Annotated in this window: 56 protein-coding genes (2 of these 56 running past the window's edge); 43 read left to right on the forward strand and 13 right to left on the reverse strand. The window is 60.9% G+C overall.

Annotation, left to right across the window (positions count from 1 at the left end):
* The 6 genes from OSJ75_RS03825 to OSJ75_RS03850 form a co-directional block, all read left to right on the forward strand.
* A protein-coding gene (locus tag OSJ75_RS03825) for an ABC transporter substrate-binding protein (RefSeq protein WP_267226973.1) crosses the window boundary here: on the forward strand, positions 1–857 show its 3' portion. It extends 406 nt beyond the left edge of the window; only the last 857 of its 1,263 coding nucleotides appear in the window; its start codon lies beyond the left edge, outside the window; its stop codon occupies positions 855–857.
* 99 nt (positions 858–956) lie between these two features.
* Complete coding sequence (locus OSJ75_RS03830; protein ID WP_267226974.1) at positions 957–1,922, forward strand: carbohydrate ABC transporter permease; 966 nt, start codon at positions 957–959, stop codon at positions 1,920–1,922.
* Positions 1,922–2,749 carry a carbohydrate ABC transporter permease gene (locus OSJ75_RS03835; protein ID WP_267226975.1) on the forward strand — a complete coding sequence of 276 codons (828 nt, stop codon included), beginning with the start codon at positions 1,922–1,924 and terminating at the stop codon, positions 2,747–2,749. The genes OSJ75_RS03830 and OSJ75_RS03835 overlap by 1 nt, the downstream gene beginning before the upstream one ends.
* Positions 2,750–2,759: 10 nt before the next feature.
* Entirely contained in the window at positions 2,760–3,761 is a 1,002-nt protein-coding gene (locus tag OSJ75_RS03840; RefSeq protein WP_267226976.1) for an ABC transporter ATP-binding protein, read from the forward strand.
* Positions 3,762–3,804: 43 nt separating this feature from the next.
* On the forward strand, positions 3,805–4,587 hold the full coding sequence (locus tag OSJ75_RS03845) for a ThuA domain-containing protein (RefSeq protein ID WP_267226977.1): 783 nt from the start codon (positions 3,805–3,807) through the stop codon (positions 4,585–4,587).
* 72 nt (positions 4,588–4,659) lie between these two features.
* Positions 4,660–5,739: a Gfo/Idh/MocA family protein gene (locus tag OSJ75_RS03850; RefSeq protein WP_250014262.1), complete on the forward strand. Its 1,080-nt coding sequence runs from the start codon at positions 4,660–4,662 to the stop codon at positions 5,737–5,739.
* Here the strand turns inward: OSJ75_RS03850 and glp are convergent.
* Genes glp through OSJ75_RS03875 form a run of 5 tightly spaced genes read right to left on the reverse strand, consistent with a single transcriptional unit; the run spans position 5,711 to position 11,147 of the window.
* The gene (glp, locus tag OSJ75_RS03855) at positions 5,711–6,931 is read right to left on the reverse strand and encodes a gephyrin-like molybdotransferase Glp (RefSeq protein ID WP_267226978.1); all 1,221 of its coding nucleotides are present in this window, start codon (positions 6,929–6,931) and stop codon (positions 5,711–5,713) included. The two genes, OSJ75_RS03850 and glp, sit on opposite strands and share 29 nt — an antisense overlap.
* The gene (gene moaC / locus OSJ75_RS03860) at positions 6,928–7,431 is read right to left on the reverse strand and encodes a cyclic pyranopterin monophosphate synthase MoaC (RefSeq protein ID WP_267226979.1); all 504 of its coding nucleotides are present in this window, start codon (positions 7,429–7,431) and stop codon (positions 6,928–6,930) included. The genes glp and moaC overlap by 4 nt, the downstream gene beginning before the upstream one ends.
* On the reverse strand, positions 7,428–8,228 hold the full coding sequence (gene trpC / locus OSJ75_RS03865) for an indole-3-glycerol phosphate synthase TrpC (RefSeq protein WP_267226980.1): 801 nt from the start codon (positions 8,226–8,228) through the stop codon (positions 7,428–7,430). The genes moaC and trpC overlap by 4 nt, the downstream gene beginning before the upstream one ends.
* Before the next feature lies 1 nt (position 8,229).
* Positions 8,230–9,249, reverse strand: coding sequence for an anthranilate phosphoribosyltransferase (trpD, locus tag OSJ75_RS03870; protein WP_267226981.1), 1,020 nt, complete (start codon positions 9,247–9,249; stop codon positions 8,230–8,232).
* An 8-nt stretch (positions 9,250–9,257) separates the two neighbouring features.
* Positions 9,258–11,147 carry a peptidyl-prolyl cis-trans isomerase gene (locus OSJ75_RS03875; RefSeq protein WP_267226982.1) on the reverse strand — a complete coding sequence of 630 codons (1,890 nt, stop codon included), beginning with the start codon at positions 11,145–11,147 and terminating at the stop codon, positions 9,258–9,260.
* 155 nt (positions 11,148–11,302) lie between these two features.
* Between OSJ75_RS03875 and tpiA the strand changes: the two genes are divergently transcribed.
* From tpiA to OSJ75_RS03965, 18 genes are all read left to right on the forward strand, one after another.
* A complete protein-coding gene (gene tpiA, locus OSJ75_RS03880; protein ID WP_250014269.1) occupies positions 11,303–12,067 on the forward strand; it encodes a triose-phosphate isomerase in 765 nt (254 codons plus the stop codon).
* An 87-nt stretch (positions 12,068–12,154) separates the two neighbouring features.
* Positions 12,155–12,673: a preprotein translocase subunit SecG gene (secG, locus tag OSJ75_RS03885; RefSeq protein WP_267226983.1), complete on the forward strand. Its 519-nt coding sequence runs from the start codon at positions 12,155–12,157 to the stop codon at positions 12,671–12,673.
* A 208-nt stretch (positions 12,674–12,881) separates the two neighbouring features.
* Entirely contained in the window at positions 12,882–13,541 is a 660-nt protein-coding gene (locus tag OSJ75_RS03890) for a L,D-transpeptidase (RefSeq protein WP_250014271.1), read from the forward strand.
* A gap of 146 nt (positions 13,542–13,687) precedes the next feature.
* Positions 13,688–15,316, forward strand: coding sequence for a CTP synthase (locus OSJ75_RS03895; RefSeq protein WP_250014272.1), 1,629 nt, complete (start codon positions 13,688–13,690; stop codon positions 15,314–15,316).
* 28 nt (positions 15,317–15,344) lie between these two features.
* On the forward strand, positions 15,345–16,241 hold the full coding sequence (locus OSJ75_RS03900; RefSeq protein ID WP_267226984.1) for a VOC family protein: 897 nt from the start codon (positions 15,345–15,347) through the stop codon (positions 16,239–16,241).
* Between the two features lies 1 nt (position 16,242).
* Entirely contained in the window at positions 16,243–17,073 is an 831-nt protein-coding gene (kdsA, locus tag OSJ75_RS03905; RefSeq protein ID WP_267226985.1) for a 3-deoxy-8-phosphooctulonate synthase, read from the forward strand.
* 137 nt (positions 17,074–17,210) lie between these two features.
* Entirely contained in the window at positions 17,211–18,488 is a 1,278-nt protein-coding gene (eno, locus tag OSJ75_RS03910) for a phosphopyruvate hydratase (RefSeq protein ID WP_250014277.1), read from the forward strand.
* A gap of 157 nt (positions 18,489–18,645) precedes the next feature.
* Positions 18,646–18,978 (forward strand): FtsB family cell division protein, encoded by a 333-nt coding sequence (locus OSJ75_RS03915; protein ID WP_250014412.1) that lies wholly within the window; start codon positions 18,646–18,648, stop codon positions 18,976–18,978.
* A 129-nt stretch (positions 18,979–19,107) separates the two neighbouring features.
* A complete protein-coding gene (gene pdhA, locus OSJ75_RS03920) occupies positions 19,108–20,139 on the forward strand; it encodes a pyruvate dehydrogenase (acetyl-transferring) E1 component subunit alpha (RefSeq protein WP_267226986.1) in 1,032 nt (343 codons plus the stop codon).
* Positions 20,140–20,151: 12 nt separating this feature from the next.
* The gene (locus OSJ75_RS03925; protein WP_267226987.1) at positions 20,152–21,558 is read left to right on the forward strand and encodes a pyruvate dehydrogenase complex E1 component subunit beta; all 1,407 of its coding nucleotides are present in this window, start codon (positions 20,152–20,154) and stop codon (positions 21,556–21,558) included.
* Between the two features lie 14 nt (positions 21,559–21,572).
* Positions 21,573–22,955, forward strand: coding sequence for a pyruvate dehydrogenase complex dihydrolipoamide acetyltransferase (locus tag OSJ75_RS03930; RefSeq protein WP_267226988.1), 1,383 nt, complete (start codon positions 21,573–21,575; stop codon positions 22,953–22,955).
* A gap of 7 nt (positions 22,956–22,962) precedes the next feature.
* The gene (locus tag OSJ75_RS03935; protein ID WP_267226989.1) at positions 22,963–23,607 is read left to right on the forward strand and encodes an SGNH/GDSL hydrolase family protein; all 645 of its coding nucleotides are present in this window, start codon (positions 22,963–22,965) and stop codon (positions 23,605–23,607) included.
* 12 nt (positions 23,608–23,619) lie between these two features.
* Positions 23,620–25,065: a dihydrolipoyl dehydrogenase gene (gene lpdA / locus OSJ75_RS03940; RefSeq protein ID WP_267226990.1), complete on the forward strand. Its 1,446-nt coding sequence runs from the start codon at positions 23,620–23,622 to the stop codon at positions 25,063–25,065.
* Between the two features lie 24 nt (positions 25,066–25,089).
* The gene (locus OSJ75_RS03945; protein WP_416362507.1) at positions 25,090–25,353 is read left to right on the forward strand and encodes a hypothetical protein; all 264 of its coding nucleotides are present in this window, start codon (positions 25,090–25,092) and stop codon (positions 25,351–25,353) included.
* A gap of 9 nt (positions 25,354–25,362) precedes the next feature.
* The gene (locus tag OSJ75_RS03950) at positions 25,363–25,644 is read left to right on the forward strand and encodes a GlsB/YeaQ/YmgE family stress response membrane protein (protein WP_250014291.1); all 282 of its coding nucleotides are present in this window, start codon (positions 25,363–25,365) and stop codon (positions 25,642–25,644) included.
* 9 nt (positions 25,645–25,653) lie between these two features.
* Entirely contained in the window at positions 25,654–26,619 is a 966-nt protein-coding gene (lipA, locus tag OSJ75_RS03955) for a lipoyl synthase (protein ID WP_250014294.1), read from the forward strand.
* A gap of 7 nt (positions 26,620–26,626) precedes the next feature.
* A complete protein-coding gene (locus OSJ75_RS03960; RefSeq protein ID WP_267226991.1) occupies positions 26,627–27,091 on the forward strand; it encodes a type II toxin-antitoxin system RatA family toxin in 465 nt (154 codons plus the stop codon).
* Positions 27,092–27,093: 2 nt separating this feature from the next.
* Positions 27,094–27,516: a GNAT family N-acetyltransferase gene (locus OSJ75_RS03965; RefSeq protein ID WP_250014298.1), complete on the forward strand. Its 423-nt coding sequence runs from the start codon at positions 27,094–27,096 to the stop codon at positions 27,514–27,516.
* On the opposite strand, the gene OSJ75_RS03970 is transcribed toward OSJ75_RS03965, so the two are convergent.
* The gene (locus tag OSJ75_RS03970) at positions 27,517–28,017 is read right to left on the reverse strand and encodes a CinA family protein (protein WP_267226992.1); all 501 of its coding nucleotides are present in this window, start codon (positions 28,015–28,017) and stop codon (positions 27,517–27,519) included.
* On the reverse strand, positions 28,014–29,234 hold the full coding sequence (locus tag OSJ75_RS03975) for a bifunctional 2-C-methyl-D-erythritol 4-phosphate cytidylyltransferase/2-C-methyl-D-erythritol 2,4-cyclodiphosphate synthase (protein ID WP_267226993.1): 1,221 nt from the start codon (positions 29,232–29,234) through the stop codon (positions 28,014–28,016). The genes OSJ75_RS03970 and OSJ75_RS03975 overlap by 4 nt, the downstream gene beginning before the upstream one ends.
* A gap of 175 nt (positions 29,235–29,409) precedes the next feature.
* Between OSJ75_RS03975 and dusB the strand changes: the two genes are divergently transcribed.
* Genes dusB through ntrC form a run of 3 tightly spaced genes read left to right on the forward strand, consistent with a single transcriptional unit; the run spans position 29,410 to position 33,010 of the window.
* Positions 29,410–30,402 (forward strand): tRNA dihydrouridine synthase DusB, encoded by a 993-nt coding sequence (dusB, locus tag OSJ75_RS03980; RefSeq protein ID WP_267226994.1) that lies wholly within the window; start codon positions 29,410–29,412, stop codon positions 30,400–30,402.
* Positions 30,399–31,556: a two-component system sensor histidine kinase NtrB gene (locus OSJ75_RS03985; protein WP_250014302.1), complete on the forward strand. Its 1,158-nt coding sequence runs from the start codon at positions 30,399–30,401 to the stop codon at positions 31,554–31,556. The genes dusB and OSJ75_RS03985 overlap by 4 nt, the downstream gene beginning before the upstream one ends.
* Before the next feature lie 2 nt (positions 31,557–31,558).
* Positions 31,559–33,010, forward strand: coding sequence for a nitrogen regulation protein NR(I) (ntrC, locus tag OSJ75_RS03990; protein WP_250014303.1), 1,452 nt, complete (start codon positions 31,559–31,561; stop codon positions 33,008–33,010).
* Between the two features lie 42 nt (positions 33,011–33,052).
* Here the strand turns inward: ntrC and OSJ75_RS03995 are convergent, their stop codons facing one another.
* Positions 33,053–33,562: a DUF1993 domain-containing protein gene (locus tag OSJ75_RS03995; protein WP_267226995.1), complete on the reverse strand. Its 510-nt coding sequence runs from the start codon at positions 33,560–33,562 to the stop codon at positions 33,053–33,055.
* 61 nt (positions 33,563–33,623) lie between these two features.
* Positions 33,624–34,427 (reverse strand): GGDEF domain-containing protein, encoded by an 804-nt coding sequence (locus OSJ75_RS04000; protein ID WP_267226996.1) that lies wholly within the window; start codon positions 34,425–34,427, stop codon positions 33,624–33,626.
* A 191-nt stretch (positions 34,428–34,618) separates the two neighbouring features.
* Here OSJ75_RS04000 and OSJ75_RS04005 point away from each other — a divergent pair, with 191 nt between their 5' ends.
* The 7 genes from OSJ75_RS04005 to hflX all read left to right on the forward strand — a co-directional run bounded on the left by OSJ75_RS04005 (position 34,619) and on the right by hflX (position 43,547).
* Positions 34,619–36,877 (forward strand): sensor histidine kinase NtrY-like, encoded by a 2,259-nt coding sequence (locus tag OSJ75_RS04005; RefSeq protein WP_267226997.1) that lies wholly within the window; start codon positions 34,619–34,621, stop codon positions 36,875–36,877.
* Positions 36,867–38,228: a sigma-54-dependent transcriptional regulator gene (locus OSJ75_RS04010; RefSeq protein WP_250014308.1), complete on the forward strand. Its 1,362-nt coding sequence runs from the start codon at positions 36,867–36,869 to the stop codon at positions 38,226–38,228. The genes OSJ75_RS04005 and OSJ75_RS04010 overlap by 11 nt, the downstream gene beginning before the upstream one ends.
* Before the next feature lie 147 nt (positions 38,229–38,375).
* Positions 38,376–39,752: a Trk system potassium transporter TrkA gene (gene trkA / locus OSJ75_RS04015; RefSeq protein ID WP_250014311.1), complete on the forward strand. Its 1,377-nt coding sequence runs from the start codon at positions 38,376–38,378 to the stop codon at positions 39,750–39,752.
* A gap of 45 nt (positions 39,753–39,797) precedes the next feature.
* On the forward strand, positions 39,798–40,898 hold the full coding sequence (locus OSJ75_RS04020; protein WP_267226998.1) for a lactonase family protein: 1,101 nt from the start codon (positions 39,798–39,800) through the stop codon (positions 40,896–40,898).
* Positions 40,899–40,909: 11 nt separating this feature from the next.
* Complete coding sequence (locus OSJ75_RS04025) at positions 40,910–41,776, forward strand: D-amino-acid transaminase (protein WP_267226999.1); 867 nt, start codon at positions 40,910–40,912, stop codon at positions 41,774–41,776.
* 122 nt (positions 41,777–41,898) lie between these two features.
* Positions 41,899–42,138, forward strand: a complete 240-nt coding sequence (gene hfq / locus OSJ75_RS04030) for an RNA chaperone Hfq (RefSeq protein ID WP_008129219.1) — start codon at positions 41,899–41,901, stop codon at positions 42,136–42,138.
* 8 nt (positions 42,139–42,146) lie between these two features.
* Entirely contained in the window at positions 42,147–43,547 is a 1,401-nt protein-coding gene (gene hflX, locus OSJ75_RS04035) for a GTPase HflX (protein WP_250014318.1), read from the forward strand.
* 4 nt (positions 43,548–43,551) lie between these two features.
* On the opposite strand, the gene mazG is transcribed toward hflX, so the two are convergent.
* Positions 43,552–44,373, reverse strand: a complete 822-nt coding sequence (gene mazG, locus OSJ75_RS04040; RefSeq protein WP_267227000.1) for a nucleoside triphosphate pyrophosphohydrolase — start codon at positions 44,371–44,373, stop codon at positions 43,552–43,554.
* A 191-nt stretch (positions 44,374–44,564) separates the two neighbouring features.
* Between mazG and OSJ75_RS04045 the strand changes: the two genes are divergently transcribed.
* The gene (locus OSJ75_RS04045; protein WP_267227001.1) at positions 44,565–46,628 is read left to right on the forward strand and encodes an ATP-dependent helicase; all 2,064 of its coding nucleotides are present in this window, start codon (positions 44,565–44,567) and stop codon (positions 46,626–46,628) included.
* Between the two features lie 10 nt (positions 46,629–46,638).
* Here the strand turns inward: OSJ75_RS04045 and OSJ75_RS04050 are convergent, their stop codons facing one another.
* Positions 46,639–46,971: a hypothetical protein gene (locus OSJ75_RS04050; protein ID WP_250014325.1), complete on the reverse strand. Its 333-nt coding sequence runs from the start codon at positions 46,969–46,971 to the stop codon at positions 46,639–46,641.
* Between the two features lie 198 nt (positions 46,972–47,169).
* On the opposite strand from OSJ75_RS04050, the gene OSJ75_RS04055 reads away from it, so the two are divergent.
* Complete coding sequence (locus tag OSJ75_RS04055) at positions 47,170–47,760, forward strand: hypothetical protein (protein WP_267227002.1); 591 nt, start codon at positions 47,170–47,172, stop codon at positions 47,758–47,760.
* A gap of 22 nt (positions 47,761–47,782) precedes the next feature.
* Here the strand turns inward: OSJ75_RS04055 and OSJ75_RS04060 are convergent, their stop codons facing one another.
* A complete protein-coding gene (locus OSJ75_RS04060) occupies positions 47,783–48,667 on the reverse strand; it encodes a LysR family transcriptional regulator (RefSeq protein WP_267227003.1) in 885 nt (294 codons plus the stop codon).
* A gap of 165 nt (positions 48,668–48,832) precedes the next feature.
* On the opposite strand from OSJ75_RS04060, the gene OSJ75_RS04065 reads away from it, so the two are divergent.
* Both OSJ75_RS04065 and OSJ75_RS04070 read left to right on the forward strand, forming a co-directional pair.
* Positions 48,833–50,353, forward strand: a complete 1,521-nt coding sequence (locus OSJ75_RS04065; RefSeq protein ID WP_267227004.1) for an MFS transporter — start codon at positions 48,833–48,835, stop codon at positions 50,351–50,353.
* Between the two features lie 129 nt (positions 50,354–50,482).
* Positions 50,483–50,821: a hypothetical protein gene (locus tag OSJ75_RS04070; RefSeq protein WP_250014333.1), complete on the forward strand. Its 339-nt coding sequence runs from the start codon at positions 50,483–50,485 to the stop codon at positions 50,819–50,821.
* Positions 50,822–51,067: 246 nt separating this feature from the next.
* Here OSJ75_RS04070 and OSJ75_RS04075 read toward each other — a convergent pair whose 3' ends face one another.
* Entirely contained in the window at positions 51,068–51,373 is a 306-nt protein-coding gene (locus OSJ75_RS04075) for a hypothetical protein (RefSeq protein ID WP_267227005.1), read from the reverse strand.
* 186 nt (positions 51,374–51,559) lie between these two features.
* Here OSJ75_RS04075 and OSJ75_RS04080 point away from each other — a divergent pair, with 186 nt between their 5' ends.
* The 5 genes from OSJ75_RS04080 to OSJ75_RS04100 form a co-directional block, all read left to right on the forward strand.
* Positions 51,560–53,425 (forward strand): TPR end-of-group domain-containing protein, encoded by a 1,866-nt coding sequence (locus tag OSJ75_RS04080; RefSeq protein WP_267227006.1) that lies wholly within the window; start codon positions 51,560–51,562, stop codon positions 53,423–53,425.
* Between the two features lie 190 nt (positions 53,426–53,615).
* Positions 53,616–54,179: an FMN reductase gene (gene msuE, locus OSJ75_RS04085; RefSeq protein ID WP_267227007.1), complete on the forward strand. Its 564-nt coding sequence runs from the start codon at positions 53,616–53,618 to the stop codon at positions 54,177–54,179.
* Between the two features lie 4 nt (positions 54,180–54,183).
* Positions 54,184–55,323 carry an acyl-CoA dehydrogenase family protein gene (locus tag OSJ75_RS04090; protein ID WP_267227008.1) on the forward strand — a complete coding sequence of 380 codons (1,140 nt, stop codon included), beginning with the start codon at positions 54,184–54,186 and terminating at the stop codon, positions 55,321–55,323.
* Between the two features lie 29 nt (positions 55,324–55,352).
* Entirely contained in the window at positions 55,353–56,480 is a 1,128-nt protein-coding gene (locus OSJ75_RS04095; RefSeq protein WP_267227009.1) for an LLM class flavin-dependent oxidoreductase, read from the forward strand.
* A gap of 50 nt (positions 56,481–56,530) precedes the next feature.
* Positions 56,531–57,172, forward strand: partial view of an ABC transporter substrate-binding protein gene (locus tag OSJ75_RS04100; RefSeq protein WP_250014340.1) — the 5' portion only. It continues 390 nt past the right edge of the window; the window shows 642 of its 1,032 coding nt (coding positions 1–642); it begins with the start codon at positions 56,531–56,533; the stop codon falls past the right edge of the window.

The following is a 57,172-nucleotide window of genomic DNA, read 5'->3' on the forward strand; positions in this document are numbered from 1 at the left end:
CGGCGCTCTATTACCGCAAGGACCTCCTCGAAAAGTACAAGAAGCCGGTGCCGAAGACCTGGGACGAGATGGCTGCGACCGCCAAGGAAATACAGGATGGCGAGCGGGCCGCCGGCAACAAGGGAATGTTCGGCTATGTATTCCAGGGCAATGCCTATGAGGGGCTGACCTGCAATGCGCTTGAATGGATCAAGTCTTCGGGTGGCGGTCAGATCATCGAGACCGATGGCACCATCTCGATCAACAATCCGGACGCAGCGGCAGCCGTCGACCGCGCCAAGGGCTGGATCGATACGATCAGTCCGCGTGGCGCGCTCGCCTATACCGAGGAAGAAAGTCGCGGTGTCTGGCAGACCGGCAATTCCGTGTTCATGCGCAACTGGCCCTATGCCTATGCGCTGGGCAATGGCCCGGACAGCGCAATCAAGGGCAAATTCGACGTGGTGCCCCTGCCGGCCGGCAAGGAAGGAGCGTCGTCCGCAGCCGCGCTTGGCGGCTGGAACATAGCCGTTTCCAAGTACAGCAAGTCGCCGGAAGAGGCGATCAAGCTGGTGAAGTTCCTTTCGGCGCCCGAGCAGCAGAAGGAGCGGGCCATAGCCCTCTCAAATCTTCCCACCATCAAGGCGCTCTATGACGACAAGGAAATCATCGCCGCGCAGCCATTGATCAGCAATTGGAAGCCGGTGTTCGAAACGGCCGTGCCGCGTCCGTCGGCTCCGACCAAGGTCAAATATAACGAGGTCTCGTCGATGTTCTGGAGCGCGGTCCACGACACGCTGTCGGGCAATGGCACCGCAGCCGAAAACCTCGAACTGCTCGAGGCAAAACTGGCGGAACTTCAGGGCGGTAGCTGGTAGTCGTTCCAGCAAAGGGCGTGGCGCGAATGATTTCACAACCTCCTGAAAATCATCCGCGCCGACGCCTGACGATATGTCGATCAACCGGGGACTGCGCATATGACTGCACCGACCATGCGCTCTGAATTGGCCATGCGCTCCGAACTATTGCGGCAACGCGCGCGGGCCGCACAATTATTCCTGATACCGATGATCGTCGCGCTGATCGTGGTTGCAGGCTGGCCTCTCATCCGCACCATCTATTTCTCCTTTACCGACGCCTCCCTCACCAATATGGGCGCCGCCAAATGGGTCGGCTTCAAGAACTATTTTTCGTGGATTCAGCTGAAGAGCGGGCGCACCATCTATTCCGGCCTGCTGGTCGATCCGGCCTGGTGGAATGCCGTCTGGAATACGGTGCGCTTCAGCATTCTTTCGGTGGCGCTGGAGGCATTTTTCGGGATGATCATCGCCCTCGTGCTCAACGCCGATTTCAAGGGCAGGGGCCTCGTCCGTGCCGCGATACTGATACCTTGGGCGATACCGACCATCGTTTCCGCCCGCATGTGGGGCTGGATGCTGAACGACCAGTTCGGCATTCTCAACGATCTCTTCATCCGCCTCGGCCTGATCAGCGCGCCGATTGCCTGGACCGCCAGCGCGGACACGGCGATGATCGCGGTGCTGATCGTCGATGTGTGGAAGACCACGCCATTCATGGCGCTGCTGATCCTCGCCGGCCTGCAGATGATCCCGCAGGACATATATGAAGCGGCGCGCATCGATGGCGTTCATCCGGTGAAGCAGTTCTTCCGCATCACCCTGCCGCTGGTCAGGCCGGCGCTGATGGTCGCCATCATCTTCCGCCTGCTCGATGCGATGCGGATATTCGACCTGATCTATGTCCTGACGCCGAACAGTGCGCAGACCAAGACCATGTCGGTACTCGCGCGCGAAAATCTGATCGAGTTCGACAAATTCGCCTATGGCTCGGCCCAATCGACATTGCTGTTCGTCATCATTGCCTTGATGACGATCGCTGCGATCTGGCTCGGCCGTGTGCGCCTCGATGGAGGGGAACGCTGATGCCAGCACTCGTCAAGCAAACGGCATTCTACGCTCTGGTGGCGCTCATCGTGCTGTTTTCGGTGTTCCCGTTCTACTATGCGATCATAACGAGCTTCAAAACCGGGAATTCGCTGTTCACGATCTCCTATCTGCCCACGAGCTTCTCGCTGGCCAATTATGTCTCGGTGATCGAGGCCGGCAGTTTCACCCGCAACCTGTTGAATTCGGTCATCGTTTCGAGCCTCGTCGTGATGCTGTCGCTGCTGATCGCCATAACGGCGTCCTTCGCGCTGGCGAGGGTACGGTTTCGCGGGCGCTCGCTGCTGCTCCTGACCATCCTTTCGGTTTCGATGTTCCCGCAGATCGCCGTTCTCGCCGGCCTGTTCGAAGTCATCCGGCTGCTCGGCCTCTATAATACGCTGTGGGGCCTGATCTTCTCCTATACGATCTTCACGCTGCCCTTTACCGTCTGGGTGCTCACCACCTTCATGAGAGACCTTCCGGTCGAGATCGAAGAAGCGGCGATCGTCGATGGGGCCACGCCCTGGGTGATCATCACGAAAGTGTTCCTGCCGCTGATGTGGCCCGCAATGGTGACCACGGGCCTGCTGGCATTCATTGCCGCCTGGAACGAGTTCCTGTTCGCCCTGACATTCACCTCGTCGACCGAGACGCGGACGGTGCCGGTGATCATAGCGCTTCTGACCGGAAACAGCGCCCATGAAGTGCCCTGGGGTGCGATCATGGCGGCCTCGGTCATCGTGACCGTACCGCTGGTCGTTCTCGTTCTCATTTTTCAACGCAAGATCATTTCCGGTCTTACCGCCGGCGGCGTCAAAGGCTGAGGAGTTTCAAATGACGACAATACGATTGAAAGAGCTTCGCAAGTCCTTTGGCAATTTCGATGTCATCAAGGGTGTCAATCTCGAGATAAACCCTTGCGAATTCATGGTGTTCGTTGGTCCATCCGGGTGCGGCAAGTCCACATTGCTGCGCCTGATTTCCGGGCTGGAGGACATTACCTCCGGCACGCTGTCATTCGACGACAAGGTCGTGAACAGCCTCACGCCGTCCCAGCGCGGCATCGCAATGGTGTTCCAGTCCTACGCGCTCTATCCGCATATGACCGTCTACGACAACATGGCGTTCGGGCTAAAACTCGCCAAGGGCGGCGCGGACGAGATCAGGAAGCGTGTCAACGAAGCGGCCGAAATGCTGCAGATCACCGAATATCTGGACCGCCTGCCCAAGCAGCTTTCCGGCGGCCAGCGCCAGCGCGTCGCAATCGGACGCGCCATCGTCCGCGATCCCAAGGTGTTCCTTTTCGACGAGCCGCTGTCCAATCTCGATGCGGCGCTTCGTGTCGCGACCCGTCTTGAAATCGCCAAGCTCCACGCCAAAATGCACGAGACGACCATGATCTATGTGACGCATGATCAGGTGGAGGCCATGACGTTGGCCGATCGGATCTGTGTGTTGCGGGATGGCAATGTGGAGCAGGTCGGCACGCCGCTGGAGCTGTATGAAAAGCCCCAGTCTACTTTCGTCGCCGGATTCATAGGGTCCCCAAAGATGAACTTTCTGACCGGGAAATTCGCTGAAGCCTACAAGGCCGATACGCTGGGCGTTCGCCCGGAGCACCTGCAGATCGTGGAGAAGACGGGTCGATGGCAGGGCAAGCTGCTGCTTTCGGAGAATCTCGGCTCGGAGAGCTATCTCTACATCGATATCGGAGCACAGGAGCCACTTGTCGTTCGCCAGGACGGCACCGCGCGGCACCAGCCGGGCGAAGCGCTCCATGTTTCGCCGATAAATGACAATGTTCACCGTTTCGACAAGGCGGGAAAACCCGCCTGAGACCGAAGCTAGATTGAAAACAGCCTGAGACAAGGAAACAGCCATGCCTATTCGTACGCTCGTTTGGGGCGAGAACGTTCACGAGCACATCAACAAGACCGTCGCCGACATCTATCCGGAGGGCATGCACAATCAGATCGCCAAGCTGCTGCGTTCCGACACGAACATCGAGGTCCGGACGGCAACGCTTCAGGAGCCGGAGCATGGTTTGACCGAAAAGGCCCTGGAAGAGACCGACGTGCTGGTCTGGTGGGGTCACCGGGCGCATGGCGATGTGGCCGACGAAGTCGTCGAGCGCGTGGCAAAGCGGGTCTGGGAAGGCATGGGGCTCATCGTCCTCCATTCGGGGCATTTCTCCAAGATATTCAAGCGGCTGATGGGATCGCCCTGCGCCTTGAACTGGCGCGAAGCCGGCGAGCGGGAGCGACTTTGGGTGGTCAATCCGGGTCACCCGATCGCGCGCGGCCTGCCGGCATTCTTCGAGCTCGAGAACGAGGAAATGTATGGCGAGCCGTTTTCGGTGCCGGAACCGCTAGAGACCGTATTCGTTTCATGGTTTCAGGGCGGCGAGGTTTTCCGCTCGGGTTTGACCTATCGCAAGGGCGCGGGGAATGTCTTCTACTTCCGTCCCGGCCACGAGACCTACCCGACCTATCACGACGAGACGGTGGGTCTGGTGCTGAGAAATGCGGTGAACTGGGCCTATTCTCCGGCGCGATTCCCGAACATCACCACCGCGCCGAACGTGCCCGTCGAGAAGGCGCTGGAGCCCATAGAGCTACGGGGGGAAAGCTTGCACAAACAGGGCGAGAAGGGCTTCCGCTAAGGAGCACTGAAGAATGCGATATGTTTTCGTGCAGCCGGCCGCTGGCCGCGATATCTTTGAAGGACGACGCGCATGCGCTTATTGATCCTGGGAACCGGTCACATGGCCAATACCCACGCCCGGAATTTCGTTGCGATCGAGGGCGTTACGCTCGCCGGCGCGGTCGATGTCGATCGCGCCCGGGCGGAAGCATTCCGCGACAAATATGGCTTCGAACATGCCTTCACGTCGCTGGAGGATGCGCTGGAGTGGAATGATTTCGATGCGGTCGCCAATGTCACTCCCGACAGTGCGCATCATCCGACCACCATTGCCTGCCTTCGCGCCGGCAAGCACGTGTTCTGCGAAAAGCCGCTTGCGACGAATTTCATGGATGCGATGGAAATGGCCGAGATGGCCGAGCGCAACAACCTCGTCGGCATGGTCAACCTGACCTACAGGAACGTTGCCCAGCTGCAGGCGGCTCGAATGCTGGTGACGAGCGGCCAGATCGGCAATATTCGCCATATCGAGGCGTCCTATCTGCAGAGCTGGCTCGTTTCGAAGGTCTGGGGCGATTGGCGGACGGAGAGCCAATGGCTGTGGCGCCTGTCGAAGCAGCACGGTTCCAATGGGACGCTGGGGGATGTCGGCGTCCATATTCTCGACTTTGTCGTCTATGCGACCGATACGGAGATCGACGAGGTCTTCTGCCGGCTGAAGGCCTTCGACAAGGCGGATGGCAATCGCATCGGTGAATATGTGCTGGATGCCAATGACAGTTTCACCATGTCGGTGAGCTTCACCAATGGCGCCCTCGGCGTCGTTCACTCAAGCCGCTGGGCGACGGGCCATGTCAACGAGCTGCGCCTGCGCGTCTATGGCGACAAGGGCTCGATGGAAATCCAGCATCGCCATGACGGTTCCAAGCTCTTCGTCTGCCTGGGCGAAGACATCGAAACCGCGACCTGGAAGGAAATCGAGGTGGAAGCCGTATCCACCAATTACCAGCGCTTCGTCGAGGCCGTAGGGCAGGGGCGTACGCTGGAACCGTCCTTCAGGCATGCCGCCAAGCTGCAGAAGGCGATCGACCTCGCCACGATCACCGAGATCGACCGCAGGGAGCACAAGCTCGAGGAAAACCTCATTCAACCTCGGAGCGTAGCATCATAACCCGGCATTGATCGCCCGCCTGCAAGGCGGGCGCCGCCGGCGCGCGCACGATAACGCCATTGGCATCGGCGAGGAATTTGAGCATCGACGAATCCTGCACGGCAAAGGGCGTTGCCGTCAGGGTGCCGTGTGGCCCCCGCGCGATCCGCGCGCGAACGTAATCCTGGCGCTGGTCGTTGGCCGGCATGTCGCTCGCCACGATAGCTGGCTGCAATTCGGGCTCGTATGGCAGGGCCAGCATCTTCCGCAGCAGCGGCACGAGAAAAACATGCGCGCAGATGAGGCTCGACACCGGGTTGCCCGGCAGGCCGAGCACATTCATCGGTCCAAGCCGGCCGAACATCAGCGGCTTGCCCGGCCGCAGCGCGATCTTCCAGAAATCGAGTTCCAGCCCCTTGGATGCCAGGGCTGGCTGCACGAGGTCATGATCGCCTACCGAAGCGCCGCCGAGCGTGATCAGGATATCGGCCCGCGCAGCCACGGCGCGATCGATCGCATTGCTGAGCGCATCGAGATTATCCTCGGCAATGCCGAGATCGATGGTGACCGCGCCGGCCAAGCGGGCGATTTCCGCCACGCCGAAGCTGTTCGAGGCAATGATCTGGTCCGCGCGCGGCGCCTGGCCGGGTTCGACCAACTCGTCCCCGGTCGCAAGTATCGCAACAATAGGTCGGCGCCGAACGGCCAGTTGTGCATGGTTCGCCGATGCGGCAAGCGCGAGGGCCGCCGGGTCGAGCAAGCGGCCGGCGGCAAGCAGCAGGTCGCCTTCATTGAAGTCCAGGCCGGCGCGGCGGATGTTCTTTCCGGCGAGGATCGGCTGCAATATCTCGACTTCACCGGCGCGGGCGACGGTATTCTCCTGGATGACGACGCTATCGGCGCCGATGGGTACGGGCGCGCCGGTAAATATCCGGACGGCTTCGCCAGCCGACAATTCGCCCGAAAAGCCATGCCCGGCTGCGGATTGTCCCGCCAGCTTGAGTTTGACCGGCGCATTTTCGACATCGGCGGCGCGCACGGCATAGCCATCCATGGCGGAAGCTGCGAAGGGTGGTTGCTGGCGTTGAGCATAGAGGTTGTCGGCCAGCACCCGACCACCGGCCTCGGCAAGCGCGACCAGTTCAGCCCCGGCCTCGGCGGCCGCTTCCATGATCCGCCGCAGGGCTTCGTCTACGGGAAGGAGCCCGCTCATGGCGTCCCGGAATTGCCGGTTTCGGCGTTCCAGTCGCCCGATTTGCCGCCGCTCTTGTGCAAAAGGCGAACATTCTCGATGACCATGGCCTTATCGACCGCCTTGGCCATGTCGTAGAGGGTGAGGCAGGCGATGGAGACGGCCGTCAGCGCTTCCATCTCGACGCCCGTCTTGCCGTTGAGCTTCACGGTAGCAACGACGCGGAGACCCGGGAGATTTTCATCGGCATCGATCTCGACGGCGATCTTGCTCAACAGCAGCGGATGGCAGAGGGGAATGAGGTCGTGCGTCTTCTTGGCCGCCATGATGCCGGCGATTCGCGCCGTTCCGATCACGTCGCCCTTGGCGGCATTTCCCTTGCGGATGAGATCGAGCGTCTCAGCCCGCATCCGCACGAAACCTTCGGCGATGGCGGTGCGGCTGGTTTCGGATTTGTCACCGACATCCACCATATTGGCGCTGCCCTCAGCGCCGAGATGGGTGAGCCCGGTGCCGGTCATGGCGTTTCGCCAAAAAGCAGCGCCCGGGTGGCGGCGGCGACGTCCTGCTGCCGCATGAGGCTTTCGCCGACGAGGAAGGTGCCGATATTGGATCGGGCGAGGCGCTGGCAGTCGTCATGGGTAAAAATCCCGCTCTCGCCAACGAGAAGCCTGCTTTCCGGCACCATGCGCGAAAGCCGCTCGGAAACGGCAAGATTCACCTCGAAAGTGCGCAAATTGCGGTTGTTTATGCCCAGAAGCGGCGATTCGAGCTTCAGGGCGCGCTCCATTTCCGCTTCGTCGTGAACTTCGACGAGCGCATCCATGCCGAGCGAAAATGCGGTCTGTTCGAGTTCGGCGGCAAGCGCATCATCCACGCAGGCCATGATGATCAGGATGCAATCCGCTCCCCAGGCGCGCGCCTCGTGGACCTGGTAGGGGTCGAACAGGAAATCCTTGCGCAGCGCCGGCAGGTTCGTGGCGGCGCGGGCGTCATGAAGAAATTCGGGAGCTCCCTGAAACGATGGCTGGTCGGTCAGCACCGACAGGCAGGCGGCACCGCCAAGCTCATAGGCCTTCGCCAGGCTCGGCGGATCGAAATCCGGACGGATCAGCCCCTTGGAAGGACTTGCCTTCTTGATTTCGGCGATAAGCGCGAATTGGCCGTTCTCGCGCTTGCGGCGCAAGGCGTCGAGAAAACCGCGCGGGGCGTCATTCTGCGCAATCTGCGCCTGCAGCATCTCCAGGCTTGTCGCGGCCTTCGCGGCGGCGATCTCTTCGCGCTTGTAAGCTTCGATCTTGCGCAGGATATCGGCCATGTCAGATGTCCGTCTCATTGGAAATGTGGACGAGCTTCCGCAATACGCGCCGCGCCGCGCCGCTGTCGATGGAATGGGCCGCCTTCTCGATGCCGGCTTTAAGGTCCGGTGCAGCGCCGGCGATGACAAGGCCGGCGGCGGCGTTGAACAGGGTGATGTCGCGATAGGCGCCGTGGGCGCCATCCAGTACGGAAAGCAGCGACACGGCATTCTCGTCCGCCGAGCCGCCTTTCAGGTCCTGGGGTTCGACGCGTCGAAGCCCGAATGCTTCCGGCTCGATTTCGAAGCTGCGGACTTCGCCGTTTTCGAGTGCGGCAACCTTGGTGACGCCTGCCGTGGTGATCTCGTCGAGACCGTCGCCATGCACCACCCAGACCGATTCCGATCCGAGTTTCTTGAGCACATGGGCAATGGGTTCGACCCATTCCGGCGCAAAAACGCCGACCAATTGCCGCTTTACACCGGCCGGATTGGTCAGAGGGCCGAGCAGATTGAAGATGGTCCGCGTACCAAGCTCGACGCGCGCGGGGCCGACATGCTTCATCGCAGGATGATGGACCGGAGCAAACATGAAGCCGATGCCGGCCTGATCCACGCAACGGGCGATGTGGTCGGGACCGATCTCGATGTTGATCCCGAGAGCCGCGAGCGTGTCCGCGGCGCCGGATCTGGACGAGAGCGCGCGATTGCCATGTTTCGCCACGGGAACTCCGGCGCCCGCGGCCACGAAGGCGGCACAGGTCGACACATTGTAGGAGCCGGACTGGTCGCCGCCCGTGCCGACGATATCGATCGCATCGACGCCGATATTGACCGGCAGCATCTTCGATCGCATGGCCGAAACCGCGCCGGTGATCTCGTCGATGTTCTCGCCCCGCACGCGCAATGCCATCAGCAGGCCGCCGATCTGCGCCGGCGTGGCCTCTCCCGACATCATGATGTCGAAAGCCTGCACGGCTTCATCCTGCGACAATGCTCTGCCGGACGCTGCGATCCCGATGAAACGCTTCAGCTCAGCCATGTCATATCCTAACGGGAAAGCGCCTGGTTGATGACGGTCGGGTTGACTGTCACGGGGTAAACGGTCTGCAACTGGGCGACCAGCTGGTCGAGGAGATCGTCGGCGAGGCGGTTGCCGGAGGAATCGCGTTCAGCCGTCGAAAGTGTCTCCGGACCCGTATTGGCGGGCTCGATCACCTCGGTGACCTTGAATATGAGCTTCGAACCATCCGAGGCGGATTCCGTCAGCCCGACCAGGCCCTGCGGCCCGTCGAATACGGAATCGACGCCGCCAAGGCCGAGATCGGTATCCTGGCTGCCGCGCGTGATACCGCGCTTGGTCTCCTTGGTGAACTTGAACTCGCCGGCAATTGCATCGAGCGTGGTTCCCTCGGCGACGCGCTTGCGCACTTCCTCGGCCTTCTGGTTCAGCTGCTTTTCCTGCTCTGCGATCTTCCAATTGGCGATCACGCGGTCCTTCACTTCTTCCAGCGGCCGCTCGCGGGCAGGGATGACGCTATCGACATCATACCAGAGATAGCTGTTCGAACCGAGGCTGAGCGGTTCATTGTCAAACCCGACATCGGCCTGGAATACCGCCGCCAGCTGGGCTTCGTTGAAGGGGAGATTGGCAACCGGCTTCTCATCGAGGCCCTGGCCGGTGGCATCGACGGCATCGATCGTCACCATCTTGAGGTTTGCCTTGGCCGCAGCTTCGGCCATGCTCAGGCCGTCGGCCCGTGCATTTTCGTAGGCGTCGTGCACATCCGTGATGGAATTTACGGCCTGAGCCTGCGCAAGCGACTCGCGGATGTCCGCTTCCACCTCGGCAAGCGGCTTGGTATGGCCCGGCGTCATTTCCGCAACGCGGATTATGACCGGTCCGAACGTGCCCTTCAGCACGTCGCTGACGCCGTTGGCGGGCAGGGCGAAAATGGCATCGGCGAGGCTCTCGTCAGGAAGGCCGTTCTTCGGAAAGCTGCCAAGCCGCACGTCGTCGGCGGTCTTGTTCTCCTGCTTGACGATATCGTCGAAGCTGGTGCCTGCGGCAATCTTTTCGCGCGCTGCCTTTGCTGCTTCCTCGTTGGCGAAGGTCAGCTGGTCGATCTTGCGCATTTCCGGTGTCGAAAAGCGGCCGATATCGCGATCATATTCAGCCTTGATTTCCTCGGGCGTGATGCTTGCCGGATCGGCAATGTCCTTCGGCTCCAGCTTCACATAGCTGACCTTGCGGTATTGCGGGGCGCCATAGGTTTCCTTGTGCGCTTCGAAATAGGTCTTCAGGTCGGCATCGCTCGGGTCGGCGACATTCGAAATGAAGCTCTTGGGCATCGAGACATATTCGATCGTGCGCGATTCACCCTTGTAGAGAGCCATGGCCTTCAGCAGCGTGTCCGGAGCCTTGATGCCGTCGGCGACGGCCTCGATGATCTGCTGGCGGCGGGCCACCTGTTCGCGATTGTCGAGATAGGCCTGCGGCGTCATGCCGGCATTGCGCAGCACGATATCGAACTGCTGCTGGCTGAACTGGCCATTGGCGCCGCGGAAGGCCGGATCTTCGGCCGCAAGCATGGCGAGCCTGTCCTTGGAAAGGCCAAGCGACATCTGGCGCGCCTGTTCGTCGAGTACGACGCCGGCGACGAGCTGCCCCTGAACCCGCTGGGTCAGGCCGACGGCTTCCGCCTGTTCGCGCGACAGCCGCTGGCCCACCTGTTGCGACAACATTGCGAGTTGCCGGTCATAGGCCAGCCGGTAATCTACCGCCGAGACTGTCGATTGGCCGGCTTGCATGGCCGAACTGCCGCCCATGGTGCCGAGTACCGTGCTGGATACACCCCATCCGGCAAAGCTGACAACGAGAAGGCCCATCATCACTTTTACCACCCAGGTACGGGCAACGTTGCGGAGGGAGTCGAGCATATAAAGTTACCTTATCAGACAGGAGGCGTATTGGATTTCCCTGCGGGAATAGCGCGCCGAATGCTTTGTGTCGATTGCTTTATCAAGCGAATTTGCTAGTCAAGCAATCAAATGATCGAGAAAATCGCCCCAGGCAAGTCCGTAAGGAAGTGAAAATGACCCCTGACATCCGTCCTCTCGTCGCTGGAAACTGGAAAATGAATGGTGTGGCGGATTCGCTCGATGAACTGCGCACCATCGTCAACCGGCCCAACTCGGCTATCGGCCAGAAGATCGACGCGCTGATCTGCGTGCCGTCCACGCTTCTCGCCCGCGCGGTCCAGACGGTGGACGGCGAAGCGCTCGATATTGGCGGCCAGGATTGCCATGCCAAGGATTCCGGTGCGCATACGGGAGATATTTCCGCCGAAATGCTCAAGGATGCCGGCGCTTCGCACGTCATTGTCGGCCATTCCGAGCGCCGCGTCGACCACGCCGAGACCAATGAGATCGTGAACGCCAAGGCAGTAGCGGCCTGGCGGGCCGGTCTGATCGCGATCATCTGCATCGGCGAGACCGAACAGCAGCGCAAGGCGGGCGAGACGCTCGACGTCATCACCGCGCAGCTGGCCGGATCGATTCCGGCGGGGGCGACCTCGGCCAACACGATCATCGCCTACGAACCCGTCTGGGCCATAGGGACCGGGCTGACGCCGACGCCGGGAGACGTCGCAGAGGTGCATGATGCGATTCGCGCCAGGCTCAGGGATGATTTCGGTAGCGAAGGTGCACGGATGCGCATCCTTTATGGCGGGTCTGTAAAACCGTCCAATGCACTCGAACTTCTGGCCATCTCCAATGTCGACGGCGCCCTTGTCGGCGGTGCGAGCTTGAAAGCGGCCGATTTCCTCTCCATCTGTGAGGCCTATCATTCGCTCTAGCCGCAATTCCGGGCCGGGTGGGCTTGGTTTATTGCCGCATACGGTGTAAAGAGCCGCGTCCAATACGAAGAAAGCAGACTATTTCCTATGCAAACCGTCGTTATCGTCATTCATCTGTTGATTGTACTTGCTCTTGTCGGGGTTGTTCTCGTGCAACGTTCCGAGGGCGGCGGTCTCGGCATTGGCGGCGGGTCCGGATTCATGACCGCACGCGGCGCGGCGAATGTGCTGACGCGCGCGACTGCGATCCTCGCAACCGGCTTCTTCATCACATCGCTGGTTCTCGGCCTCATAGCCCGCTACGGTGAAAACCCGACGGATATTCTCAACCGTATTCCGGCAACGACCGGGACGCAGCCCGCTGGCCAGCAGCCTCCGACGAGTGGCGGCATCCTCAACCAGCTGGGCGGACCGTCTTCCAACCAGGCGCCCGCGCAGGACGGCGCACCGGCGCAGCCCGAAACGCCGGCCGCTCTGCCGCAGGCGCCGACCGGATCGGCCGCACCTGGCACCGAGACACCGGCCGCGCCCGGTACCGAGGCACCGGCAGCGCCCGAATCTCCCGCGACCACGCCGGCACAGCCGACGAGCCCGGTACCGAATTAAGCCCTGTATCGGATCATTCCGAGGTGAGCGGAAGCGCAGCAAAGTGTTGCGCTTCCGCAACTTTTTAGACGCATCATAATCGGCATCATCCACTTCACGGCGATTTGCGTTGAGAAGAGAAAATTCTTCCGTTATCGCCATATCAGTTGGCCTGGGGGCCGGGCTGGTGCTGAAGGATCGCGCCAAGCTCATTTGCGGGAAAAGAACTATGCTATCACGTCGGTCGTTACTTATTGGCCTGTCTGCCATTGCCCTTGCCGGGCCGGCATCGGCAGAGCCGCTGCTCCAGAAGATCATGAAGCCGTTCAACGGCGATGAGGCGGTTGCAGCGACTGAGCCGCAGCCAGTCCAGGTTGCCGAGGTTCGCCAGCCGGCAAAGCCGAAGAAATCCAGGTACGGCATCGATCCCAAATATGAGCCGCAGGAAGTGGCGTTCTCGGGCTACAAGCCGGGGACGATCGTCATCGATACGAAAGCCAAGTTCCTTTACTACGTAGAGAGCGCCTACAGTGCGCGTCGGTACGGCATAGCCGTGGGCAAGGAAGGTCTTGAGTTCAAGGGAACGGCCGTCGTCCAGACGAAGCGCGAGTGGCCGCGCTGGATACCGACGAAGGACATGATCAAGCGCGAGCCGGCGCATTATGCCAAGTATGAAAATGGCATGGATGGCGGCCCGGGCAATCCGCTTGGCGCCCGCGCGCTCTACCTGTCGCAGGGCAACAAGGATACCCACATCCGCATCCATGGCACGGTTCAGCCGTGGAGCATCGGCAGCTCGGCCTCCAATGGCTGCTTCCGCATGGTCAATGATCATGTGATCGATCTTTACGATCGCGTGAGTGTCGGCACGGAAGTGGTTGTTCTCTAAGTTCTATTTACCCATTCGCTGAAACGGCCAGACATCGCGTCTGGCCGTTTTGTTTGAGCTTGCAATAATCTTGGCACTGGAAAACGGCGCTTGCGCCGAATTTTTTTGTGGCCAAATCACTCACAAAGGACTAACGAGATAAGCCCATGGCCCGATATGTTTTCATCACTGGCGGCGTGGTTTCTTCCCTCGGAAAAGGCATCGCTGCTGCCGCTTTGGCGGCACTTCTCCAGGCTCGTGGATACCGTGTTCGTATCCGCAAGCTCGATCCTTATCTCAACGTCGATCCCGGTACGATGTCGCCCTATCAGCACGGCGAAGTGTTCGTAACGGATGACGGCGCGGAAACCGACCTCGATCTCGGTCACTACGAAAGATTCACCGGCAGGCCTGCCAACAAGCAGGACAACATCACCACCGGACGGATCTACCGCAATATCATCGAGAAGGAGCGTCGCGGCGACTATCTCGGAGCGACGGTGCAGGTCATTCCGCACGTCACCGACGAAATCAAGAACTTCATCGTCGAAGGCAATGAGGATTATGATTTCGTGCTGTGCGAAATCGGCGGCACGGTGGGCGATATCGAAGCCATGCCGTTCCTCGAAGCAATCCGCCAATTGGGCAATGATCTGCCGCGCGGCAGCTCGGTTTTCATCCATCTGACGCTGATGCCCTATATTCCGGCAGCGGGCGAACTGAAGACCAAGCCGACCCAGCATTCGGTCAAGGAACTTCGTTCCATCGGCATTGCGCCGGACATTCTCTTGATCCGTGCCGATCGGGAAATCCCCGAATCGGAGCGGCGCAAGCTGTCGCTGTTCTGTAACGTCCGTGCATCCGCCGTCATCCAGGCTCTCGACGTCGACACGATCTATGACGTGCCGATGGCCTACCACAAGGAAGGCCTCGATTCGGAAGTTCTCGCTGCATTCGGTATCGATCCGGCGCCGAAGCCGCGCATGGAACGCTGGGACGAGGTCAGCCAGCGGATACACAATCCGGAAGGCGAGGTGACGATCGCCGTCGTCGGTAAATATACCGGCCTCAAGGACGCCTATAAATCGTTGATCGAGGCGCTTCATCATGGCGGCATGGCCAACAAGGTGAAGGTGAACCTCGACTGGATCGAATCGGAGATATTCGAACAGGAAGATCCGGCGCCCTATCTCCAGAAGGTGCATGGCATCCTGGTGCCGGGTGGTTTCGGCGAACGTGGTTCCGAGGGCAAGATACTGGCCGCCAAGTTCGCGCGGGAGCGCAAAGTGCCGTATTTCGGCATCTGCTTCGGCATGCAGATGGCGGTGATCGAAGCTGCGCGTTCGCTCGCAGGTGTCGAGGAAGCCTCGTCCACCGAGTTCGGACCGGCGAGCGAGCCTGTCGTCGGCCTGATGACCGAATGGCTGCGCGGCAATATGCTTGAGAAGCGGGCGCAAAGCGGCGACCTGGGCGGCACGATGCGGCTCGGCGCTTATGAAGCCATGCTGAAGGCCGGCACCCGTATCGCGGATATCTACGGATCGACCGATATTTCCGAGCGGCACCGGCATCGTTATGAGGTGAACATCGAATACAAGGACAGGCTCGAGGAATGCGGCCTGGTATTCTCGGGCATGTCGCCGGATGGCGTATTGCCGGAGACGGTCGAATATCCCGACCATCCATGGTTCATCGGCGTCCAGTATCATCCGGAGCTGAAGTCACGGCCGTTCGAACCGCATCCGCTGTTCGCGTCCTTCATCAGCGCCGCGATGGCCCAGAGCAGGCTGGTTTGACGTTGGAAGCACAGGGGAGCGCCGACCAATGAGTGACATGCTCCCCTGGACGGCGCGACCCGTGGACCATCTGGTTCTGCCGACGGCAAGCCTCGATGTCGCCCGCGAGCGATGGGAGCGTCTGGGCTTTGTCGTCGCTCCGGCGGCCGCACATCCGTTCGGAACCGAGAATGTCTGCATATTTCTCGCGGATGGTTGTTATATCGAGATGCTGGCGATCGGGCAGCGGGAAACCTGCGAGGAACAGGCTCGGGCCGGCAACGTCTTCGTGGCGCGCGACCAGGCTTACCGGTTCCGCAACGGCCAGGAGGGCTTTTCCGCCCTGGTTTTCGCCAGCGACGATGCGCATTCGGACCACAGCAACTTCGTCGAAGCGGGCATCTCTGCCGGAAAGACCCTGGATTTCTCGCGCACGTTTGAAACGCCCAGCGGCGAAAAGGGCGTTGCAAGCTTCCGTCTGGCCTTTGCGGCGGACCTGCGCTCGCCGGATGCTTTCGTTTTTGCGTGCCAGCGTATCGGCGCACCGCCCGTCGACCGTTCGGCCCTGCTCAACCATGCGAATGGCCGTGTTTCCTTGCGTGAAGTGGTCCTGTCCGAGGAAAATCCGACCGATTTTCAGTATTTCCTCCAGCAGACGGCCAATCAGCGCGAAGTGAATGCCCATTCCTTCGGCATGGATATACGCGCCGCCAACTGCAATGTTTCGGTTCTGACGCCCGAGGGTCTGGCGGCATTCTACGGCGTAGCAGCGCCTATTCGCGAACGGGGTTTGCGGCTGCAGGGGTTCGTCCTGGCGGCCAGCGATCTCGCCGGTGTTGAATCGAGGCTGGCCGCGAACAATATTTCCTTTGAACAGCGCGGTCCGCGACTCGTGGTGCCGCCGGCACCCGGGCAGGGCGCCGCCATTGCTTTTGAGGCTTTCTGACATGTCCATCAATTCCACCGTATCCGCAGGCAAGGTCGATTTCTCCAATACCGGCAAGCTTTCGATCATTGCCGGCCCGTGCCAGATGGAGAGCCGCCAGCACGCTTTCGACATGGCGGGGGCGTTGAAGGAAATAACCACGAAGCTCGGCGTCGGCCTCGTCTACAAGTCGAGCTTCGACAAGGCGAACCGCACGTCGCTTGGCGGCAAGCGCGGATTCGGCCTCGAGAACTCGTTGCCGGTGTTCGCGGATATCAAGAAGGAGTTCGGCCTGCCGACCCTGACGGACGTCCATACGGAAGAGCAGTGCGCGGTCCTGGCCGAAGTCGTGGATATCTTGCAGATCCCGGCCTTTCTCTGCCGCCAGACGGACCTTCTGATCGCCGCCGCCAAGACGGGCAGGATCGTCAATATCAAGAAGGGGCAGTTCCTGGCGCCCTGGGACATGAAGAACGTCGTCGCCAAGGTTACCGAGAGCGGCAATCCGAACGTGCTTGTGACCGAGCGCGGTGCCTCCTTCGGCTATAATACGCTGGTTTCGGACATGCGCGCCTTGCCGATCATGGCGTCGCTCGGTGCCCCGGTCATATTCGATGCCACGCATTCGGTGCAGCAGCCGGGCGGGCAGGGTGGTTCGACCGGAGGGCAGCGCGAATTCGTGGAGACTTTGGCAAGGGCCGCCGTTGCAGTCGGCGTCGCCGGCGTTTTCATCGAGACGCATCAGGATCCGGACAATGCGCCGTCCGACGGCCCGAACATGGTGCCGCTGGACCAGATGCCCCGGCTTCTCGAGAAACTCCTCGAATTCGATCGCATCGCCAAAGCCGGCTAATCGGACGGCCTGGGGCTCGGCGCGGGCTTTTTGCGATTTTAGGCCGGTTTCGGCAGAGGCAGGGTTTTCCTTGTCATGTTCATTCGCTATTCAGTGGCCAGCAACATGCTGTACCACCTTCATCAAAGGGAAGTTAAATGACTGCGATTGTCGATATTATTGGCCGTGAAATCCTGGATAGTCGTGGAAACCCGACTGTTGAAGTTGATGTCGTGCTGGAAGACGGTTCCAAGGGACGTGCGGCTGTTCCCTCCGGTGCCTCCACGGGCGCCCATGAGGCGGTCGAACTGCGCGATGGCGGTTCCCGCTATCTCGGCAAGGGCGTGCAGAAGGCCGTGGATGCGGTCAATGGCGAGCTTTTCGATGCAGTCGGCGGTCTCGACGCGGAGAACCAGATCCATATCGACCAGACGATGATCGATCTTGACGGCACGCCGAACAAGGGCCGTCTCGGTGCGAATGCGATCCTCGGCGTATCGCTGGCCGTTGCCAAGGCGGCCGCCGAATCCTCCGGCCTGCCGCTCTACCGCTATCTCGGCGGGCCGAATGCGCACGTCCTGCCGGTGCCGATGATGAACATCATCAATGGCGGCGCCCATGCCGACAATCCGATAGATTTCCAGGAATTCATGATCCTGCCCGTCGGCGCATCCTCGCTGGCCGAAGCCGTGCGCTATGGTTCGGAAGTGTTCCACACGCTCAAGAAGCGCCTGAAGGAAGCCGGCCACAACACCAATGTCGGCGATGAAGGCGGTTTCGCACCCAATCTCAGCTCGGCGCAGGATGCGCTGGACTTCATCATGCAGTCGATCGAGAAGGCCGGCTTCAAGCCGGGCGAGGAGATCGCGATCGGTCTCGATTGCGCGGCAACCGAATTCTTCAAGGATGGCAATTACGTCTATGAGGGCGAGGGCCAGACGAGGAACCCCAATGCGCAGGCCGAATATCTGGCGCAGCTGATCGGCAATTATCCGATCATCACGGTCGAGGACGGCATGGCCGAAGACGATTGGGACGGCTGGAAATATCTGACCGAACTCGTCGGCAAGAAGTGCCAGCTCGTCGGCGACGATCTCTTCGTCACCAACTCCGCCCGCCTGCGCGATGGCATCAAGATGGGCGTCGGTAACTCGATCCTCGTCAAGGTCAACCAGATCGGAACGCTGTCGGAGACTTTCGATGCCGTCGATACGGCGCATCGCGCCGGCTACACCGCCGTGATGTCGCACCGTTCCGGCGAGACCGAGGATGCAACGATTGCCGATCTCGCCGTTGCCACCAATTGCGGTCAGATCAAGACCGGCTCGCTTGCCCGTTCCGATCGGGTCGCAAAATACAATCAGCTGATCCGGATCGAAGAAGAGCTCGGTCCGCAGGCACGCTATGCAGGCCGCGGGATTTTCCGCAGCATCTGATCCCCGGTAACTGACATGCTTTGTGCGATGGCGGGCTATGCCCGCCATCTTGCTTTTGGGCCGTATGGTAATCGGCTGTTAAGCAAAACAATGTTCTATGGTTGACGTGAATCGGGCCATTCTGGCTCGACTGTCGAGCCTGTTCGGATCAAAACGCATGTGGACAAAACAGAGACGCAAAACCAGGCGGGGCCGCCTGATCGTTCCGCTTCTTGCCGTGCTCTTCTTTGCCTATTTCGGGTTCCACGCCTATCACGGCGAATATGGCCTCTACTCGACCATCAAGCTGCAGGAGCGCACGCATCTCCTCGAAGCTCAACTGGCCGCGGTTCGCCAGACCCGCGCCGAGCTTGAACAGCAGGTGAAACTTATGCATGATGGTACAATCGAGAAGGACATGCTCGACGAGCAGGCCCGCAGAGCACTGAATCTGTCTAGGTCGGACGAAGTCACGATTATGCGCGGCTCCGGCGATTTAGCAATTAACTAGGTTGCGGTTAATCGCCATTTTAGTGTGTGTTTTGAACGTCTTATTTGCATAGCACTTATTCGATTCTGCGTATTGTAACTTCGTGCCGGGCTGTTTATTCTCGCTCAACCAATTCACAGGGAGTGAGATATGGCCACGAGGGCGAAAAAAAGCCCTGCGCGCTCCGCGCAGACCTCTGCTGTCAAAGCACCGAAACCCGCAGAATTCACCAAAGACCAGGAGCTTGAAGCCTATCGGCATATGCTGTTGATCCGCCGATTTGAAGAAAAGGCCGGCCAGCTCTATGGCATGGGCTTCATCGGTGGCTTCTGCCATCTCTATATCGGCCAGGAGGCCGTCGTCACCGGCATGCAGATGTCGCTGAAGGATGGCGACCAGGTCATCACCGGTTACCGCGATCATGGGCACATGCTCGCCTGTGGAATGAGCGCCCGGGGCGTCATGGCCGAATTGACCGGCCGCCGTGGAGGCCTTTCCAAGGGCAAGGGCGGCTCCATGCACATGTTCTCCAAGGAAAAGCACTTCTATGGCGGCCATGGTATCGTCGGGGCGCAGGTTTCCCTCGGCACCGGCCTGGCTTTTGCCAATCGCTATCGCGGCAACGACAATGTTTCGCTCGCCTATTTCGGCGACGGCGCTGCCAATCAGGGCCAGGTCTATGAGAGCTTCAACATGGCGGCTCTGTGGAAGTTGCCGGTGATCTACATCATCGAGAACAATCGCTATGCGATGGGCACTTCCGTATCTCGCGCATCCGCCGAAACCGATTTCTCGCGCCGGGGCATCTCGTTCAATATCCCCGGTTTCCAGGTGGATGGCATGGATGTGCGCGCGGTCAATGCGGCTGGCGACGAGGCCGTCGCCTGGGCCCGCGCCGGCAAGGGGCCGATCATCCTCGAAATGCAGACCTACCGCTATCGCGGCCATTCCATGTCCGATCCGGCGAAGTACCGGACAAAGGACGAGGTTCAGAAGATGCGTTCGGACCATGATCCGATCGAGCAGGTGAAGAACCGCCTGGTGGAAAAGGGCTGGTCCAGCGAGGACGACCTCAAGAAGATCGACAAGGAAGTGCGTGATGTCGTTGCCGATGCGGCCGATTTCGCCCAGTCCGATCCGGAGCCGGATGCATCCGAGCTCTACACCGACATTCTTCTTTGAGGAGGCGCGACCATGCCTATTGATATTCTTATGCCTGCGCTCTCCCCGACGATGGAAGAGGGCAAACTGTCGAAATGGCTGAAAAAGGAAGGCGATACCGTCACTTCCGGTGATGTCCTGGCCGAAATCGAGACCGACAAGGCGACGATGGAAGTCGAAGCCGTGGACGAGGGCACGATCGGCAAGATCGTCGTTCCCGAAGGCACGGAAGGCGTCAAGGTGAACAGCGTTATCGCTGTCCTGCTGGGCGAGGGCGAGAGCTCCGATGCGGCTGCCGCTGCGCCTGCCAAGGCCGAGGAACCGGCCAAGGCCGAAGAACCCGCAAAGGCGGAGGATGCCAGGTCCGAGCAGGAGCAACCGGCTGCAAAGCAGACCGTTCCAGCAGCGCCGAAGGCTGAAATCGCAGCCGATCCCGATATTCCGGCTGGCACCGAGATGGTGACCATGACCGTGCGCGAGGCCTTGCGCGATGCGATGGCCGAAGAAATGCGCCGCAGCCCGGACGTCTTCGTCATGGGTGAGGAAGTCGCCGAATATCAGGGCGCCTACAAGGTGACGCAGGGCCTGCTCGAGGAATTCGGGCCGCGGCGGGTCGTGGATACGCCGATTACCGAACATGGTTTTGCCGGCGTCGGTGTCGGTGCGGCGATGACTGGCCTGCGTCCGATCGTCGAGTTCATGACGTTCAACTTCGCCATGCAGGCAATCGACCAGATACTCAATTCGGCGGCCAAGACGCTCTATATGTCCGGCGGCCAGATGGGCGCTCCCATGGTGTTCCGCGGGCCGAGCGGGGCTGCGTCCCGCGTGGCCGCACAGCACTCCCAGTGCTATGCCGCATGGTACAGCCATATTCCCGGCCTGAAGGTGGTGATGCCCTATACGGCTGCCGATGCCAAGGGCCTCTTGAAGGCCGCGATCCGCGACCCGAATCCGGTGATCTTCCTTGAGAACGAAATCCTCTATGGTCATACGTTCGAGGTTCCGAAGCTTGAGGACTTCGTGCTGCCAATCGGCAAGGCGCGGGTCCACAAGAAGGGCAAGGACGTCACGCTCGTGTCTTTCGGCATTGGTATGAACTACACGGTGAAAGCCGAGGCGGAACTGGCCAAGCTGGGAATCGACGCGGAAATCATCGATCTGCGGACAATCCGGCCCATGGACATCCCGACGGTCGTCGAATCGGTGAAGAAGACCGGCCGTTGCGTGACCATCGAGGAAGGCTATCCGCAATCCTCCGTCGGAACGGAGATCGCGACGCGTGTGATGCAGGAAGCATTCGATTACCTCGATGCACCCATACTCACCATTGCTGGCAAGGATGTGCCGATGCCATATGCGGCCAATCTCGAAAAGCTGGCCCTGCCGAGCGTTCAGGAGATCGTTGATGCCGTCAAGGCCGTGACCTACACGGCATAAGGGAGGATATCGAGATGCCGATAAATATCACCATGCCGGCGCTTTCTCCCACGATGGAGGAAGGCAATCTGGCTAAATGGCTCGTCAAGGAAGGCGACAAGGTCGGCCCCGGCGATGTGATTGCCGAGATCGAAACCGACAAGGCGACGATGGAAGTCGAAGCTGTCGATGAAGGCACGGTCGCCCGGATCGTCGTCCCGGCCGGCACCGAGGGCGTGAAGGTAAACGCCCTTATCGCCGTGCTCGCCGAAGAAGGCGAGGACGTTTCTGCCGCCGCCGGTGCGGGTGATGCGCCGGCAAAGGCCGAGGCGCCAGAAGCCGAGAAGAAGGAAGCTGCGGCTCCCGAGGCCGCCAAGCCCGAGGCACCGAAGCCCGAGGCAGCGAAGCCAGAAGTCGCCAAGCCGAGCCCGGCTCCAGTCGCTTCCGTTGCCGAAGCTGCTTCTTCGTCTGTTTCCGAACGGCCGTTCTCTTCGCCTCTGGCGCGGCGGATCGCCAAGGAAGCGGGCATCGAGCTCAGCGCCGTCAAGGGCACCGGGCCGCATGGCCGCGTGGTGAAGAAGGACGTAGAGGCCGCCATCTCGAGCGGTGGCAAGACCGCTGCCGCGGAAAAGGCAGCGCCTTCCGCCGCCACGCCGGCGCCGAAGCTCGTTTCGGACGATGCCGTGCTGAAATTGTTCGAGGAAGGTTCCTACGAACTCGTGCCGCATGACGGCATGCGCAAGACCATCGCCAAGCGCCTGCTGGAAGCCAAATCCACGGTTCCGCACTTCTACCTCACGGTCGATTGCGAGCTCGACGCGCTGCTGGCGCTGCGCGCGCAGATCAACAGTGCTTCGCCGATGCGGAAAACGGAAAAGGGCGACGTCCCGGCCTACAAGCTTTCCGTCAATGACATGATCATAAAGGCCATGGCCCTGGCGCTGCGCGATGTTCCGGAAGCGAATGTTTCCTGGACCGAGGCCAATATGGTCAAGCACAAGCATTCGGATGTCGGCGTGGCGGTTTCCATACCGGGCGGGCTGATCACTCCGATCATCCGCAAGGCGGAACAGAAGACGCTGTCGACCATCTCCAACGAGATGAAGGATCTGGCGAGACGCGCTCGCGACCGCAAGCTCAAGCCCGAGGAATATCAGGGCGGCACGACTGCGGTGTCGAATCTCGGCATGTTCGGCGTCAAGGACTTTGCCGCCATCATCAATCCTCCGCATGCGACGATCCTTGCGATCGGTGCCGGCGAGCAGCGTGCGGTGGTGAAGAACGGCGAGATCAAGATTGCCACCGTCATGTCCGTGACCTTGTCCACCGACCACCGCGCCGTCGATGGCGCACTTGGGGCGGAACTCGCCCAGGCGTTCAAACGGCACATCGAAAATCCGATGGGCATGCTGGTCTGAGGCTGGCATGAAAACGGTCCTGTGCTATGGCGATTCGCTGACATGGGGGTTTATTCCCGATGGCACGGGACGCCATGCCTTGCAGGACCGTTGGCCTCAGGTGCTGCAGGCTGAACTTGGCGACGCGGTGCATGTGGTCAGCGAAGCCTTGAACGGCAGAACCACGGCGTTCGACGATCATCTCTCGGGTTTCGAGCGCAATGGTGCAAAGACGCTTGGCACGACGCTTGGATCGCATTTCCCGCTGGACCTGATCGTCATCATGCTTGGCACGAATGACATGAAATCATTCGTCTGCGGCAATGCCCAGGGCGCCAAGCGCGGCATTCAGCGCCTGATCGAGATCGTGCGCACGACACAATACCAGTTCAGGGCGGGCACCCCGCAGATCCTGATCATGGCGCCGCCGCCCTTGCGACGGGTGGAGATAGCCGAATATGTCGAGATCTTTGCCGGCGGCATCCAGCAGTCGCAGTTGCTTGCAGGGCTTTATTCCGAGGCGGCCCGGCTTGCGGGTTGCGGCTTCTTCGATGCCGGCTCGGTGGCGACGGCCTCGCCATTGGATGGTATCCATCTCGATGCGGAAAATACCAGGGCGATAGGCAAGGCCGTCGCTCCAATCGTTCGACAAATGCTCGACAGTTCAGTCTAGGAGGACCGAGACGTGGCCAATAATTACGACGTGATCATCATCGGTTCGGGACCGGGCGGCTACATCGCCGCCATCCGTTCGGCGCAGCTGGGCTTGAAGACGGCCATTGTCGAGCGCGAGCATCTGGCCGGCATCTGCTCCAACTGGGGCTGCATTCCCACCAAGGCGCTGCTGCGGTCGGCCGAGATCTTCCACTATGCCGAACATGCGAAGAATTATGGCCTCAAGGTCGAGGGCACCGTTACGGCCGACCTGAAGGCGATCGTTGCGCGCTCGCGCGGTATTGCCGAACGGATGAATGGCGGCGTCGGCTTCCTGATGAAGAAGAACAAGGTCGATGTCATCTGGGGCGAGGCGAAGCTGACCAGGCCGGGCGAGATCGTCGTTTCCAAGACCACGAAGAAACCGGTCGAGCCGCAGGCGCCATTGCCGAAGAATACGCTCGGCGAGGGTACGTACACTGCCAAGCATATCATCGTGGCGACGGGCGCCCGTCCGCGCGCTCTCCCCGGTATCGAGCCGGACGGCAAGTTGATCTGGACCTATTTCGAGGCGATGAAGCCGGCGGAAATGCCGAAATCATTGCTGGTCATGGGATCGGGCGCCATCGGTATCGAATTTGCCTCGTTCTACCGTACGATGGGCGTGGACGTCACCGTCGTCGAGGTCATGTCCCAGGTCATGCCGGTAGAGGACGCCGAGATCTCGGCTTTCGCGCGCAAGCAGTTCGAAAAGCAGGGTATGAAGATCATCCTCGACGCCAAGGTCACCAAGGTTGACAAGGCCGCAAATTCCGTCACCGCCCATGTGGAAATGAAGGACGGCAAGGTCGAGAAGATTACGGCCGACCGACTGATTTCCGCGGTCGGCGTTCAGGGCAACATCGAAAATATCGGTCTTGAGGCCCTCGGCGTGAAGACCGAGCGCGGCGTTATCGTCATCGATGGCTATGGCAAGACCAACGTGCCGGGCATTTACGCGATCGGCGACGTGGCCGGACCACCCATGCTGGCGCACAAGGCGGAGCACGAGGCGGTCATCTGCGTCGAGAAGATCGCCGGCCTGCCATATGTCCACCCGATGGACAAGGCCAAGATCCCGGGTTGCACCTATTGCAACCCGCAGGTCGCGTCGGTCGGGTTGACTGAAGCCAGGGCCAAGGCCGACGGCTATGATGTAAGGGTCGGCCGGTTTCCCTTCGTGGCCAATGGCAAGGCCATTGCGCTCGGCGAAGACCAGGGCATGGTGAAGACGGTGTTCGACAAGAAGACCGGCCAGCTTCTCGGTGCGCATCTTGTCGGAGCCGAGGTGACGGAGCTGATCCAGGGATTTGTCGTTGCGATGAATCTGGAAACGACCGAAGAAGAACTCATGCACACGATATTCCCACATCCGACCTTGTCGGAAACGATGAAGGAGAGCGTGCTCGACGCCTATGGTCGCGCATTGAATGCCTGATGCGGAAAGGACACCACGAGGTTGGTGACGATAAAAGACGGCAAGCCGTGGGTTGCCCTGTCGTGGGCGGTGCTGAAATGGTCCACGATCGGGGGGATCGTGATCGGCTTCGTCCCGTCGGCCTTGAGCGTCGCCTCGGGCAACACCATATCCATCAATGGCGTTGCTCTTGACGGGTGGTACGGCGTCTGGGTCTTCACCCTGGCCTTCGGCTTGGGCGGATTGTTATTCGGTGCTATATGGGCCTTGGTGTTTCGTGCAATAGCCATCGCTTCGGAACGAAAGTAAGGGAAACCTATGAACGAGCCAGTGGTTGGATTCATGAGCATGCCCGGCGTGGGTTTCTTTGGCATGCTCATTGTCGGGTTCATAGCGGGCTATGTGGCGGAGAAGGCACTGGATCGCAGCCATGGCCTTTTCACGAATATCCTCGTCGGCATTGCCGGGTCCTTTGTCGGCGGCACGCTCGCAGGCGTCTTGAACATCAATTTTTACGGTTTCTTCGGAAATCTGATCGTTGCGACAGTCGGCGCAATTCTCATCCTTTGGGTTTTCGGTAAGACCCGCGCAGGAAACTAGGAAGGTTCAATGGTAACCGTACTCGATACGATCGATCAGAAACGCCGGCTTCGCCATCCGGAGAAGGCACACAGGCCGGATTCCGAGATACTGAAAAAGCCGGACTGGATCCGCGTGAAGGCGCCGGTATCGAAAGGATATTCGGAGACGCGGGACATTGTGCGTTCGCACAATCTCGTCACGGTCTGCGAAGAGGCGGGCTGCCCGAATATCGGTGAGTGCTGGGACAAGAAGCACGCGACATTCATGATCATGGGCGAAATCTGCACGCGCGCCTGTGCCTTCTGCAACGTCGCGACCGGGCTGCCCACAGCCCTCGATCCGGAAGAGCCCGAGAATGTCGGCAAGGCCGTGAAGAAGATGGGCCTGCAGCACGTCGTCATCACCTCCGTCGATCGCGACGATCTGGCCGATGGCGGTGCGCAGCATTTTGCCGACGTCATCCATGCCATCCGCCGCATATCGCCGGGCACGACCATCGAGATTCTGACGCCCGATTTCCTGCGCAAGCCGGGGGCGCTGGAGATCGTGGTTGCGGCGCGCCCTGACGTCTTCAACCATAATCTGGAAACGGTTCCGTCGAACTACCTCAAGGTTCGGCCGGGCGCTCGTTATTTCCATTCCATCCGCCTGCTGCAGCGCGTGAAGGAACTGGATTCGACCATCTTCACCAAATCCGGGATCATGGTCGGCCTTGGTGAAGAGCGCAACGAGGTCCTGCAATTGATGGACGACCTGCGCTCGGCGGATGTCGACTTCATGACCATCGGCCAATATCTGCAGCCGACGCGCAAGCACCATCCGGTGCTGAACTATGTCACGCCCGAAGAATTCAAGTCCTACGCGACGATCGCCAAGACGAAGGGCTTCCTCGTGGTCGCCTCAAGTCCGCTTACGCGCTCTTCCCACCATGCCGGCGAGGATTTTGCCCGCTTGAAGGCTGCGCGCGAAGCACAACACGCAGCGCGCAGCTAACAGCTACATGCCGAAGTTCGAGACGACCCGACCCGTATCGCATCGCGCAGACCAGATGTTCGATCTCGTTGCGGATGTGGAGCGCTATCCCGAATTCCTGCCGATGTGCGAGAGCCTGAAAGTGCGTTCGCGCAAGGAACGCGATGGCAAGACGCTGCTCATCGCGGATATGACCGTCGGCTACAAGCTGATACGCGAGACATTCACCAGCCAGGTTCTGCTGAAGCCGGCGGAGAGCCTGATCGAGACGAAATACATCGACGGGCCGTTCCGTTACCTCGACAATCGCTGGAAATTCGTTCCGGCCGAGAACCCGGGACATTCATCGGTGAACTTCTATATCGACTATGAGTTCAAGAGCCGCACGCTCGGCTTTCTCATGGGATCGATGTTCGACATCGCGTTTCGCAAGTTCACCGAAGCATTCGAGAAGCGGGCCGACGCAATCTATGGCCGTCCGGCGGAGGGTTGAGCATGGATGATGACAGCTACGAGCTTCATTGCGAGACGCCGTCCGTTGAAGACTATCGGCGGCTTCGTGAATTGTCCGGGCTTTCGCCGAAGAGCCTCGAAGCCGCGGAGAAGGGCCTGCCCAACACCATTCATGCCGCTATCGTCCGCCACAATGGCGCAACGGTGGCGATGGGGCGCATTGTCGGCGATGATGGCTGCTTCTACCAGATCGTCGATATAGCGGTCGATCCGGAGCATCAGGGCAAGGGACTGGGCAAGAGGATCGTGTCCAACCTGGTAGATCATATTCAGGCCCGGGCGCCAGAGGGCGCCTATTGCAGCCTCATCGCCGATGGTCCGGCAAGATATCTCTATGAAAAGTTCGGTTTCGAGCCGGTCACGCCGGAATCCATCGGCATGGCATTGCGGGTGGATCGCGACTGATCATCCCGTCTTCTTCAACCCCTGGAGAATGAGTTCCAGCGCCGCATCGACGGCGGCTCTGCGAATGGATTCGCGGCCGTCATCCTTGAACAGATGTTTGGCCGCGATGGGTTCGGAACCGTGTCGTGCAAGGCCAAACCATACGAGGCCGACCGGCTTTTCAGGCGAGCCGCCGCCCGGGCCGGCAATGCCCGTGACGGAGACGGCAATGCCCGCCCTGGAATTTTGCAGCGCACCGGTGGCCATCGCCCGGGCAACCTCTGCCGATACCGCCCCGTGGTCGGCGATGAGTGCCCGTGGAACGCCAAGCATCTGTTCCTTTGCTTCGTTGGAATAGGTGACGAAGCCGCGGTCGAACACATCGGATGAGCCGCCAATATCCGTGATCGATGCTGCGATCATTCCGCCCGTGCAGGATTCGGCCGTGGCCAGCATCAATCCGGCCGCGCGGCAGGCTTCGAGCACCTCAATGGCTTTCTTCTCTGCTATCAGCCCGCTCACTCCGGCAGCCCGCCCGGATAGATCACCGACGCGGTGGCGATGGCCGCGATGCCTTCTTCGCGGCCGATGAATCCGAGTTTCTCATTGGTCGTCGCCTTGATCGAAATGCGGTCAGCCGAGATTCCGAGCATGGACGACAGTTCGCGCGTCATTGCCTCACGATGCGGTCCGACCTTTGGAGCCTCGCAGATCAGGGTAATGTCGGCATTGGCGATGCGCCCGCCGGCTTCCCTGACGATGCCCACCGCATGCTCGACGAATATGCGCGAGGCGGCGCCTTTCCACCTGGCCTCCGAGGGAGGAAAGTGCGTGCCGATATCGCCGGCGCCGCGTGTGGCCAGGAGTGCATCGGTGAGTGCATGGAGGGCGACGTCGGCGTCGGAATGGCCGGAAAGCTTCCTGTCATGGGCGATGAAGACACCAGCCAGCGTCACCCCGTCGCCGGGTTCGAAAGCGTGGACATCATAGCCGTTTCCAGTCCGGACATCGGGAAATGCCATGTTATTCTTGGAAAAGCGGTCATCGGCCATCTCGATATCCTTAGCCCAGGTGAGTTTGGTGTTGTCCGCCGAACCTTCGACGATGCGAACGGGCAGGCCCGTCCATTCCGCAATGGCGGAATCATCGGTGAAATCGGAGCGCCCGGCGGCAAAGGCGGCGTCATGCGCTGCGAGGATCGGCACAAACGGGAAGGCTTGCGGCGTCTGCGCAGCATAGAGCCCGGCCCGGGGCACGGTGCCGCTGACCATCGCATCATGTCCCGCCGCCTTCAACGTATCCGAGACGGCGAGTACGGGCAGCACGCCCATGTGCGGCGTCAGGTTGAATATGACCCGTTCGAGCAGGTCCGGCGCTATGAAGGGGCGAACGCCGTCATGGATCAGAACATGGTCGGGCGCGGCCTCCCTCAGCGCCAACAGGCCGAGACGGGTCGATTCCTGCCGGGTCGGTCCTCCGGTGACAACCCTGACACCCGCGGCAAGCTCGCCCAGCGCCTGCGCAAACAGGGCATCGTCTTCGCGGTGGATGACCACCACGATATCGTCGAGGAGCGGGCAATCGAGGAATGCGCGCACGGTATGGGCGAGTACGGCTTCGCCACCGATTCTGCGATACTGCTTTGGCCCCTCGATGCTTTGACCGGCGCGCTCGCCGCGCCCGGCCGCCACAATGACGGCCGCTACCCGCGGTTTGCTATCGTCAATCGTCCCCGGCACACAATCTCTCCATGACCGCAAATGCGTTAACCTCTGCACGGCAGAAAGGCCAGAGCTTTCCGCACAATGGAAGTTGAAAACACACACTTGCCGCACGCAGTCTACCTTGCGGACGGGCGTGATCCTGTCTAAAGGATAGGCTGATGAAAAATTGCATACGAAACAGGCAATCTCTGTGATCGATCTGGCAAGCCCCCTGAATGTCGGCGGCGTCGAACTGCGCAATCGCGTATTGCTCGCGCCGATGTCCGGCGTTTCCGACCTGCCGTTCCGCCGCCTGGCCTGGCAGGCCGGCGCGGGAATGGTCGTATCGGAAATGGTTGCCAGCGCCGAACTCTGCACCCGTGAACGCTGCAATCTGCTGCGCCTGAAGGGCGAGGGCCTTGGCACGCATGTCGTGCAGATCGCCGGGCGCGAAAGCCGCTGGATGGCCGAAGCCGCGCGCATTGCCGAGGGCGAGGGCGCTCATATCGTTGACATCAATATGGGGTGCCCTGCCAAGAAGGTGACTGGCGGGCTCTCCGGCTCGGCGCTGATGCGCGACCTGGATCACGCGATCAGCCTGGTGGAGGCGACGCTCGGGGCAGTCAAGGTTCCGGTGACGCTGAAGATGCGTCTCGGCTGGGACGGCGACAGCATCAATGCTCCCGAACTCGCCGCGCGCGCCGAGGCCGCCGGAGTGCGGATGGTGACCGTCCATGGCCGCACCCGCTGCCAATTCTATGAGGGCAAAGCGGATTGGGGTGCGATTCGCGCCGTGCGCGATGCTATCTCCATTCCGCTCGTGGCGAATGGCGACGTTCTCGACCGAAACGATGCGCTGGCGATCCTCGATGCTTCCGGGGCGGACGCCGTTATGGTGGGACGCGGCTCCTATGGGCAGCCCTGGCTGCCGGGCGCGATAGTGGACGATAGTCGCGCGGAAGTCGGTCCGATTGCCGACTATGCCGTTGCCCATTACGAGGCGATGCTTGCCCATTATGGCGCACTGACCGGTACGCGCCACGCGCGCAAACATATCGGCTGGTATCTCGACAGGTTCGCGCCGGCAATAACTCCAGCCGAGCGCGGCTGCCTGTTGACCGACAAGGACCCGCGCAACGTCGCGCGCAGCCTGCATGCGGCGCTGTCGGTCGCGCATACGGGCGAATTCAAGAAGGTGGCATGATGGGGGAAATCAACAGGGCTGCACTTGACGAAGGCGTAGCGACCATGGTGCTCAATTCATTGCGGCACCCGGTCATCATGCTGGACGAGGCGGGATTCATCTCCTTCGCCAATGCCGATGCCGAAGCGTTCTTTCGCTCCAGCGCCAGCATTCTCAGCCGCAACACGCTGGAAACCTTGCTGCCTTTCGGAAGCCCCCTGCTTGCGCTGGTCAAGCAGGTTCGGGAAAATCCGTCGCCGGTCAATGAATACCGCGTGGATGTATCGTCGCCGCGCCTCGGGAACGACAGGATCGTCGATCTCTACGTTACACCCGTCAGCGAAGCGCCCGGTTCGATCGTCATCCTTTTCAAGGAGCGGTCGATGGCGGAGAAGCTCGACCGGCAGATGACGCATCGCGGTGCAGCGCGCTCCGTTACCGGGCTTGCATCCATGCTCGCGCATGAGATCAAGAACCCCCTGTCGGGAATTCGCGGCGCCGCCCAGCTTCTGGAGACTGGCCTGAACGATGATGATCGCGCACTTACGCGGTTGATCACCGACGAAACCGACCGGATCGTCTCGTTGGTCGACCGGATGGAAGTGTTTTCCGACGAACGGCCGATCGAACGCGAGGCGGTGAATATCCATGTCGTGCTGGACCATGTCAAAGCCATTGCGAAGAATGGTTTTGCCAGCCACATCAAGTTCCATGAAGATTACGATCCGTCATTGCCCTATGTGTTCGCCAATCGCGACCAGCTCGTGCAGGTGTTCCTCAACCTCGTGAAGAACGCTGCCGAATCCATCGGCCAAGGCGAGTCGGGCGAGATAACGCTGTCCACCGCCTTCCGGCCCGGCATCCGTCTTTCGATTCCCGGCATGCGGAACCGCGTTTCGCTGCCGCTCGAATTCTGCGTGTCCGATACGGGTGCCGGAGTCGCGCCCGATATCATGCCGCATCTGTTCGATCCGTTCGTGACCACCAAGCCCAATGGTTCGGGGCTTGGGCTTGCCCTTGTTGCCAAGATCGTCGGCGATCATGGCGGGGTCATAGAATGCGATTCCGTTCCTCGGAAGACGACGTTCCGCATTCTGATGCCCGCATGGCAGAGCGATCCGCTTGATGACGGGCAGGGCGATGCGGTTTCAACTAGCAAGAAGACAGGATTCTGATCATGAGTCTCGGCAGTATTCTCGTCGCTGACGACGACGCCGCAATCCGGACGGTGCTGAATCAGGCCCTGTCCCGCGCCGGCTACGACGTGCGCATCACATCGAATGCCGCCACGCTCTGGCGCTGGATATCAGCCGGCGATGGCGACCTCGTGATCACCGACGTGGTCATGCCTGACGAGAATGCTTTCGATCTCCTGCCTCGTATCAAGAAGTCGCGGCCGGACCTGCCGGTCATCGTCATGAGTGCGCAGAATACCTTCATGACCGCCATTCGCGCTTCCGAGGCCGGCGCCTATGAATATCTGCCGAAACCGTTCGATCTGACGGAACTCGTCAGCATTGTCGGCCGGGCGCTGGCGGAACCCAAGAAGAAACCGGAAAAATGGGTGGCGGACGAGCAGCCCGACACAATGCCGCTCGTCGGGCGCTCGCCGGCGATGCAGGAGATCTATCGCGTCCTGGCGCGCATGATGCAGACGGACCTCACCGTGATGATTTCAGGCGAATCCGGCACGGGCAAGGAGCTGGTCGCGCGGGCGCTGCATGAATATGGCCGGCGGCGCAAAGGCCCGTTCGTCGCGATCAACATGGCGGCAATCCCGAGGGATCTGATCGAGTCGGAACTCTTCGGGCACGAGCGCGGTGCCTTCACGGGCGCGCAGAACCGCTCCAGCGGGCGGTTCGAGCAGGCCGATGGCGGAACGCTGTTTCTGGACGAGATCGGCGACATGCCGATGGAGGCGCAGACCCGGCTGCTTCGCGTGCTGCAACAGGGCGAATATATGACTGTGGGCGGGCGCACGCCGATCAAGACCGATGTACGGATCGTCGCCGCCAGCAACAAGGATCTGCGGACCCTCATCAATCAGGGGCTGTTCCGCGAGGATTTGTACTACCGCCTGAACGTGGTGCCGCTCAGACTTCCGCCCTTGCGCGAGCGCGGCGAGGATATTCCCGATCTCGTGCGCCATTTCTTCAAGCTGGCGGTGAAGGATGGTCTGCCGGAGAAGCGCATCACTTCGGCTGGACTGGACCTGATGCGCCGCTACCCCTGGGCGGGCAATGTACGCGAACTCGAAAACCTCGTCCGGCGGCTGGCGGCTCTCTATCCTCAGGAAGAAATCAACGCGGATGTCATCGAGGCCGAGCTGAAGGCGGACCTGCGTCCGGCGGAGCCTGCTTCGGCGGTCATGGCCAGTGATGACGTGACGATAGGCCAGGCCGTCGAAAACAACATGCAGCGCTATTTCATGTCCTATGGCGACGATCTTCCGCCGCCCGGGCTTTATCAACGCGTGCTCGAGGAGGTGGAATATCCACTGATCCTCTCCTGCCTCACGGCGACCCATGGAAACCAGATCAAGGCGGCGGAGCTTCTTGGTCTCAACCGCAACACGCTGCGCAAGAAAATCCGCGAGCTCGGCGTGAATATCTACAAGAACAACCGTTAGCGAAGGCGGCGCGGCCGGGCAATCCAGCCACGCCTGCGGCAATCAGTCGAGCGAGCCGATATAATCGAGCTTGCCGACGGGAGCGCCATTGTGGCGCAGTATGTTCTGCGCGGTCGTGACGTGGAAATAGAAGTTCGGCAGGACGAATTTGAGAACGTAGTCCTGGCCGCTGAGCGCTACTTTCATCTTGCCGAAGTTCAGCATCACCTCGCGCGCGGCCGAATCGGCAAGGGCCGCCTCGTCGACGCTTTCGAGGAACGCCGCCGTCTTGGCCAGGCGTTGTTTCAGTTCGTCGAAATTGGTCTCATTGTCGGGGAAGCTCGGCGCGGCAATATCCGTGAGGCGGCCGATCATGTTCTTCGACGTGTCGCTCATGCGCTGGACCTGGCCCGAAAACGGCAACATGTCGGGAGCGAGCCGGGCATTGAAGAGGACAAGCGGGTCGATCTTCTTCTCGGCGGCATAGTGTTCCGCCTTGTCGATGAGCGAGGAGGCGATGGAAAGGCCACGCAGCAGTGCGGGCACGGCTACGGAATATAGGGACAGGGACATTATTGCTCCTTCAGAGCGTTCGGATTCACGTCCCTAGCAGTTACGACCCGGAGCGACATTTTCAAGTGGCGATTTCGTTCTGGCCATGCGCTGCTGCCAAAATCAGCTCGTTCGGGTCGCTGCTGGCGTGAACAATGCGATTGCGCCCCTGGGTCTTGGCCGCGTAAAGACATTTGTCCGCCGCGATCAAGGCCTCTTCCAGCGACTGCTGCGGCAGGTGGATCGATATGCCGACGCTGACAGTCACGTCGAGGTTCTCAACGCGCAATTGTTTCGGAATGTCGCGCACCCCGGTCAAGAGCCGGTGGGCGAGCCAGTCGGCCTTGCCGACATCGGCATTGGCCAGGAAAACCGCAAACTCTTCGCCACCGAACCTTGCGGCGAAATCCCACTCCGTGGTGATGGCGCGCAGCAGCAATCCTATTTCCTGCAGGACCGCATCGCCGATGGCGTGGCCGAAGCGATCATTGATCGATTTGAAATGGTCGGCATCGATATAGAGAATGGCGCCGGCACTCTTGTCGGGGTCGCAGAGATTGATATGGCGCTGCGCCTGGAGATAAAAATCGTTGCGGTTTGACAAGCCCGTGAGATCGTCGCGGCGCGAAGCCTCGTCGAGAAGTATCGCAGTCTGCTTCAGCCTTTGGTTCAGGTCGATCAGAAAAGCACCGAGCGGCGCACTGACGATGACGACGATGCAGGTCGTAACCGCAAGCAGGCCAACGGTATCGTTCAGATCGACGAAGAAGGAAAACACGACTGCAAGGGTGTTGGCCGCCGTCGTAGCCATCACGACCATGACAACGACTTGCCGCGGCGGTGACAGATTGCCGAATTTCGTGACCCAAAAATCGTAGGTGCTCATGGTTCTCGCCGGATTCCCCAGTCATTCCTACACCACGGCGGTGAAAAACTTGACAACAAAACGCATAAATTTGCCGAACGTCTACGTGGCAGTGATGCTTTGGTACAATTTTTCAGAGGATGTCGAACGAGACCGTTGCATTTCCGCCACAATGTGTTGCATGAGTGCCACTTGTTTCGGATTGCGTGGCGATGGTCTTGTCTGATTCTGTCAATTTGGCCAGTGGTGGCCCAACCCGTGGCGCAGCCGGAGGCAGCAGCCAGCGCTTCTTTTCGCGCGCTGGCATCCTGACTGTCGCGCTTGCGCTTCTGACGACGGGCGTCACCTTTGTCATTCTCACCGACATGACGCCGATCCGGCCGGAAAGTGGTGTCACGCTGGTGTTGACGGCCGTCAATGCAGTTCTCATCCTCGTCCTGATCGGCTTGATCGGCCGGGAAATATACAGGGTTGCCCAGGCACGCAGCCGCGGGAAGGCGGCATCGCGCCTTCATGTCCGCCTTGTGGTGCTGTTTTCCCTCGTTGCCGCGGTGCCTGCGATGATCGTGGCTATCGTTGCGTCGATCACGCTTGATATGGGGCTCGATCGATGGTTCGAGATGCGCACCTCGATGATCGTGCGATCTTCGATCAGCCTCGCCGAATCCTACATTCAGGAAAGCGCGCGCAACCTGCAGAACAGTTCGCTGGAGATGGTCGAATATCTCGATGCGCAGCGGACGCTCTACAATGTCGATCGTAGCGGCTTCCTTCGAATGATGACGCAGCAGGCCGTCAGCCGGAACATGGTGGCCGCTTCCCTGATCAAGGAGAATGGCGAAACCGTCGCCCGCGCCGACATCCGCACGAACATCGAAATTCCCACCGTCGCCCGCGGCGTGCTCAATACCGCCTCCGACGGGAAGCCCGTGCTTATCCCGCCCGAGCAGACCAATCTTCTGAGCGCGGTGATAAAATTGCGCGAGATGCCCGGGCTCTACCTTTATGCGGTTCGCCCGGTCGATGCGGACATTCTCAATGCCAGCCGTGCCGTCACGCAGCAGAATGCCGGCAGCATGAGCAGCCCGAACCAAGGCATACCGACGCAGCTGCTTTTTGCACTGCTCTATTTCGGCCTCACGCTGACGCTGCTTCTGTCGGCCATCTGGACCGGTATTGCCGTCGCCGACCGTCTGGTCAGGCCGATCCGGCTGCTTATCGGCGCCGCGGGCGATGTTGCTACGGGCAATCTTGACGTGTCCGTGCCTGTGCATCGATCCGACGGCGATGTCGGCTCCCTGTCGCAGACCTTCAACACGATGGTTCGCCAGATCGGCACGCAGCGCAACGATCTCGTCAGTGCCAAGGACCAGATCGACGAGAGGCGGCGTTTCTCCGAGGCGGTGCTGTCGGGAGTGACGGCGGGGGTCGTCAGCGTCAATGGCGATGGCATCGTCGAGATCATCAATCGTTCGGCACAGTCGATGCTCGGGCTCGATCCCGCAACTGCAGGTGGCAAGAACCTTTCCGCGCTGGTTCCCGAGATCGGCCTGGTCTTCGAAGTGGCCCGGGCGACGAACCGTTCGGTCTACCGGGAGCAGGTCGCCATATCGAGGCATGGCAGCGCGCGGACGTTCAACGTTCAGATAACGATGGAAGATGCTGATGCCGCAGAACATTCCTATGTCGTGACCGTCGACGACATCACGGATCTCGTCGAGGCGCAGCGCTCCTCGGCCTGGGCCGACGTGGCACGACGCATCGCCCATGAAATCAAGAATCCGCTGACGCCAATCCAGCTCTCCGCCGAAAGGCTGCGCCGTCGCTTCGGAAAAGCCATCACGCAGGATCGCGAAGTCTTCGACCAGTGCACGGAGACCATTATCCGGCAGGTCGGCGATATCGGGCGGATGGTCGACGAATTTTCATCCTTCGCCCGCATGCCGAAGCCGGAGATGCGCCTCGTAGACCTGCGCGAGGCTTTGAAGGAAGCATCCTTCCTCGTGGAAGTCAGCCGAAGCGACATCCGTTTCGAGCGCGATTTCGCTGATGAGCCGCTGATGGGGATGTTCGATCCCCGGCTCATGGGGCAAGCCTTCGGCAATGTGATCAAGAATGCCGCCGAGGCGGTCGAATCCGTCGTCAAGGAGGGGCATCTCGATGGCCATATCCTCGTGCGCTGCAGGGCCGTCGGTGGGGAAATGCTGATCGAGATCCTCGACAATGGCAAGGGCCTGCCGCGTGAGCATCGCCAGCGCCTGCTCGAACCCTATATGACGACGCGCGAAAAGGGCACCGGCCTCGGCCTTGCTATCGTCAAGAAGATAGTCGAGGACCACGCGGGGCAACTCGAATTACACGACGCACCGGAAGAATTCTATGGGGGACGCGGGGCGATGATCCGCATGGTCTTTCCCCGTGTCCGGCCGGACAATCATCCAGAAGAACAGGTGAATTCAAATGGCATCTGACATCCTTGTCGTTGACGATGAAGTGGATATTCGCGAGCTCGTTGCGGGCATCTTGAGTGACGAGGGCTATGACACGCGCATGGCCTCGGATGCCGACAGTGCCCTGGCGGCGATCGATGATCGTATTCCACGGCTGATATTCCTCGACATATGGATGCAGGGCAGCCGGCTCGACGGCCTCGCATTGCTCGACGAGATCAAGCAGCGCCACCCGGAAGTGCCGGTCGTGATGATTTCCGGCCACGGCAATATCGAAACCGCCGTCTCGGCGATCCGCCGCGGCGCCTATGATTTCATCGAGAAGCCGTTCAAGGCGGACAGGCTGATCCTCGTCGCCGAACGCGCGCTGGAAACGTCGAAACTGCGCCGCGAGGTTTCGGATCTGCGCCGGCGCTCGGCCGAAAGCTTCGAGCTGCTGGGCAATTCGCTGGCGATGAACCATCTGCGCCAGACGATCGAACGCGTTGCGCCCACCAATAGCCGCATCATGATCACCGGCCCGTCCGGTGCCGGCAAGGAATTGACGGCGCGGGCGATCCACGCGCTTTCCACCCGGGCAAAGGGACCGTTCGTCAATCTGAACGCTGCGACAATCACTCCGGAACGCATGGAGATAGAGCTGTTCGGCACCGAATCCGATGGCGGCGAGCGCAAGGTTGGCGCGCTGGAGGAGGCGCATGGCGGCATCCTCTACCTGAACGAGATCGCGGACATGCCGCGCGAGACGCAGAACAAGATCCTGCGCGTCCTCGTGGACCAGCAGTTCGAACGTGTCGGCGGCACCAAGCGCATCAAGGTCGATGTGCGCATCATCTCGTCCACCGCACAGAATCTTGAGGCCATGATCGCCGAGGGGCGGTTCCGTGAAGATCTGTTTCATCGGCTGGCGGTCGTGCCGGTCATCGTTCCGCCGCTGGCCGATCGTCGCGACGATATTCCCGCGCTTGTCGATTTCTTCATGGCGCAGATCGCGGAACAGGCCGGCATCAAGCCGCGCAAGATCGGTCCCGACGCCATGGCGGTTCTGCAATCGCATTCATGGCCGGGCAATATCCGGCAATTGCGCAACAATATCGAACGCCTGATCATTCTCGCCCGCGGCGACGATCCGGAGGCCGTCATCACCGCGGACCTGCTGCCGGCGGAGATCGGCGACACCTTGCCCAAGGCCCCGACCGAATCGGATCAGCACATCATGGCGCTGCCGCTGCGCGAGGCGCGCGAGCGCTTCGAGAAGGAATATCTTATCGCCCAGATCAACCGTTTTGGCGGAAACATCTCGCGCACCGCCGAATTCGTTGGTATGGAACGTTCAGCACTGCATAGAAAGCTGAAATCCCTCGGGGTTTAAAGCATTCGGGATGCGATGACCGGAGTAGCTCATGCCTGGCACTATCAATCGAGAGCCGCGCGTCCTATCGGCTGGGGCCAAGGGAAACCGGGTCGGACAATGGTCGCCGCTACATTCGGTCTTCCTCGTGGAAGGCATGTCTAGCTGATGCGCGTGATCATATGCGGCGCCGGTCAGGTCGGCTACGGCATTGCAGAGCGTCTCGCAGCCGAGGACAATGACATATCCGTCATCGATACGTCGGCCGAACTCATCCAGGTGGTTCGGGATACGCTCGATGTGCGCGGCTTTGTCGGGCATGGCGCCCATCCGGACGTTCTGGCGGCGGCGGGTGCGGACCAGGCCGACATGATCATCGCGGCGACGCTCTATGACGAAGTGAACATAGTCGCCTGCGAGGTGGCCCACGCGCTGTTCAACGTGCCGACGAAAATAGCACGCATCAGGGCGCAGGCCTATCTGGCGTCGCACTACCAGGACCTGTTCTCGCGCGATCACATGCCGATCGACGTGATCATCTCGCCGGAACTCGAGGTGGGCGAGATGGTCCTGCGGCGCATTGCGCTGCCGGGCGTAAGCGACGTGGTGCGCTTCGCCGACGAGCATATCGCCGTTCTGGCGATCGAATGTCTCGAGGATTGCCCGGTTATCAACACGCCGCTGTTCCAGCTGACCGAGCTCTTTCCCGATCTCGAAGCGACCGTGATGGGCATCATGCGGGGCGACAGCCTGTTCATCCCGCGCTCGACCGACCAGATGTTCAGCGGAGACATCGCCTATGTCGCCGCCACCAAGGATCAAATACATCGCACGCTTGCCCTGTTCGGGCATGAGGAGCCGGAAGCAACCCGGATCGTCATAGCCGGCGGCGGCAATATCGGGCTCCATGTTGCCCAGACCATCGAAGCCAGGCAGCCGAAGACCAGGATCAAGCTGATCGAGCCCAATCTGAAGCGTGCCCATGCCATCGCGGATGAGCTGCGCCGCTCGCTGGTGCTGCATGGCAGTGCGCTCGACCAGAAATTGCTGCATGAAGCCGAAATTCAGGATGCGGACCTCATGGTGACGCTGACCAATGACGATCAGGTCAACATGTTGGCGGGGGTGATGGCGAAACGCCTTGGCTGCAAGTCCAATCTGGTCCTGATCAACAATCCCGATTTTCTCGACCTCGGCAAAAGCCTGGGCATCGATGCCCATATCAGCCCGCGAAGCGTCACGATTTCGCGGGTTCTTCAACATGTAAGGCGCGGGCGTATCCGCGCCGTTCACAGCGTGCAGAAGGGCCGGGCCGAGGTCATCGAGGCGGAGGCGCTGGAGACTTCACCCATGGTCGGCGCGCCATTGCGTGATCTCGACCTGCCGGTCGGATTGCGGATCGGAGCCATCTACCGCAATGGCGAAGTCATCAAGCCGAATGGAAGCGTCCGCATCAAGCCCAAGGATCGCGTTGTCCTGTTCGCGACGGCGGACACGGTCAAGCAGGTCGAACAGATGTTCCGCGTCAGCCTCGAATTCTTCTGAGAAGTCCTGTTACACGTCAAAAACCGTCCATCTTGTGAGAAACAAATGACCAAGACCCTCGCCTTTGCCGGCAACCTGAACCGCAATGCACTTCCCGGGAATGGCGATGGTATAAATGTCTATGAATTCAACGAGGAAACGGGCGATCTTTCACTAGTGAGTGAATACAAGTCCATCGACAATCCCGGCTATCTTGCCATCGACGAGAAGCGCAAGCGGCTCTATGCGGCGTCGGAAGTGCCCGAATGGAACGAGAATCTCGTCGTAGCCTTCGACATCGACCCCGCGCGCGGCGAACTCTCCTACATCAACATGCAATCGGCACTCGGCAATGCGACCTGTCACCTGAGCTTCGACATTGCGCGCGAGACCATATTCGCCTCCAACTATACGGTAGCGCCCTTGGGCGCCCGACCGGGCAATGCCATCGCCGCACTCGCCATTCGCGGTGATGGCGGACTTGATCCGGCGTTCGCGGCGTCGATTCACGAGGGTCCGAAGGCGATATTGCCGACGCAGAAGCGCCAGCACGGCCATTGCTCCGTTGCAAGTCCGGACAATCGCACGCTCTATGTGTGCGACCTCGGTCTCGATCAGATCATTGCCTATGACATGCCGCACAAAGGGGATGAGCTTCGCCTTTCGGCCGAACCGGTGACCCAACTGCCGGAGGGGGCCGGGCCTCGCCATATGGTTTTCCATCCCAATGCGCGGAATGCCTATGTCATAAACGAGCTGAACTCGACGATTTCGGCGCTGGAGCATGATGCCGCTTCGGGGCGCCTGCGGATCATCCAGACGGTTCCTGCCATTCCGGAGGATTTCACGCAGACCAATACCTGCGCGGAAATCGCCGTAAGCGAAGATGGGCGCTTCCTTTATGGCTCGAATCGCGGCCATAACAGCATCGTCATCTACCGGATCGAGGCGAACGGCGAACTGTCGCTGGTCGGCTGGCAGCCTTCGCAGGGCATCGGGCCGCGAAACTTTGTCATCGATCCCTCCGGCCGCTTCATGCTGGTCAGCAATCAGAAGGGCGGCGGTATCGCTGTCTTCCGGCGGGATGCGGAGACCGGAAAACTGGAAGACACGGGCAAGCGTGTCGAACTTGCGACGCCCATGCGCATCGTATTCGGAAGATTCTGAGGAGTAGTGAAATGTCGCGCATAGCCTATGTGAATGGCCAATATGTCAGGCATGCCGATGCCGGCATCCATATCGAGGATCGCGGCTATCAATTCGCCGATGGCGTCTATGAAGTGTGCGAGGTGGCGCGCGGCAATATCATGGACATGACCCGCCATCTCGATCGGCTCGACAGGTCGATGTCCGAACTGAAAATCGGCTGGCCGATGGCTCGGAAAGCGCTGGTGACGGTCATCAAGGAAGTGGTGCGCCGCAACAGGGTTCATAATGGCCTGGTCTATCTTCAGGTGACGCGCGGCGTGGCGCGGCGCGACCATGTGTTTCCTTCGGCGACCACCACGCCTGCCATCGTCGTGACCGCGAAGCGGACGGACCCGGCGGCCAGTGCCGCGCGGGCGGCGAAGGGCATAAAGGTCATCACCGTGCCGGAAAACCGCTGGGAACGCGTCGATATCAAGTCGATAGGGCTGCTTCCCAACGTCATGGCGCGCCAGCAGGCCAAGGAGCAGGGCGCACAGGAAGCGTGGTTCGTCGATCCGGACGGGACGGTCAAGGAGGGCGCCGCCACCAATGCCTGGATCGTGACCAAAGACGGCACGCTGGTGACGAGGCCGGCCGAGACGGGCATCTTGCGCGGCATCACCCGCACGACGATATTCGATGTGGCGAAGAAACTCGGACTGACCATCGAGGAACGCGGATTCTCGGTCGAGGAAGCCATGAATGCGAAGGAAGCCTTCATGACTGCGGCCACGACGGTCATCATGCCTATCGTTGAAATCGACGGCCATGTGGTCGCCAATGGACATCCCGGCGCCACGACACTTTCCTTGCGGGAGGCGTTTTTTGACATTGCGGAAAAAACGCCATCCTGTTAACCCGTGGATGAGGGGACTAAACGACGCTATATCTCCACCTCCTGCCGGTGCGGATAATATCCGCGCCTGCTGCCGACATCTGCATGGGACACGTTTGCTGATCGCATAAAAGGACAAAAACAATGGCTGAACGATCGCAGAATCTTCAGGACCTTTTTCTGAATTCCGTCAGGAAACAGAAGATTTCTCTGACAATTTTCCTCATTAATGGCGTGAAGCTGACGGGGATCGTCACTTCTTTCGATAATTTCTGCGTGCTCTTGCGCCGCGACGGGCATTCGCAGCTCGTGTATAAACATGCCATCTCGACCATCATGCCAAGCCAGCCGGTGCAGATGTTCGAGGTCGAAGAAAGCGACTGAGACCAGGATTGGCTAAATCTTCAGGGCGTAACTCAAGAAAAACAGACGTAAACGCCGCGGCCGGCACGACGGCTGAAGAACCCACACGGGCTCTCGTCATCGTGCCGGTATTGCCCTTGCGGTTCAGCGAGGGCGCCAGGAACGATGATTCAGGCGGATATAGCCGCGAATTCCAGCGCAGCGACGAGGCTCGGCTGGAAGAAGCCATCGGCCTCGCCAAGGCGATCGATCTCGACATCGTATTTTCCGACATCGTCCAGGTTGCCGCGCCCCGGCCGGCGACCCTGCTCGGCACGGGCAAGGTGGAGACCATTGCCGAGATCGTGAAAGGCAATCACGCGGAACTCGTCATCGTCGATCACGCGCTTACGCCCGTTCAGCAACGGAACCTCGAAAAGGAATGGAACGCCAAGGTGCTGGATCGCACCGGGCTGATCCTCGAGATTTTCGGCCGTCGAGCCCAGACCAAGGAGGGCGCGCTGCAGGTGGAGCTTGCCCACCTTACCTACCAGAAGGGGCGGCTCGTTCGAAGCTGGACCCACCTTGAGCGCCAGCGCGGCGGCGGCGGCTTCCTCGGCGGTCCCGGTGAAACCCAGATCGAGGCCGATCGGCGGGCGCTGCAGGAAAAGATCCTGCGCATCAAGCGCGAGCTCGAAACCGTGGTGCGGACGCGCAGCCTGCATCGAAGCAAGCGCAAGAAGGTGCCGCATCCGGTCGTCGCCCTCGTCGGCTATACCAATGCCGGCAAATCGACCCTGTTCAATCGCATGACCGGCGCGGGCGTGGTGGCCGAGGACATGCTGTTTGCGACTCTCGACCCGACGCTGCGCCGCATCAGGCTGGAGCATGGCGAGACGATCATCCTGTCCGATACGGTCGGATTCATCTCCAACCTGCCGACGCATCTTGTCGCCGCTTTCCGCGCGACATTGGAAGAAGTGGTCGAGGCGGACCTGATCCTGCACATCCGCGATATCTCCGATCCGGATACGGCCGCCCAGGCCGAGGACGTCCACGCGATCATGGCGAGCCTCGGCATCGAGAGGGGCGATACGCGCCGCATCATCGAGGTCTGGAACAAGATCGATCTTCTGGACGATGCGGGCAGGGAGGCGGCTCATCGCTTGAGCGCGGCATCGGTCGGCGACGAACACCCGCTGCCGGTTTCGGCCGTCACCGGCGAAGGCGTCGACGTGCTCCTGCGGGAGATCGAGAACCGCATCGCCGGGAAGCTGCAGCGCATCACCATCACGCTGAACCAGCATCAATTGCGGCTGGTGGACTGGGTGTATCAACACGCCAGCAATGTGGATCGGACAGATCTGGAGGATGGCTCCGTCAAGATCAGCATGGACATGACCGCGACGTCGAAACAGGGGCTGGAAGAAAAGCTCGGCCAGCCGATATAGGCGATCAGGTCCGGCCTTTTGCCGCGACCCAGAGTTCCTCCATTTCGTCGAGCGTCGCATCTTCCAGCGACTGGCCGCGCTCGCTCAGCTTCCGCTCGATGAAATGAAACCTCGACCGGAATTTCTCGTTGGTCCCGCGCAGGGCGCTTTCCGGCTCCAGGTCGAGATGCCGGCCAAGATTGACCATGGCGAAAAGCAGATCGCCATATTCGTCCTTGGCCCGTTCCGTATCGCCGCTGGCGATCTCGTGCCGCAACTCGGCGATTTCTTCTTCGATCTTGTCGAGTATGGGGGCGGCTTCAGACCAGTCGAAACCCACTTTCGCCGCCTTCTGCTGCAGTTTCAGCGCCCGCATCAGGGCAGGAAAGCCATGCGGCACATCGTCCAGATATCCGGCCGCGTCATGCGACGTCAGGCCAAGCTCGCTGCGGCGTTCGCGTCGCTCGCGTTTTTCCTCCGCCTTGATCTTGTCCCACATGCCCTTGGCCATGCCGGCGCCGCGCGCCTGCTCGTCGCCGAAGACATGCGGATGGCGGCGGATCATCTTGTTCGTGATGGCCTGGACGACGTCGCCGAAATCGAAAGCGTCGATCTCTTCCGCCATGCGCGCATGAAAAACCACCTGCAGCAGGAGGTCGCCCAGTTCTTCGCGAAGATCGTCGAGATCGTCCCGCTCGATGGCGTCAGCCACCTCGAACGCCTCTTCGAGCGTATAGGGCGCGATGGAGCGGAACGTCTGCTCGATGTCCCAGGGGCAGCCGGTGACGGGAGTGCGAAGCGCAGCCATGATGTCGAGCAGGCGCGCAATGTCTCGAGATGGTTTCATTGAACAGTGATAGGCCAGCCGGCGGCAGGGCACCATAAAAGCCCTTGTCGCCGATCGGCTTGTCCACAGCTCTTGCTGCGCCTCCCGTTATCGCAAGTTGAGGATCTGCTTTTCAATGCACGCCGGACGATGCTACGTTCGCGCTATGTTCCAGGTGATTCTCCGCAGGGGATCCGTGTGCCGGAGATCCAATGGCCGCATATCTTGAAAAGCTGAATGAAGCGCAGCGCAGCGCCGTCGAGTTCGGCGTCGCAGAAGGAGCCATCGCGGGTCCCTTGCTCATCATCGCGGGCGCAGGATCGGGGAAGACCAACACGCTCGCGCATCGCGTCGCCCATCTCATCGTCAATGGCGTCGATCCCTCGCGCATACTGCTGATGACGTTCTCCCGGCGCGCGGCGACGGAAATGGCGCGGCGGGTGGAGCATATCTGCCGCCAGGTGCTGGGCGCAAATGGCAGCCTCTATAGCGATGCACTGGAATGGTCCGGCACGTTCCACGGCATCGGCGCCCGGATATTGCGCGATTATGCCGAGCAGCTGTCGCTCGACCGCGACTTCACGATCCACGACCGCGAGGATTCGGCCGATCTGATGAACCTCGTCCGGCATGAGCTCGGCTTTTCGAAGACCGAAAGCCGGTTCCCGACGAAATCGACATGCCTGGCGATCTATTCGCGCGTCGTCAATTCGGAGCGGCAGCTCGCGGAGGTGCTCAAGGAGCATTATCCCTGGTGCGGCAACTGGAACGATCAGCTGCGGGAGCTCTTCGGTGGCTATGTGGCCGCCAAACAGGCGCAGAATGTGCTCGATTACGACGATCTGCTGCTCTACTGGGCGCAAATGGTCGGCGATCCTCTGCTGGCCGAGGATGTCGGCTCCAGGTTCGACCACATACTGGTCGATGAATACCAGGATACGAACCGGTTGCAGGCCTCCATCCTGCTTGCGCTCAAGCCGGGCGGCAAGGGTATTACCGTCGTCGGCGACGATGCCCAGTCCATCTACTCGTTCCGGTCGGCGGAAGTGCGCAATATTCTGGACTTTTCAGCCGCCTTCTCCCCGAGCGCCGAGGTCATCACGCTCGACCGCAATTATCGCTCGACCGAACCGATCCTCAAGGCCGCCAATGCCGTGATCGACCTTGCATCGGAGCGGTTCACCAAGAACCTGTGGACGGAGCGCCAGTCAGCGGCGCGGCCACGGCTGGTTACGGTGCGCGACGAGACCGAACAGGCCCGCTACATCGTCGAAGAAGTGCTGGAAAATCGGGAGACGGGGGCGCTGCTGAAGGAGCAGGCGGTGCTCTTCCGCACCTCCCATCACAGCGGAACGCTGGAGATCGAGCTGACGCGGCGCAATATTCCCTTCGTGAAATTCGGCGGGTTGAAATTTCTCGACAGCAGCCATGTCAAGGATACGCTTGCGGCGCTTCGCTTCGTCCAGAACCCGCGTGACCGGGTGGCGGGGTTTCGGCTGATGCAGCTCATTCCCGGTATCGGTCCAGGCTCGGCGCAGCGGGTACTCGACCAGATGGCGGAAGCGGCGGATCCGCTCGCGGCGCTGTCGGCCATTTCGGGCCCGCCCCGCGCCAGCGGCGAGGACTGGCAGCAATTCGTCGAGTTGCTGCAGTCCCTGCATGGCAGCAACACGCCCTGGCCGACGGAGATAGACCGGATCCGTGCCTGGTATGAGCCGCATCTGGAACGGCGCTACGAGGACGCCTCCATGCGCCTTGCGGACATACTGCAGCTAGAGCAGATCGCGGCGGGCTACAATTCCCGCCAACGTTTCCTGACCGAACTGACGCTCGATCCGCCCGACGCCACCAGCGACCAGTCGGGGGTGCCATCGCGCGACGAGGACTATCTGATCCTCTCGACGATCCACTCCGCCAAGGGGCAGGAATGGAAGTCGGTCTATCTTCTCAACGTCGTCGATGGCTGCATGCCTTCGGATCTCGGCGCCGGCTCCCGCCCGGAACTGGAGGAGGAGAGGCGCCTGCTCTATGTTGCAATGACGCGAGCCCGGGACGATCTGCACCTCGTCGTGCCGCAGCGGTTTTTCACCCACGGCCAGAATGCGCAAGGCGACAGGCACGTCTACGCATCGCGCACGCGGTTCATTCCGGCGACATTGCTGCAGTATTTCGAATGTTCAAGCTGGCCGAAGGTTCGCGCATCCAGCGAGCGGGAGCAGGCGGCGCGCAGCGTGCGGGTCGATATCGGCGCCCGAATGCGCGGCATGTGGTCCTGATACCGGACGTCTAGTGGCGTTCCGTCGGCCTCTTCTGCTCCGTCGGCTTCTGCTTGCCCGCAGGGGCCGAACCATGGTCCAGCAGGGTGATGCTGTCGAATTTCGAATAGAGTTCGTTGGCCAGATGCTCATTGGCCAATTCCCGGCGAATGGCCATCCTTACCAGTATATCCTTGTTCTTGATGCCCTGGTCGAACAGCATCATGACAGTGCGCGCGAGCCGATTGGCGTTTTCGTGCTCGCGGTGATCCCGTCCCAGCTTGAGGGAGGCGGTCTTGTGAGCCTCGCTCATGATCTGCCAGTCTTCGTCCGTATATTGCTCGAAATGAGGCTGCTTCGGCATGGTGTTACCGCTCCGCGCGTCAGGACTGCCATCCATGCTAACAGACGGAAGGCGCTTTGGTAAATAACGAAGGGGTGTAGACGCGTTCCGCGTGATTGCCGGGCCGGGTGACGAAATGCTATCGGCATCTGCGCGCCGCCTGTAAGCTTTGGCAAGGGCCGGCCGACGGCACATAGCGAATGAGGAGAAGACCGGATCGTGGCGGGAAAGACAACAGGATGGGGCAGGGCGGTCGGCCTCGCCGTCGGGGCACTGGCGGCAATGATTGCGGCAAGCAACGGCGCGCGAGCCGAACGGATCGCGATCTGTCATGGCTATGGCTGCCACTTTCGTACATCGCTTACATTGTCGAATGCGGATCGGGCGCGCATAGCCGCGATCATGGCCGGTGGAAAGACTTCCCCGGCCGCCGAGCGCAATGCCACGCGCCGGGCGGTGCAATATTTCGAACGGCGCGGCACGGCGGCAATAGGCATCCGGGACAGGCCGAAGATGGAGTTCGGCAAGGGCCGGGAGAAGGGCCAGATGGATTGCGTCGATGAATCGACAAATACCGGCCGGTTCCTGAAATATCTCAAGCAGAATGGCATGCTGCGGTTTCACGTTCCCGCCAATCGCGCATCGCGGGGCAATTTCATCGATGGACGTTACCCGCATTTCACCGCCGTCATGGTCGATCGCGCCGGATCGTCCTGGGCAGTCGATTCCTGGTACGAGCCCGGCGGCGGACTGCCGGATATCATGCCGCTCAGCCGCTGGAAGCAGCGAGGCTATGGCGGGCAGCGCTGACCGGCCGCGAATTCCCGGCTAGCTAGCCGGTCGTCTGCAGCACGCAGGTCGGCTTGATGCTCGCCTTGCGGTGCTCCCTGAAGGCTGCGGTGATGGCGCGCAACGTCTCCTTCGTTCGCGGGTCGGAAAGGGAGGAGTGGAGCACGATCTCGAGCGATGGCAGCGGCGGCAGGGAAAGCACGTCGCCGATATCGACAGCCTCGGGCGGAGCAAGGCGATAGGGATAGGCAGCGACCGCCAGGCCGGCGGATACCGCGGCGGCGATGGCAGACGTGCCGCCGACGAAGACTTCGACCCAGGGAATGCAGGCGCGGTCGAGCAGGCGCGTGGCGACATCCCTCACCGCGCAGTGGGGCGAAAGCGTCGCCAGCGGCAGGGGTTCGCCGAGCCGGTGCTCGAAATCCGGTGAGGCGAACCAGCCGAAATGTTCGGGCCCGAGAATTTCCCCGTCGCGGCGGTCGTCGTCACTGCGAATGATGACGGCGTCGAGCGTGCCTTCCTCGAAGGAATCCAGCAGCGCACGCGAATTATCCAGCAACACTTCGATCGTCAGCGCCGGATCGAGCGATTTCAGCCGCGCCAGCAATGTCGGAACCTCGGGCCCCATGACGTGGCTGGCGATCCCGAGCCTGAAGCGACGCCGGGTGGCAGTCAATCCGGCAATGGCCCGCTCATGCGCAGCCAGGAATTCGCGCGCCGACTGGATGAATATCTGGCCCTGCGCAGAGAGGCGCACCTGGCGCGGCGTCCTCTCGATCAGCTTTTGCGAGAGCCGGTCCTCCAACCGCTTGAGCTTCACGCTGACCGCGCCTTGCGTGGTTCCTAGAGCCTCGGCCGCGCGGGTGAAGCTGCGGTGCTCGGCTATCATCACAAAGGCCCGAACAGCATCGACTTCCAGTATGGTCACACTGCTATCCATTCAATTCTGTTGTCACTGAAATAGTCTGACATTCGATTGTCTTATGGTCAATGCGCGACCATCTTGCGTCCAGACTGCTGACTGAAGGGTGCCGTCGGGATCGGCACGATACGCCGCAGTCTCGATTCGCAATGAAAACAGCAAGGTAAAATCATGAGCTCCAATGTCTCATCAACAAATCTCGTGGCCTTGGCCGCCGTGTGTCTCTCGGCGCTCATGCTTGGCCTTGAGATTTCCAGCATTCCCTCCATACTGCCGACGCTTGAACACGTCCTGCCCGCGAACTTCAAGCAGCTTCAATGGATCATGAATGCCTATACGATAGCCATGACGACCTGGCTCATGGCCATGGGCGCACTCGCGGACCGGTATGGCCGCAAGCGCATCTTCATGGTGGGAATAGTGGTTTTCGGTATTGCCTCGCTTGTCTGCGGCCTGGCAGAAACGGCGCCGGTGCTGATCGCGGCGCGGTTTCTGCAGGGAACGAGCGGCGCTGCAATGCTGGCCTGCCAGGTCGCGGTGCTCTCGCACCAGTTCCGCAATGGTCGCGAGAGAGGCACCGCCTTCGGTTGGTGGGGCATCATATTCGGCATCGGCCTCGGGTTCGGTCCGATCGTCGGCGGTCTCATCGTCACGCTTGCCAGCTGGGAATGGGTGTTTCTCGTCCATGTGGTCCTCGCCGCGGCGACCCTCGGTCTCGCCCATGCGGGTGTCGAGGAATCGTCCGACCCGCATGCGGTCCGGATCGATCTCGCCGGCATGGTCAGCCTTTCGGTCGCCGTTTTCTGCCTCGTCTATCTGATCACGCAGGGCGAAGGCGTTGGAACCGGCAATCCGCCTGGCCTCGCCATGGCCGCCATCGGCCTTGTCAGCCTCGTCATCTTCATCATGGTAGAGAACAGGGTCGCGCGGCCGATGTTCGATTTCCGCACCTTCCGGATACGCAGCTTTTCGGGCGCGCTCATCGGTTCCGGCGGCATGAACTTCAGTTTCTGGCCATTCGTGATCTACCTGCCGATCTATTTCCAGGCGGTGCTCGGGCTCAACAGCGTCACCGCGGGGCTCACCCTTCTCGCCTATACGCTGCCGACGCTCGTGGTGCCGCCCTTTGCAGAAAGACTGTTGCTGCGTCAGGGGCCAAGGGTGGTCATCCCGCTCGGGCTATTCCTCATCGGCATCGGCTTCATCCTCATGCGACTTGCGGCCGTCAGCGATCAGGCGAGTTGGCTGACCATCTTGCCGGGCTGCATCCTCGCCGGCATCGGGCTTGGGATGACGAATACACCGGTCACCAATACCGCCACGGCTGCCGTTCCGGTCGAACGCGCGGGCATGGCTTCAGGCATGGATATGAGCGCGCGCATGATCTCGCTCGCCATCAATATCGCGTTGATGGGCTTCATCCTCCTGCTCGGCATTCATTCGCACCTCGAAAGCCTGGCGGGGGGAGGTCAGGTCGCCGACTTCAGGTCGCTTGCCGAGGCGATTGCCGCCGGCAATCTCGGCGCCGGGATCGGAGGCGACATCGGGCTCGAGGCTGCACGATCCGCACTGATCCAGGGTTTCAGCTGGGTCATGCTCTATGGCGCGCTGTCGGCACTGGGCTTTGCCGCGATCAGCTTCGTCATCTTCGGTGCCCGCAACGCCAAGCCGCTGCAAGCCGGCGGGCTCTAGTGGATGGGCCGGGGCGGTGCGCGCCGGCATCGGCGCCGCTGCCCTGTTTTTGCCTTGATTTACCGGGGAACATTACGATGCAAGTGCGGTTACGTCTTCATCGAGTTATCAACCTATGGAGGAAAACTCATGATCTACAAGACACTGGCCGCAGCATTCTTTTCCGTCGCCATGGCGACGTCAGCCTTTGCTCAAACCGCGGCGCCGGCCGACCCTGCCACCAGCAAGCCGACCGGGACCTCGGAAGGGGCGATGCCGGAAAACAAACCCGCCGACGAAGCCGACAAGACGCCGGGCGCCGATCAATCCGGCGCCACCACCGGCAGCACGGCAACGGGCACAACGTCCGATTCGGAGGGCAACAAGGGCGGCCTGAACTGCCCCGACATCAAATCCGGTCAAACCACGGCAATGAGCAACGACTCGACCAAGCCGCCAACGCGGCCGCAGGACTGCCCGACCAATTAGTGACCCGAATCTGAAGTTCACGACATTGTTGCAGCAGCACCAGATGAACTTCAGATTCGACAGGGTCACTAGCAACCAGATGTTTCCAGTGTGGTTTCGGAATTGAAATACGCTCCGGCCCTGCCGTCATAATCAGGCGTATTTTCAATTCCACCACACTAGCGCGGCCTACATGGCGAATAGCCCCGGTTTCCATGGATGCCGGGGCTGTTTTCGCGGGCGCAAATGGCTCGCGGCAGAGGCGGTTCAGATGCCGGACCCGTCGAGTTGTTCCGAATCTTCGCCTTCCCAGGGCTGGGGCGCCGAAGCGCGGCTGAAATCGGCAGACGGCATCGGCATCCAGCACTTCAGCTCCGGCTCGGCATATTCGATGTTGCGGCCGGGGGAGGAATCCGAGGCGCGCCAGCCTTCCGCACCATACTGGTCGCCATTCGACCAGTAGGCGAGGTCCACTTCCGCCGGTCCCTGTTCGGACGAGCGGACCGTGACGAGAATCCGGCTACCGTCTTTTGGGGCGCTTGCCATGTGACGCCACCGCTCTGGTTCGACCATCGTTCTTCCTCCTGCCTCTCGGTGGAAGTGTCGCCTCGGCATCGAAAACGGTCAAGCCCAAACCTCGCACGCCTGAAGCTCGACAGGCTCCCGCAGGCGTGCATTTCGTCAATCGAATGATGGACGCGACACGAGAACGAAAGCGACTATAGTACCCGCTTGTTCATTCTACATCCCGGGGGCCATTTGGAACGCCGACTGAGCGCTATATTTGCTGCTGACATCGTCGGCTACAGCCGCCTGATGGGGATCGATGAGGCGGGCACGCTCGACGGCTTCAAGCGTCATCGCAGCGAACTCATGGACCCGTTGATCGGCGACCATCAGGGCAGGATATTCAAGCTGACCGGCGACGGAATGCTCGTCGAGTTTTCGAGCGTGGTCAATGCCGTTGCCTGTGCGGCCGATATCCAGCGCGGGATGAAGGAGCGCAACCGGGAAGTGGAGGCGGACCGCCGCATCGAGTTCCGCATCGGCATAAACCTCGGCGACATCATCGTCGAGGATGGCGATATTTTCGGCGACGGCGTGAATGTCGCGGCGCGCCTCGAAAGCATCGCGGACCCGGGCGGCATCGCCGTGGCGGCATCCGTGCGCGACCAGATCGGCTCGAGGCTCAACCTGCCTTTCGTCGACCGGGGCGAACAGTCCCTCAAGAACATCAAGCAGAACATCCGCGTCTATACGATCGGATTCGACGATGCGCCCGGCCCGGATTCCTCCGCACCGACGCCACCAGCCATGCTCGACCAGACACAGAAACTCATCGCTGTCCTGCCATTCACCAATATGAGCCGCGACCCGGAACAGGAGTATTTTTCCGACGGCATCACCGAAGACATCATCACCGACCTGTCGAAGGTTTCCAGCCTGCATGTCGTGGCGCGCAATACGATGTTCACCTACAAGAACAAATCCGTGAAGATCAAGCAGGTGGGGCAGGAGCTCGGCGTGCGCTATGTGCTGGAGGGCAGCGTCCGCAAGGTCGGGGAGCGCGTGCGGGTCACCGGGCAGCTCATCGATGCGACGTATGGCGGCCATGTGTGGGCAGAGCGCTACGACCGGGAACTGACCGATATTTTCGCGATACAGGACGAGATAACCCAGTCGATCGTCAACCAGCTGAAGATAAAGCTGCTGCCGGATGAGCGTCGGGCGATCGTGGCGGCGCCGACGGGCAATGTCGAGGCCTATACCTATTATCTTCGCGGCCGGCAGTTCTCGCATGCCTGGACCAAGTCCTACCTCCATCTGGCGCGGCGAATGTTCTGCAAGGCAGTGGAACTCGACCCGGATTATGCGCGGGCCTATGCGGGCATAGCCGATTGCGAGGCTGCCCTGCGGGACTGGCAGCCGCAGGATTTTCCGCTGGAAAGAATATTGGCCATGGCTGGCAAGGCACTGGAGCTGGATTCCGACCTGGCCGAGGCTCACGCCTCGCGCGGCCTGGCGATGCACCAGGCTGGCCGGGACGAGGAGGCCGCGGCATCGTTCCAGCGCGCACTTGCGATCGATCAGGGTCTCCACGAAGCGAATTTCCACTATGGCCGCTTCTTTTACATGCGGGGCGAGTTCGAGCCTGCGGTGGAGTATTTCAGGCGTGCAGCGGAGTTGAAGCCCGATGACTACCTGTCGCCCATCCACCTGATGAGCGCATATCGGTCGCTTGGCAGGGCGGCAGAAACCGAAAGCTGGGCCCGCGTCGGTGCCTGGCGGGCGGAACAGGCATTGGCCCGGAATCCGGAGAATTCGGGACCGGCGCATCGGGGAGCGCTCGCCTGGGCCCATATGGGCGACAAACAGCGTGCGATCGAATGGGCCGACCGGGCATTGGCGATCGATCCTGACGATGTCGTGGCGCAATATAATGTCGCTTGCGTCTATTCGATCATCGGCGAGACGGAAAAAGCCATCCGGCTGCTGCAAACAGTCCTGCCGAAAAGCTCCTATTATCAGACCATGTGGTTCAGGAACGATTCCGATCTCGACGCCATCAGGGGCGATGTCCGGTTTACCGACATGTTCAAGGTGATCAAGGAACGAACGGCGTGATCGGGCGGCGCGGGGGAGGTTCTGCGCGCAATCTCGCGAGGCGGCGATAAGTTCATCGTCCGGCGACGATTCAGAAAAATATACCAGTAACGCGGCGCAGTTCAGCGCCTGCTTTCTTTTTAATCTCTATAACTTTGGTAGTCTTTACCTGAGCCGTGTCAGCGGCAATAACAGTTAAAGGATATCGCTCATGTCCAATCCGACTGTCGTTGGTCTCTCCGGCAATGTCCGCAGCCCTTCAAAGACAAAATCGCTCGTCACCAGCGTGGTCACGAGCATCAGCCGGCAATATGGGCTGACAGCGGAAGTCTACGATCTCATCGACGTTGGCGCATCGCTCGGCACTGCCCATCGCGCCAGCGAACTCAGTCCCGCCGCCACCGCCATTCTCGACAAGGTCGTGGCAGCGGATATTCTGGTGGTGGGTACGGCAACCTATAAGGGCAGCTATACCGGGCTGTTCAAGCATTTAATCGATCTGCTCGAGCCGCGCGCGCTGCAAGGCAAGCCGATCGTGCTTACGGCGACGGGCGGAAACAACAGCCACGCATTGATCATCGAGCACCAGCTGCGGCCATTGTTCGGGTTCTTCGCGGCGCATACGCTCCCGACCGGAATATTTGGCGTCGATCGCGACTTTGCCGATAACGAGATCGCGTCAGAGCCGGTCAAGCTCAAGATCGCGCAGATTGTCGAAGAAGCCCGTCCATTCGTCGCTCAACTGGCGTTTCCGGCCGCCAGCGCAGCGGAGTAGGACGATGACGCGCGCACTGACCCTTGGCGAGACGGCCCGAACGGTTGCGATCGAACTTGCCGCGACGGCCGGCGATCATGATGAAAGCGGCGCGTTTCCGCACGAGAATTTCCGCAAGTTGCAGGAATACGGATTGCTGGCGCTGACTGCGCCGGTGGCCTATGGCGGCCGAGGGGCAGGGCTTGCCGATGCTGCGACCGTGATCGGTGAAATTGCCAAGGGCGAGCCATCGACCGCGCTGATCCTCGTCATGCAGTACATCAACCTTGCGACACTGCCCGGTGAGCGCTGGCCGGAACATCTGGTGCGAAGGGTGCTGGCCGACGCGGCAACGAACGGTGCCCTGATCAACGCGTTGCGGGTGGAGCCGGAACTCGGGACGCCGGTCCGCGGTGGCCTTCCGGCGACGACCGCGCGCCGGACCGGGGACGGCTGGTCGCTGAGCGGCCGCAAGATCTACTCGACGGGCATTGCCGGCCTCACCTGGTGCATCGTCTGGGGACGAACGGACGAGGAAGAGCCGCGCGTGGGCGCCTTTCTCGTACCCGCCAAGGCGGATGGGCTGCGGATTGAACAGACATGGAATCCGCTCGGCATGCGCGCGACGGCGAGCCACGACGCCATTCTCGACAATGTCCGGATTCCCCTCGACCATGCGGTCGATATTCGGCGGCCGGAGGAATGGAAAGAGCGCGACGGCAGCCAGACGGCGTGGATGGCGGTGCTGCTCGGCGCCCTTTACGACGGCGTGGCGCGGGCGGCGCGCGATTGGCTTGTTCAATTCCTCCATGATCGGAAACCCGCCAATCTTGGCGCTGCATTGGCGACGGTGCCTCGCATCCAGCAGGCATTCGGCGAAATCGAGGAACTGCTCGTTACGAATGCGCGCCTGCTCCGTTCGGCTGCGCGCGATGCGGATGCCGGCGAAGCGCCATCATCGACCGAGAGCAGCCTTCTCAAATTGACCGTGACCGAGAATGCGATCCTGGCGGTCGAAAAAGCACTCAGGCTGACCGGAAACCACGGCATCAGCCGCAATAATCCGCTGGAGCGCCATTATCGCAACGTTCTTTGCGGCCGCATCCATTCACCCCAGGAAGACACCGTGCGGATCGCCGCGGGGCGCGCAGCCCTCGGCATCTGACACCGCTTACCCCATTCAAGGAGGCCACCATGCCAGTCGAATTCATTGGTTATGTCGGAAACGCCAACGGTTCCGAGACAATCCGCGCCACGGGCAAGGCGCTGGATCTGAATTATATCGAGGCGCTCGCCAAGGTGCAGGAGAGCGGCGGTTTCGACCGCGTGCTTCTGGCCTTCAGTTCGACGTCGCCCGAAAGCATCCTCGTCGGCCAGCACGTCACCAGCGTGACGAGAAACCTCAACGTCATGATCGCCCATCGCCCGGGCTTCACGGCGCCGACGATTGCGGCGCGCCAGCTGGCGACCCTCGATCACATCAGCGGAGGTCGTGTGGGTGTCCATATCATCACCGGCGGCAACGACGTCGAACTGGCGCAGGACGGCGATCACCTGACCAAGGACGAGCGCTATGCGCGCACGTCGGAATATCTCGACATCGTACGCCAGGAATGGACGAGCGCGGAACCGTTCGACTATGACGGCCGGTATTACAAGGTCGACAAGGGCTTCGGCGGCATCAAGCCGGTGCAGCAGAACGGCATTCCGGTCTATTTCGGCGGCGCCTCCGATGCGGCCCTGCAAGTGGCCGGCAAACATGCGGATATCTACGCGCTCTGGGGCGAGACGCATGCGCAGGTGAAGGAACTGCTGCAGCGCGTTCGCGAGGCCGCCGCTCCCTATGGCCGATCGCCGCGCTTCAGCCTTTCGCTGCGCCCGATCCTGGCGGAGACGGAAGAGGCGGCCTGGGCCAAGGCCAACAACATTCTTGAGAAGGCGAAAGCCCTGATCGATGCCGGCCGCGTGCGCGATGCCAACAATCAGCGCTTCAACCAGATCGGCGGACGCAACCCGGCCAATGAAGGCTCGAAGCGCCTGCTGGCCGCGGCAGAACAGGGAACCGTGCTCGACAAGCGCCTGTGGACAGGGATTGCCGGGCTGACGGGCGCGCAAGGCAATACGACCTCGCTCGTCGGGACGCCCGATCAGGTGGCCGAGGCATTCCTCGACTATTACGACCTTGGCATCACTACGTTCCTCATTCGCGGCTTCGATCCGATCGAGGATGCCTTCCACTACGGCCGCGACCTGCTGCCGCGCGTGCGCGAGCTCGTGGCACAGCGGGATCGGGCAGCAAAGCAGGCGCACGCGGCGGAGTAGTGCCGGCGGCCAGTGTCACAGTCGAAAACCAAAATCGAAGGAGATGGGAAATGGGGAATTTCATGCTTGACCGCCGCACGCTCCTGCGTGGCGCCGGTGCATTGGGTCTGGCGGCGCCGCTCGGCTCCATGGCGCTGACCGGCCTCGCAGGCGCGCAGAATGCAGCGGCACCCGCCAAGGAACTGAAGAAGATCAAATTCGCCACCAATGCTTCGGCGATCTGTCTTGCCCCGGTCTTCGTCGCCAAGGAGCAGGGGATATTCGCCAAATACGGGCTCGACGTCGAGCTGGTGAATTTTGGCGCATCCACCGAAGCGCTTCTGGAGGCGATCGCGACGGGCAAGGCCGATGGCGGCGTCGGCATGGCGCTGAGATGGCTGAAAGCGCTGGAGCAGGGCTTCGACGTCAAGATTACAGCGGGCACCCATGGGGGCTGTTCGCGGCTGGTCACGCCGGCGAGCACCGGCTTGAAGACACTCGCGGACCTCAAGGGCAAATCCATCGGCGTCTCGGATCTGGCGAGCCCGGGCAAGAATTTCTTCTCGATCCTTCTGAACAAGGAAGGCATAAACCCCATCAGCGATGTGGAATGGCGGCAATATCCCGGTGAACTGTTGCAGGTCGCGGCGGAAAAGGGAGAAATCCACGCCATCGCCGACGGCGATCCCAAAGCCTTCTTCTGGCTGCGCGAT

This window comes from Phyllobacterium sp. 0TCS1.6A, from assembly GCF_026420825.1.
Taxonomy (GTDB): domain Bacteria; phylum Pseudomonadota; class Alphaproteobacteria; order Rhizobiales; family Rhizobiaceae; genus Phyllobacterium.

Coding starts and splice junctions, on each gene's coding strand:
- OSJ75_RS03830 (WP_267226974.1), top strand. CDS start 957: ATGACTGCACCGACCATGCGCTCTGAATTGGCCATGCGCTCCGAACTA.
- OSJ75_RS03835 (WP_267226975.1), top strand. CDS start 1,922: ATGCCAGCACTCGTCAAGCAAACGGCATTCTACGCTCTGGTGGCGCTC.
- OSJ75_RS03840 (WP_267226976.1), top strand. CDS start 2,760: ATGACGACAATACGATTGAAAGAGCTTCGCAAGTCCTTTGGCAATTTC.
- OSJ75_RS03845 (WP_267226977.1), top strand. CDS start 3,805: ATGCCTATTCGTACGCTCGTTTGGGGCGAGAACGTTCACGAGCACATC.
- OSJ75_RS03850 (WP_250014262.1), top strand. CDS start 4,660: ATGCGCTTATTGATCCTGGGAACCGGTCACATGGCCAATACCCACGCC.
- glp (WP_267226978.1), bottom strand. CDS start 6,931: ATGAGCGGGCTCCTTCCCGTAGACGAAGCCCTGCGGCGGATCATGGAA.
- moaC (WP_267226979.1), bottom strand. CDS start 7,431: ATGACCGGCACCGGGCTCACCCATCTCGGCGCTGAGGGCAGCGCCAAT.
- trpC (WP_267226980.1), bottom strand. CDS start 8,228: ATGGCCGATATCCTGCGCAAGATCGAAGCTTACAAGCGCGAAGAGATC.
- trpD (WP_267226981.1), bottom strand. CDS start 9,249: ATGGCTGAGCTGAAGCGTTTCATCGGGATCGCAGCGTCCGGCAGAGCA.
- OSJ75_RS03875 (WP_267226982.1), bottom strand. CDS start 11,147: ATGCTCGACTCCCTCCGCAACGTTGCCCGTACCTGGGTGGTAAAAGTG.
- tpiA (WP_250014269.1), top strand. CDS start 11,303: ATGACCCCTGACATCCGTCCTCTCGTCGCTGGAAACTGGAAAATGAAT.
- secG (WP_267226983.1), top strand. CDS start 12,155: ATGCAAACCGTCGTTATCGTCATTCATCTGTTGATTGTACTTGCTCTT.
- OSJ75_RS03890 (WP_250014271.1), top strand. CDS start 12,882: ATGCTATCACGTCGGTCGTTACTTATTGGCCTGTCTGCCATTGCCCTT.
- OSJ75_RS03895 (WP_250014272.1), top strand. CDS start 13,688: ATGGCCCGATATGTTTTCATCACTGGCGGCGTGGTTTCTTCCCTCGGA.
- OSJ75_RS03900 (WP_267226984.1), top strand. CDS start 15,345: ATGAGTGACATGCTCCCCTGGACGGCGCGACCCGTGGACCATCTGGTT.
- kdsA (WP_267226985.1), top strand. CDS start 16,243: ATGTCCATCAATTCCACCGTATCCGCAGGCAAGGTCGATTTCTCCAAT.
- eno (WP_250014277.1), top strand. CDS start 17,211: ATGACTGCGATTGTCGATATTATTGGCCGTGAAATCCTGGATAGTCGT.
- OSJ75_RS03915 (WP_250014412.1), top strand. CDS start 18,646: ATGTGGACAAAACAGAGACGCAAAACCAGGCGGGGCCGCCTGATCGTT.
- pdhA (WP_267226986.1), top strand. CDS start 19,108: ATGGCCACGAGGGCGAAAAAAAGCCCTGCGCGCTCCGCGCAGACCTCT.
- OSJ75_RS03925 (WP_267226987.1), top strand. CDS start 20,152: ATGCCTATTGATATTCTTATGCCTGCGCTCTCCCCGACGATGGAAGAG.
- OSJ75_RS03930 (WP_267226988.1), top strand. CDS start 21,573: ATGCCGATAAATATCACCATGCCGGCGCTTTCTCCCACGATGGAGGAA.
- OSJ75_RS03935 (WP_267226989.1), top strand. CDS start 22,963: ATGAAAACGGTCCTGTGCTATGGCGATTCGCTGACATGGGGGTTTATT.
- OSJ75_RS03950 (WP_250014291.1), top strand. CDS start 25,363: ATGAACGAGCCAGTGGTTGGATTCATGAGCATGCCCGGCGTGGGTTTC.
- lipA (WP_250014294.1), top strand. CDS start 25,654: ATGGTAACCGTACTCGATACGATCGATCAGAAACGCCGGCTTCGCCAT.
- OSJ75_RS03960 (WP_267226991.1), top strand. CDS start 26,627: ATGCCGAAGTTCGAGACGACCCGACCCGTATCGCATCGCGCAGACCAG.
- OSJ75_RS03965 (WP_250014298.1), top strand. CDS start 27,094: ATGGATGATGACAGCTACGAGCTTCATTGCGAGACGCCGTCCGTTGAA.
- OSJ75_RS03985 (WP_250014302.1), top strand. CDS start 30,399: ATGATGGGGGAAATCAACAGGGCTGCACTTGACGAAGGCGTAGCGACC.
- ntrC (WP_250014303.1), top strand. CDS start 31,559: ATGAGTCTCGGCAGTATTCTCGTCGCTGACGACGACGCCGCAATCCGG.
- OSJ75_RS03995 (WP_267226995.1), bottom strand. CDS start 33,562: ATGTCCCTGTCCCTATATTCCGTAGCCGTGCCCGCACTGCTGCGTGGC.
- OSJ75_RS04000 (WP_267226996.1), bottom strand. CDS start 34,427: ATGAGCACCTACGATTTTTGGGTCACGAAATTCGGCAATCTGTCACCG.
- OSJ75_RS04005 (WP_267226997.1), top strand. CDS start 34,619: ATGGTCTTGTCTGATTCTGTCAATTTGGCCAGTGGTGGCCCAACCCGT.
- OSJ75_RS04010 (WP_250014308.1), top strand. CDS start 36,867: ATGGCATCTGACATCCTTGTCGTTGACGATGAAGTGGATATTCGCGAG.
- trkA (WP_250014311.1), top strand. CDS start 38,376: ATGCGCGTGATCATATGCGGCGCCGGTCAGGTCGGCTACGGCATTGCA.
- OSJ75_RS04020 (WP_267226998.1), top strand. CDS start 39,798: ATGACCAAGACCCTCGCCTTTGCCGGCAACCTGAACCGCAATGCACTT.
- OSJ75_RS04025 (WP_267226999.1), top strand. CDS start 40,910: ATGTCGCGCATAGCCTATGTGAATGGCCAATATGTCAGGCATGCCGAT.
- hfq (WP_008129219.1), top strand. CDS start 41,899: ATGGCTGAACGATCGCAGAATCTTCAGGACCTTTTTCTGAATTCCGTC.
- mazG (WP_267227000.1), bottom strand. CDS start 44,373: ATGAAACCATCTCGAGACATTGCGCGCCTGCTCGACATCATGGCTGCG.
- OSJ75_RS04045 (WP_267227001.1), top strand. CDS start 44,565: ATGGCCGCATATCTTGAAAAGCTGAATGAAGCGCAGCGCAGCGCCGTC.
- OSJ75_RS04050 (WP_250014325.1), bottom strand. CDS start 46,971: ATGCCGAAGCAGCCTCATTTCGAGCAATATACGGACGAAGACTGGCAG.
- OSJ75_RS04065 (WP_267227004.1), top strand. CDS start 48,833: ATGAGCTCCAATGTCTCATCAACAAATCTCGTGGCCTTGGCCGCCGTG.
- OSJ75_RS04070 (WP_250014333.1), top strand. CDS start 50,483: ATGATCTACAAGACACTGGCCGCAGCATTCTTTTCCGTCGCCATGGCG.
- OSJ75_RS04075 (WP_267227005.1), bottom strand. CDS start 51,373: ATGGTCGAACCAGAGCGGTGGCGTCACATGGCAAGCGCCCCAAAAGAC.
- msuE (WP_267227007.1), top strand. CDS start 53,616: ATGTCCAATCCGACTGTCGTTGGTCTCTCCGGCAATGTCCGCAGCCCT.
- OSJ75_RS04090 (WP_267227008.1), top strand. CDS start 54,184: ATGACGCGCGCACTGACCCTTGGCGAGACGGCCCGAACGGTTGCGATC.
- OSJ75_RS04095 (WP_267227009.1), top strand. CDS start 55,353: ATGCCAGTCGAATTCATTGGTTATGTCGGAAACGCCAACGGTTCCGAG.